The sequence below is a fragment of the Streptomyces sp. NPDC001544 genome, from assembly GCF_042894285.1.
Lineage (GTDB): Bacteria > Actinomycetota > Actinomycetes > Streptomycetales > Streptomycetaceae > Streptomyces.
Map to the genome: position 1 here is coordinate 1 of NZ_JBIAVN010000029.1, position 56,020 is coordinate 56,020.

Sequence of the window (56,020 nt, forward strand, 5' to 3'; positions counted from 1 at the left end):
GAGCTCGCGCGGGGGCACCCCCATTCGCCCCGCTCACCAGCGCCGATGAGGCACCGCCCGTGCCCTGCGACCTGATCCGCCGGACAGGCCCTAGCAGCTCGGGCGGTTCTGTTTCGCGGGCGGCTGCGGGCCGTCGGTGGCTTGCCGCGCCCGCGCGGCGGCAGCCGCATATGGACACAGTCCCGCGCCCCAGGGTGGTCCGGTCGCGCCGGTGGCCTACATACGGCTCATTGACGCCGCCGCGAACAGGACGTCCCTGATGGCGTCCCGGTCGCCCAGCTGACCCGCGGCTGCCTCTTCCGGGGAGATGTGACCCGCTGCCAGGCGGCAGAACTCCACCCCGTCCAACGCGACGTGGGCCACCTCGTGGTCGGCCGATGCCGGCGCGGTGGGGGAGTCCAGCGGGATCAGCCACTCGCCGCCCCCCGAGCCCTCGATCTCCAGGCGCAGGGTGCGGCCCGGTGCGCCGGCCGGGCGCAGGTGCCGGGCGGGGCCCGGGGAGGCCGGCCCCGAGCTGCGCCGCGCCGCCAGCACGAGGGGCAGCATACGGGCCGCCAGGTCGATCATGCCGTGCAGATGGCCCGGCGCGGGCGGCAGGTACGGGTAGTCGACGGCCTCCGCGATGTCCTCCGCGTGCACCCAGCACTCGAAGGCCCGGTCCAGCATCGAGTCGGCCAGCGGCAGCGTGAAGTCGCCGTAGGGGACGGCGCGTTCGGCGGCGTTGGGCCCGGTGAAGGACACCGTCCGCACCAGGTGGTGGCTCTGCTCGCGCCACGGCGCCCGCACGGCCCGGGTGGGCGGGAACCGCGAGGCCCGCCAGAAGGCCTCCGTACGGGCGGCGGGCCCGGCCGCCTTCCCGGCCTCCGCCCCGGCGTCCGTGTCGGTCAGCGGGTCCTCCAGGCCCAGCGCCACCGCCACCAGCCCGTCGACGGTCAGCAGATGCGCGATGACGCCAGCGACGGTGGTCCGGCGGCTGGTCGGCTCGTCCCCCGCGAACCACCGCAGCCGTACCGGCGCATGCCACTCCGCGTCCCCGAAGTCCTGCAGCAGTGCGTCCAGCCGCGCGGTCTCGGCGTCGTACGGAGCCGCCCACTCCGGCACCGGGATGCGCGGCGGGCGCCGGTCGAGGCAACTGCGCAGGACGCGGGCGCGCAGCCCGGGATCGAGGTCCAGGCTCTCGGGCTGGTGCAGCAGCCCCACCGCCTCGCGCAGCCGCAGCGCCTCCTCCGCGCACGCGCCGCAGTCGCCCAGGTGCGCCTCGACGGCCGCTGTCTCGCCCGCCGAGCAGGCCGCCAGCGCCCACGCGCCGAGCAGCGACTTCAGGACGTCGTGCGACAGGTCCGGCGGCGCGGACACGAGATCCCGCGGATCGGGCAGCGGTACCCCGCTGTCCTCGACGGGGGCGCGGGGCAGCGGTATGCGGGGCGGGGGTTCCGGGTCCGGTCCCGGTGCGTCCCCGCCGCCGGCGCCGGTGCCGTCGTACTGCTCGAAGCCCGTCACGCCGTGCCCCCGTATCCGGGCGGTGCCCCGGGCGTCGCCGTGTCGTGTGCGGTGGAGAGCAGTTGCAGGCCCAGGCGGAGCCGACGGCGGGCCTCGTCCTCGGTGACGCCGAGGTCGGCGGCGGCCTGCCGGTAGTCGCGGCGCTGGACGTAGGCCAGGTCCAGGGCGGCGCGCAGCGGGGCGGGCATGGAGTGGACGATGTAGTCGGCGCGGGCGGCGACCGAGGCGCGGCGCACCTTGCGTTCCAGTTCCTCGGTGTGGTCCTCGGGGGAGCCGTCCCGGCCCTGGGTGAGGGCGGCGGTCTCGGTGGCCCGTAGCCGCTGCACGGCGAGCCGCTGGGTCAGCGCGAAGACCCAGGAGCGCAGGGGGCCCTGCCGGGGGTCGTAGGCGTCGGGGTGTTCCCAGACGTGGACGAAGACCTCGCGGGTGACGCGGTCGGCGGCGCGTTCGTCGCCGAGGACGCGATGGGCGAGGCTGTGCACGAGTGAGGCGAACCGGTCGTAGAGCTCGCCGAGCGCGGCCGCCTCTCCGCGTGCGAGCCGCTGCTGCATCCTGCGGTCCCAGCGGGGTGGTGCGTCCTTCCTGGCCATCCGGCTCCCTCCCTCCCCGTGTCCAGCCTCGATCCGCGGTGTTCCCGAATGTAGTCGGCATGCCGGACGGCGCACGCCCCTTTGTGTCAATGTGCGCTCCCCGACGGCCCGCGAGTGGTAAGGGGCCTTCGCTGTGTCTCCTTCACTTCGACCGGGTAACACGAAACGACCATCTCCGATCGAACAGGATCGAAGGTGACCGAAACAAGCCCTTCGCTGATCGGCTGCCGTTTTACGTGAAGGGTTTCCGGGAACGGCCGCTGGGCAGCCGCGCGGAAAGAAGCGTAGGAACTGATTCCGTTTCCGGGCAGATCCGGGAGGATCCGGGCGGTTCCGGGAGATCCGGTGAGCGGAGGGCATGGCCGTGGCATTCAAGGTGACCGGCGTCGAACGGGGTCAGTGGTCCGTGCTCGGGGTGTCGGGGGAACTCGACCTGATGACCTCCCCGGTGCTGCGCCAGCGCGTGCACGACGCGGTGGCCGAGGGGCATCACAGCCTCGTCCTCGACCTCTCGGACGTCTTCTTCTGCGACTCCAGCGGCGTCGGCGTGCTGATCGCGGCACGCCGTCTGATCCGCTCCTGCCAGGGACGGCTGCGGCTGATCCTCCCCGCCCAGGGCGCGGTCGACGGCTCCCACGTCAACCGGGTCCTCGGCGCGCTCGGCGTACGACGCCTGTTCGACGTCTACCCGGACGTCGCGGCGGCGGTGGACGAGGAACCCCTGTCGGCCTGAGCACGGTGCGCACGGCCGGGCCGGGCGTTGCCACGACTTATCGTGACTGTGCCACATTGTTGTCCCGAAATTACCCCAGTCCTGGTGCAGGCTTCGCTTTCGTGTGCTCCGACCCCCCACGGCGTCGTACGCTCCCTGCCGGACGTACCCCCACGTGAGTAAGGCGGCTCGAAACACATGGTCAGCACCGAGTACGAGCGCAGGATCGCCGCCCGGTTCGCCACCTTCGACCAGGACGGCAGCGGATACATCGACGGGCTGGACTTCAGCGGCGCGGCCAAGGCGCTGCTCGCCGAGTTCGGTGTGGCGGCCCGCTCCGGCAAGGGGCAGGCCCTGTACGCCGGTGCCGAGGCGCTCTGGCAGGGCATGGCCGGGATCGCGGACCGGGACGGCGACCAGCGCATCACGCGTGAGGAGTTCGTCACCGGGGCGGTCAAGCGGCTGCGCGACAACCCGGAGCGGTTCGCGGAGATCGCCCGGCCCTTCCTGCACGCCGCCCTGGACGTGGCGGACACCGACGGGGACGGCGCGGCCACCGTCACGGACACCGCGCGCGTGCTGCGGGCCTTCGGCGTCCCGGAGGACGTCGCCCAGGCGGTGGCCGGCGGACTCGACACCGACGGCGACGGCAAGGTGGGCGAGGCGGAGATCGTCCCGGCCTTCGCCCGCTACTTCACCGTCCCCGAATAGCGCTCACGCAGCTTGTACTTGAGCACCTTCCGCAGGGTGTCGCCTCGCGGAAGGGCATCCACCACCTCGAGCTGCTCCGGCAGTTTGTGCACCGACAGCCCTTCCGCGCGCAGGTACGAGGTGACGGCGGCCAGCGTCAGCTCTCCGGCCCCCGCCTCCCGCTCCACGACCGCGCACACCCGCTCCCCGCGCTCGGCGTCCGGCAGCCCGATCACGGCCACGTCGCCCACCGCCGGGTGCCGGTGCAGCAGGTCCTCGATCTCCTTCGCCGAGATGTTCTCGCCCTTGCGGATGATCACGTCCTTGCGGCGCCCGGTGAGGACGAGGTGACCGGTTTCGGTCAGATGCCCGAGGTCGCCGGTGCGCAGGAAACCCTCCTCGTCGAAGGCCTCCGCGGTCTGCGCCGGATCCAGGTAGCCCTGGCAGACGGCCTCCCCGCGCAGCCGCACCTCCCCGTCGGCGATCCGTATCTCCATCTCCGCCGGAGGCCGCCCCTCGGTCGTCGCCAGGTTCTCGGCGGTGTCGTTCGGCGAACCCATCGTGATCATCGGCACCTCGGTCATCCCGTACCCGTGGGTGAGCTGCACGCCCATCTCCCGGGTCACGGCGTGATAGAGGTCCGGTGGCTTGGGCGCCCCGCCGCCCGCGAGGAGCCGTAGCGTGGGGATCACCTTGGTCCCCGGCTGCTTGCGCTGCTCGGCCAGGAACATGGAGTAGAACGCCGTCGAACCGCCGGCCACCGTCACCCCGTGCCTGCGGTAGCCCTCCAGCGCGTCCGGCAGCGCGAACTGCTCGAACATCACCGCCGGGAAGCCGTACAGCAGCAGCATCACCGTGTAGTCGGGCCCGGCGATGTGCGCGTAGGGGAAGGCCATCGAGCCCACGTCGTCCGCCGTGAGGTGCAGCGCGTGCGCCAGGCAGGACCCGCCGGCGATCAGCGAACGGTCGGTGTGCAGCACGCCCTTGGGGTCGGAGGTGGTCCCCGAGGTCCAGTAGATCCAGCGCACGGAGGTGCCCTCGGCGGGCGGGGCGGGGAGCACCGCCGGATCGCCCTCGGGCAGGTCGTCGTACGCCTCGAAGACGCCCCTCGCGCCGAGCCGCCGTGCCATCCCGGTGTGGTCGTACCCCCGCCAGGTCCCCGGTACCGCGAAGAACTCCGCCTTGGACTCCCGCAGCGCGAAGGCGACCTCACGGTCCCGGTAGAAGGGGATGACCGGTGACTGCACGGCCCCGAGCCGGGCCAGGGCGAAGGACAGCAGGGCCGTCTCGATCCGGGTGGGAAGCTGCCAGGCGACCACCGTGCCGGGGCGTACGCCCATGCCGTACAGGCCCGCCGCGACCCGCTCGGCGCCCTCGCGCAGCCCGCCGAAGGTCAGGGTGCGGTGGTCCGCCCCGTCGTCCTGGAGCAGGACCGGCCGGTCGGGGGTGAGGTCGGCGCGGCGGGCGACCAGCTCCCAGAGGGTGCGGGAGGAGCCGAGGGCGTGGGCGGTGTCGGTCACGGTGTACCCCCATCAGCTGACGCTCTGTCAGATCCAGCCAGAGCGTAGGGCGGTGTGCCTTGTCGGTCCAGAAGTGCGGGACTAGCCTGCTGGACCGATGGACGATCTGACGAACCATCAGATTCATCGGACGATCAGCCAGGCGGAGGGGACCATGACCGAACTGCCCCGCATCATCAGCGTCGACGACCACGTGATCGAGCCCGCGCACCTCTTCGAGACCTGGCTGCCGGCGAAGTACCGCGACCGCGGTCCCAAGCCGCTCACCGCCGGGATCGGCGAACTCGCCTACGTCGGAGGCAAGTACCAGATCACGATGGACCCCGACGGCCCGCCCACCGACTGGTGGATCTACGAGGACCTGAAGTTCCCGTACAAGCGCAACATCGCCGCCGTCGGCTTCGACCGGGACGACATGACCCTGGAGGGCATCACCCGCGAGGAGATGCGGCGCGGCTGCTGGGACCCGAAGGCCCGGCTGGAGGACATGGACCTCAACCACGTCGAGGGCAGCCTCTGCTTCCCGACCTTCCCGCGGTTCTGCGGGCAGACCTTCGCCGAGGCGCACGACAAGGAGGTCGCCCTGGCCTGCGTGCGCGCCTACAACGACTGGATGGTGGAGGAGTGGTGCGGGGACAGCGGCGGACGGCTGATCCCGCTGTGCCTGATCCCGCTGTGGGACGTGCGGCTCGCCGTCGAGGAGATCCGGCGCAACGCCGAGCGCGGCGTCCGGGCGGTCACCTTCTCCGAGATCCCCACCCACCTGGGCCTGCCCTCCATCCACTCCGGCTACTGGGACCCGTTCTTCGCGGCCTGCCAGGAGACGGGGACGGTCGTCAACATGCACATCGGCAGCAGCTCGCAGATGCCCGCCGCCTCCCCGGACGCGCCCCCGGCCGTGCAGGCGTCGCTGTCCTTCAACAACGCGATGGCCTCGATGATGGACTTCCTCTTCAGCGGCGTCCTGGTGAAGTTCCCGCAGCTCAGACTCGCCTACTCCGAGGGCCAGATGGGCTGGATCCCGTATGCCCTGGAGCGCGCCGACGACGTCTGGGAGGAGCACCGGGCCTGGGGCGGGGTCCGCGACCTGATCCCCGAACCGCCGTCGACGTACTACTACCGGCAGATCTTCTGCTGCTTCTTCCGCGACAAGCACGGCGTCGCGTCGCTGGACGTCGTCGGCCGGGACAACGCCACCTTCGAGACCGACTACCCGCACGTCGACTCGACCTTCCCGCACACCAGGGAGGTCGCCCTCGACCATGTGAAGGGCCTCGACGACGAGACGGTCTACAAGCTCATGCGGGGCAACGCGATCCGCATGCTCTCCCTGGACCTCGACAAGTGACCGCCCCATGGACCTGACGTACACGCCCGAGGAGGAGGAGTTCCGGGCCCGGCTGCGGGAATGGCTGGGCAAGGTGCTGCCCACGCTCCCGCCGGGGCCCTCCCCGGACGACTGGCCGGCCCGCCGCGCCCACGACCTCGGCTGGCAGCGGATGCTGTACGACGCCGGGTACGGCCACGTCCACTGGGACGCCTCGCCGACCACGCGGCTGATCTTCCTGGAGGAGACGGAGAAGGCGGGCGCCCCGTACGTCGGCGCCAACTTCGTGGGACTGCTGCACGCGGGACCGACGATCGCCGCCGAGGGGACGGCCGGACAGCGTGAGCGCTGGCTGCCGCCGATCCTGCGCGGCGAGGAGGTGTGGTGCCAGGGGTTCAGCGAGCCGGACGCCGGCTCCGACCTGGCGGCGCTGCGCACGCGCGCGTGGCGGGACGGCGACGACTACGTGGTGAGCGGATCCAAGCTCTGGACCTCGCACGCCGAGGTCGCCGACTGGTGCGAGCTGCTGGTGCGCACGGACCCGGCGGCGCCCAAGCACAAGGGCATCACCTGGCTCGCGATGCCCATGGACGCCCCCGGCGTCACCGTACGGCCGCTGCGGACGCTCGCGGGGTCGGCGGAGTTCGCCGAGGTGTTCCTCGACGAGGTGCGGGTGCCGGTCGCCAACCGGGTCGGGGCGGAGAACGACGGCTGGCGGGTCACCATGGTGACGCTGTCCTTCGAGCGCGGCACGGCGTTCGTCGGCGAGGTCATCGCCTGCCGCCGGGTCCTCGGCGCACTGGCCCGCGAGGCGCGGCGCAACGGCCGCTGGGACGACCCGGCGCTGCGGCGGCGGCTGGGCGGGCTGAACGCCGAGTTCCGCGCGCTGTGGCGGCTGACGCAGTGGAACGTCAGCGAGGCGGAGTCGAGCGGCGGCGTCCCCGGGGCCGGGGGTTCGGTCTTCAAACTGAGGTACTCGCACGCGCGTCAGGAGCTGTACGACACCGCGGCCGACGTCCTCGGCCCGGACTGCCTCGACCTCGACCGGCCCTGGGTGCCGGACCGGCTGTCCTCCCTGTCGTACACCATCGCGGCCGGGACCTCGCAGATCCAGCGGACCATCGTGGGCGAGCGGATCCTCGGCCTGCCGAAGGGGCGGTGAGCCGTATGCGGTTCCAACTGACCGGCGACCAGCGCGCCCTGCGGGACGGGGTACGGCAACTGCTGGCCCGGCGTTTCGACGCCCAGGCCCTGCGGGCGGCGGTCACCGCGCCGGGCCTCGACCGGGCGCTGTGGCGGGAGCTGGGGGAGGCCGGGTTCTTCGCGCTGCGGCTGCCGGAGGCGGACGGCGGGGCCGGAGCGGGCCTGCCCGAGACGGTGCTGGCCTTCGAGGAGGCCGGGCGGGCGCTGCTGCCCGGCCCGCTGGCGGCCACCCATCTGGCGGCCGGGACCGTACCGGGGGCGGCCACGGGGGAGGCGGTGGTGACCGCCGTGGACGGTGGCCTGGTGGAGTGGCTGGCCGAGGCCGACACCGTGCTCGGGGACGCCTCCGGGGCCGTCCCCCTGCGGTCCGTGGACCCGCTGACGCCCCTGCACCGCGTCCCCGGGGGCCCCGGGGCCCGTACGGCGGATCCCGTCGCCGTACTCCTCACGGCCGCCGAACAACTGGGCACGGCCGCGCGCGTGTGCGAGCTGGCGGTGCAACACGCCCGGGCGCGAGAGCAGTTCGGGCAGCCCGTCGGAGCCTTCCAGGCGGTCAAACACCTGTGCGCCCAGATGCTGGTCCGGGCCGAGACCGCCCGGGCCGCCGTCTACGCGGCGGCGGTGACCGCCGACCCCGTGGACATCGCGGCGGCCCGGCTGCTCGCCGACGAGGCGGCCGTGCGCGGCGCCCGCGACTGCCTCCAGGTGCACGGCGGCATGGGCTTCACCTGGGAATCAGAGGTCCACCTCCATCTGAAGCGAACGTGGGTACGAGCACAACGTGGCGGTGGCGCTACGGAGAGTGAGGAGTTGCTCGCCGCCGATCTCCTCGTCTGAAGCGTCCGTACGGCGCCTGTACTGGGAGGCGGCGTGCCGCCGGCCGGGAGATGTCGCGGATCGTGGCGGAGTGTGATCACGGAGCGTTGGTGGCGGGGTGTGTCCCATCCGTGACTCGTCACCCCTCGGAGTCGGTGAGCACTCCGGTACCTTGGGTGAGATGCGAGTGGTCGAGAGCTCGAACCGTGCCGGCGAGGCCCGCAAGGCGGCCTCGCAACCGGCTTGTTCGAGTCTCCGGGATGACCGTCGCACAGTATGCCGTACACGTACTCCTTCGCGCTGGAATATGCCCGAAGCGCTTGTTGAGGTGACTGTACGTCAACCATGCTGTCTTCCAAGGGAATCACGTTCCGTGACCCCTGCTCTGGCCGTTGTTCTGGCCATGCAGAAAATGGCTACGATCGTGGCCCCCGTCGTGCTGCTCGCCGCGACATCTGTCGCGGCGTTCGTGTGGCGTCGGGCCATGTGTCCGCCGGTTCGGATGGTGTGAGCGGTGCAGGTGCTTCAAGTGCAGCTGGAGATCCGACCCGACCCCGCGGAGGTGGGGCGGGCCAGGAGGTGGGCGCGCTCGCGGCTCGCCAGAGCCGGTATGGCGGACGACGAGTCGCTCGCCGAGACCCTGGTGCTGCTCGTCTCCGAGCTGGTCACCAACGCCGTGGTGCACACCGGGACACCGGCCGTGCTGCGGCTCTCGCTGCCCGGCGCGGAGGCGCAGCAGGCCACCGTGCGCCTGGAGGTGGCCGACTCCAGCGCCCGTGCCCCGGTGCCCCGGTGCGCGGACGACGACGCCACCGGCGGCCGGGGCCTCGCCCTCGTCGACGGCCTCGCCGACCGCTGGGGCTGGGCCGCGGAAGGTGCGGGCAAGCGCATCTGGTGCGAGCTCGACCGCTGCGGGCGGCCCGCGGAGGGCGCGGCGGTGGCGTACCGGGGCGGGCCCGCCACCGTCGAAGGGTTCGCGTTCGAGGCGGTGTAGCCCGGCGCACGGGTGCAGGCGCGTCCGTCGGGGCCTCGCCTGCCTCGGGTGGTGCGCCGGGTGTGCATCCGTGCGCGTCCATCGTGAACGGGACGTAGGTGACAAATCCCCGTTCGGGTGTTGACGGCACGTGACCCCGTGATCACGCTTGTGCTCATCGATTCGCCGCGAGGGGACGGCGAGGGCCCGGGGGGCGGGCCCTCGGCGAGTGTGGGTCGGAGCCGGGTGGCGGCGTGCGGGACCTCGCTCAAGAGGGATGCCGGTGCGCCGCCGGCCGGATTCCCCGCCCGGCTCAGAGAACGGCGACCGGAGCCACGGGGGTGCCGGTCGCGCCGACGAACGGCTCGGGCATCGCCGACAGCAGGAACGTGTACCGGCCCTCTTCTCCACAGGCTGTGGACAACTCTTCGAGATTCCAGTTCTGGCCCTGCAGCATCCCCATCTCCACCAGATCGAGGGCGTGCACGGGCAGCCACAGATCGGCTATCTCCGGCGGAAATATCTCAAAGGTGAGGGTGTCGTTGGCGACCGCGGCGACATCGCGCGCGTGGAACCACTCCGGCGTGCGCACCGACAGCCCCGGCGACGGATAGCCGTACCCGTGCTTGTCGCCCGCCAGGTACACCTGCACCTGACCGGTCCGTACGAGCACGATGTCGCCCGCGCGCACCCGGACCCCGGCGAACGCCTCGGCCGCCTCCAGGTCCTCCGGCGTGACCGCGTGCCCGCCCTCCAGCCGGTCCACGCCCCGCGCTCCCGCCACGTCCAGCAGCACACCCCGCGAGACGATGTGCCGCGCCTTGTCGATACCGCTGAACTCGGCGCCGCCGTGCGCGGTGACCGTGCCCGCGGGGCGGCCGTTGTAGAGCCTCCCCGAGTGCGACACATGGGTCAGCGCGTCCCAGTGCGTCCCCGCCTGCAGCCCCATCGTCACGGCGTCGTCGCTGCAGGCCACCGTCCCCGGGCCGAACAGCTCCTGGTTGATCTGCACCATCGCGTGCAGCGGATTCACCCGGCCCGGGATCATCCCGGTCTGCACGCCGTCCTCCTTCAGCGGCAGTGCCAGGGGGACCCGGCGCCCGGAGCGGACGGTGGCCGCCGCCTCGCGCACCACCTCGTCGGTGATCAGGTTCAGGGTGCCGATCTCGTCGTCGGTCCCCCAGCGCCCCCAGTTGTTCACCCGCTTGGCGATGTCGTGGAACTCGGGATGGAGTGCGGCCAGTGACATCTCGGTCCTCCCCGGGGCTTGTCTCCGCGCGTCCGGCGCGCCATAAAATCTAACGGTCCGTCAGAAACTCCGGGAAGGGGCCGGGCGTGGGGAACTTCTTGGCAGGCAAGGCCGTCGCCGTCACCGGTGCCGGCCGGGGCATCGGCCGGGCGGTCGCGCTCGCGGCGGCGGCCGAGGGCGCGAAGGTCGTCGTCAACGACTACGGCGTCTCCACCGACGGCACCTCACCCACCAGCGAGGTCGCCGACGCCGTGGTCAAGGAGATCGAGGCGGCCGGCGGCGGGGCCGTCGCGGTCGCCGACGACATCTCCACCATGGCGGGCGGGCAGCGGGTCGTGGACACCGCCCTGTCGGCGTACGGGCGCCTCGACGGGGTGGTCTGCGTCGCCGGGATCCTGCGCGAGCGGATGCTGTTCAACATGACCGAGGAGGAGTGGGACCCGGTCGTCGCCACCCATCTCAAGGGCACCTTCACCGTCTTCCGGGCGGCCTCCGCGGTCATGCGGAAGCAGAAGTCCGGCACGCTCATCGGCTTCACCAGCGGCAACCACCAGGGCTCCGTCTCGCAGGCCAACTACAGCGCGGCCAAGGGCGGCATCATCTCGCTCGTGCGCAGCGCGGCCCTCGGGCTGCACAAGTACGGGGTGACCGCGAACGCGGTGGCGCCGGTCGCGCGTACCCGGATGTCCGCGGGTGTGCCGACGGAGCTGAAGGAGATCGGGGAGCCGGAGGACGTGGCGGCGCTGGTCGTCTACCTGCTGTCGGACCGGGCGCGGGAGCAGCGGATCACCGGGCAGGTGTACACGATCGCGGGGCCGAAGCTGGCGGTGTGGGCCCAGCCGCGGGAGCTGCGCTCGGCTTATGCGGAGGGGCGTTGGACGCCGGAGGCGATTGCCGACTTTCTGCCCGGTTCGGTCGGGGTCGATCCCATGCCGATGCTGGCCCAGCTGGAGGCGATGGAACGGGCGGCTCGGGAGGGGGCTCGGCCTAACGCCCAGTAGCTCGGGTGCGGTCGTGTGGCGGCTGCGGGTTTGTCGTGGCTTGTCGCGCCCACGCGGCGGAGCCGCACATTGATACGGCCCCGCGCCCCTGCCTAGCTGTACCTGACCGGCACTTGGAGGAGGCCCCCCGTGGACTTTGGATTCACCGCCGAGGACGAGGCGTTCCGCGGCGAGGCAAGGGAATGGCTCACGACGCACGCCGGGGCCACCCACGACCGCCGGGCCTGGGAACGTACCCTCGGCTCGGCCGGGTGGATAGGGATCGGCTGGCCGGAGTCGGGGTACGGCAACCGGACCGCGACGCTCACCCAGCAGGTCGCCTGGGCGGAGGAGTACGCGCGGTCGGCGGCGCCTGCGCGGTCCGGGCACATCGGGGAGAACCTGCTCGCGCCCACGCTGATCGCGCACGGCAGCGACGAGCAGAAAGCACGTTTCCTGCCGCCCGTCGCGGCCGGCGAGGAGCTGTGGTGCCAGGGGTACAGCGAGCCGGGTGCCGGGTCGGATCTGGCCGGGGTGCGGACCTCGGCGGTGCAGGAGGGGGCGCACTACCGGATCACCGGGCAGAAGATCTGGACCTCCCTCGCGCACGAGGCCGACTGGTGCTTCGTGCTCGCCCGCACCGACCCCGCCTCCCGCCGCCACCAGGGCTTGAGCTTCCTGCTCGTGCCCATGGACCAGCCGGGCCGGATCGAGGTCCGCCCGATCCGGCAGCTCACCGGCACGAGCGACTTCAACGAGGTCTTCTTCGACGGTGCGCGCGCACGCGTCGAGCACGTCGTGGGAGGCGAGGGCAACGGCTGGCGGGTGGCGATGAGCCTGCTCGGTTTCGAGCGGGGGGTGTCGACGCTCGCCCAGCAGATCGGGTTCGCCGAGGAGTTGGGGCGGGTGGTGCGGGCGGCCCTGGACACCGGTGCCGCCGACGATCCCGTCCTGCGCGACCGGCTGGTCCGGCAGTGGGCCGAGTTGCGGGTGATGCGCTGGAACGCCCTGCGCACGCTGGGCGGTTTTGGCGGTCCCGGTGCCCCCAGCGCGGCCAAGCTGCTGTGGGCGGGCTGGCACCAGCGGCTCGGGGAGCTGGCGATGGCGGTGCGCGGGGCGGCGGCGAGCGCGGGCCCGGCCGACTGGTCGCCGTCGGCGCCGTACGAACTGGACGCGTTCCAGCACCTGTTCCTGTTCTCCCGGGCCGACACCATCTACGGCGGCTCGGACCAGGTGCAGCGCACGATCATCGCCGAGCGGGTGCTCGGTCTGCCGAGGGAACCGAAGGGCTGAGGGGGCACGAGGCATGCGCGGTGTGGTGTACGACGGCATACAGGCACAGGTCGTGGACGATCTGACCGTACGCGACCCGGGGCCCGGCGAGGTGCAGGTGGCCGTTTCGGCGGCGGGGCTGTGCCACAGCGACCTGTCGGTGCTGGACGGGACCATCCCCTTTCCCGTCCCCCTGGTCATGGGGCACGAGGGGGCGGGGATCGTGGAGGCGGTCGGCGAGGGCGTCACGCACGTCTCGCCCGGCGACCACGTGGCGCTGTCCACGCTGGCCAACTGCGGCACCTGCGCGGCGTGCGACCAGGGCCGGCCGACGATGTGCCGGCAGGCGATCGGCCGGCCGGGGCGGCCGTTCCTCCGGGGCCCCGACGCGCTGTACCAGTTCGCCGCCAACTCCGCCTTCGCCGAACGCACGGTCGTGAAGGCCGTGCAGGCGGTCCGGATCCCCGAGGACATCCCGCTGCCGTCCGCCGCGCTCATCGGCTGCGCGGTGCTGACCGGGGTGGGGGCGGTGCTCAACCGGGCCCGGGTGGAACACGGTGACACCGTCGTGGTGATCGGCACCGGTGGGATCGGCCTGAACGTGCTGCAGGGCGCGCGGCTCGCGGGCGCCCTGCGGATCGTGGCGGTCGACGCCAACCCGGAGAAGGAGGCGGTCGCCCGGCGGTTCGGCGCGACCGACTTCCTGACCTCGACGGACGGGGTGCGGGACCTGCTGCCCACCGGCGCCGACCACACCTTCGAGTGCGTCGGCCGCATCGAACTGATCCGCCGGGCCATCGACCTCCTCGACCGGGAGGGCCAGGCGATCCTGCTGGGCGTTCCTCCGGCCGGTGCGGAGGCGTCCTTCCTGGTCTCCTCGATGTACCTGGACAAGGCGATCCTGGGCTGCCGCTACGGCTCCTCGCGCCCCCAGCACGACATCGCCCTCTACGCCGATCTGTACCGCGAGGGCCGCCTTCTCCTCGACGAACTGGTGACCGCGACCTACCCGGTGGAGGACTTCGAGAAGGCGTGCGACGACGCGCGCGGAGGCCGGGTGGCGCGGGCCGTGCTCACGTTCTGACCGCGGTCTGGAACGTCCGCCGGTACGCCGTCGGTGTCACCCCCAGCGCCGCCTGGAGGTGCTGCCGCATCGACTGGGCCGTGCCGAACCCGGCGTCCCGGGCCACCTGGTCGACGGACAGGTCCGTGGACTCCAGCAGGTGCCGCGCCCGCTCCACGCGCTGCTGGGTCAGCCACTGGCCCGGGCTGATGCCGACCTCCTCGCGGAAGCGGCGGGTGAAGGTCCGTACCGACATGGACTCCTGCGCGGCCATGTCCCGGAGCTGGATCGGCTCGTGGAGCCGGCCGAGCGCCCAGGCGCGGGCGCCGGTCGTGGTGGCCTGCTGCGGGTCGGGCACCGGCCGCTCGATGTACTGCGCCTGCCCGCCGTCGCGGTGCGGGGGGACGACCGTCCGCCGGGCCACGTCGTTGGCGACGGCCGTGCCGTGGTCCCGGCGCACCATGTGCAGGCACAGGTCGATGCCGGCGGCGACACCCGCGGAGGTGAGGAGGTCGCCGTCGTCGATGAACAGCACGTCCGGGTCGACCTTGATCCGCGGGAAGAGGCGCTGGAAGCGGTCGGCGTCGGCCCAGTGGGTGGTGGCCGGGCGGCCGTCGAGGAGGCCCGCGGCGGCCAGGACGTAGACGCCGGTGCAGATGGAGGCCATCCGTGTGCCGGGGCGGACGAGGGCGAGCGCGGCGGCCAGTTCCCCGGTCAGCACGCCCTCCTCGAAGACCGGGCCCAGTTCGTACGAGGCCGGGACGATCACCGTGTCGGCGGTGGCGAGCGCCTCGGGTCCGTGCGCCACGTGGATGGCGAAGTCGGCGTCGGTCTCGACCGGGCCGGGCGGCCGGACCGAGCAGGTCAGGACCTCGTACAGGTGCCGTCCCGCGGCGTCCTTGGGGCGGCCGAAGATGCGGTGCGGGATGCCCAGTTCGAAGGGCAGCAGACCGTCCAGCGCGAGGACGACGACGCGGTGCGGGCGGAAGTCGGCGGCCGTTTCCATGGCCCGATTCTAGTGAATGCTGTCCTTCGGGCCACTCGATGGGTGCGGGTTCCCGGCGGATGCTCTATGTCGTGACCCAGACAACCGAGGCCGTGGCCACCGCAGAGGAATCCCCGTACGTCAACCGGTACAAGATCCACCGGGCATGGTTCGTCGCCGCCGTCACGTTCGTGACGATCATCGGCGCGGCGGCCTTCCGCTCGCTGCCCGGACTGCTCATCGACCCCCTCAACGAGGAGTTCGGCTGGTCGCGCGGCACCATCGGCGCGGCCGTCTCCATCAACCTGGCGCTGTACGGGCTCACCGCGCCGTTCGCCGCCGCGCTGATGGACCGCTTCGGCATCCGCCGGGTGGTGGCCGTCGCGCTGACCGTGATCGCGCTCGGCTCGGGCCTGACCGTGTGGATGACCGCGGCCTGGCAACTGCTGCTGTGCTGGGGCCTGCTGGTCGGGCTCGGCTCCGGCTCCATGGCGCTGGCCTTCGCCGCGACCGTCACCAACCGCTGGTTCACCGAGCGCCGCGGCCTGGTCAGCGGCATCCTGACCGCCGCCTCCGCCTCCGGTCAGCTCATCTTCCTGCCGTTGCTGTCCTGGATCGTCGAGACCCACCACTGGCGCCCGGCCGCCGTCACGGTCGCGCTCGCCGCCCTCACCGTCGTGCCGTTCGTCTGGCTGCTGCTGCGCGACCACCCGGCCGACGTGGGCGAGAAGCCGTACGGTGCGAAGGAGTTCGTCCCCAAGCCGGCCCCGGTCGCCGGCGCCGCCCGCCGCACCCTCACGGTCCTCTCCTCCGCCGTCCGCACGGGCCCGTTCTGGCTGCTCGCCGGCACCTTCGCGATCTGCGGCGCCTCCACCAACGGCCTGATCCAGACCCACTTCGTGCCCGCCGCCCACGACCACGGCATGCCGATCACGGCGGCGGCCTCGCTGCTCGCGGTCATCGGCGTGTTCGACGTGGTCGGCACGATCGCCTCCGGCTGGTTCACCGACCGCTTCGAACCACGCCGTCTGCTCGCCGTGTACTACGCGCTGCGGGGCGTCTCCCTGCTGTTCCTGCCGATGCTGCTGGCCCCGACGGTCCACCCGCCGATGATCTTCTTCATCGTCTTCTACGGCCTCGACTGGGTCGCCACCGTCCCGCCCACCCTCGCCCTGTGCCGCGAACAGTACGGCGACGACAGCGCCATCGTCTTCGGCTGGGTCCTCGCCTCCCACCAGGTCGGCGCCGCCCTCGTCGCCTACCTCGGCGGCGTCGCCCGCGACGTCTTCGGCTCCTACGACATGATCTGGTACGCCTCCGGCGCCCTGTGCGCGGCGGCGGCCCTGATGGCCCTGGTGATCCGACGCCGACCGGCGGTCCGGACCGGGGAGCCCGTGGCCGTGGGCCAGGCGGGACTGACTTCGGCGTGACCCGATCCGCCGAACAGGCCCTGGACCAGGGACCCGAGTGGGCATCGCCCGTCCGTACAACGCGTCGAGACCGACCATCAACACCCCGCCTCGCACCGCCTCGGCCCGCCGCCTAGCGGAACCGCCCCCGGTGGAACAGCAGCGGCGCCGTCTCCCCGTCCCCCGTTCCCAGGGCGTCGACCCGGCCCACCACGATCAGGTGGTCGCCGCCGGTGTGCACCGCGTGGATCGTGCAGTCGATCCACGCGAGGGTGCCCGCCAGGCGCGGGGAGCCGGAGACCGGGGCCGGGTCGTGCTCGACGCCCGCGAACTTGTCCGCGCCGCTCATCGCGAAGCCCCGGCACAGGTCGCCCTGCCCGGCGGCGAGGACGTTGACGCAGAAGGTGCCCGCGCGGGCGATGCGCGGCCAGGTCGTCGACGTACGGCCGACCATGAAGGCGACCAGGGGCGGGTCGAGGGAGAGGGAGGTGAAGGACTGGCAGGCGAAGCCGGCGGGGGAGCGGTCGCCGTCGGTCGGTGGTGCGGTGATCACGGTGACGCCCGTCGCGAAGGTCCCGAGGACGCGCCGGAAGTCGGCCTGGTCGACGGGGGCGCGTTCGTCCGCTCCGACGCAGCGCAGATCCGGGCGCGGCAGCGCCGGAACGGGGGCCGGAGGCCCGGCCGGCCTGAGGTATCGGACGGCGGCGGCGGCCGCCCCTGCGTGTCCCATCACGTTCCCATTGAAGGTGACGGTTCGTCAGATGGGAAGGGCTAGCGGCCCTTGTACTCGGGGTTTCTGCGCTCCACGAACGCGGCGAGCCCCTCCCGCGCGTCCCGCGTCGTCATGTTGATCTCCTGCGCGGCCGCCTCGGCGGCGAAGGCGGCGGCCCGGTCGGTGTCGAGGGAGGCGTTGACGAGCTGCTTGGTCAGGGCGAGGGCGCGGGTGGGGCCGGCGGCCAGCCGCTCCGCCCACGCGCGGGCCGTCTTCTCCAACTCACCGTCCGCCACGACCCGGTTGACCAGCCCCAGCCGCTCGGCGTCGGCGGCGGACAGCGCGTCCCCGAAGAACATCAGCTCCTTGGCCCGCTGCGGGCCGACCAGCCGGGGCAGGAGATAGGCGCCGCCGCCGTCGGGTACGAGCCCGCGCCGCGCGAACACCTCGATGAACCGGGCCGACTCCGCGGCCAGCACCAGATCGCAGGCGAGGGCGAGATGGGCGCCGAGCCCGGCCGCCGTGCCGTTCACGGCGGCGATCACCGGTTTCTCGCAGTCGAGGACGGCGGCGGCCAGCCGCTGTGCGCCGAGGCGGAGCATCCGCGCCACGTCACCGGCGACCCGCTCACCCGCCCCCGCACCGCCCCGCAGATCGGCGCCCGCGCAGAAACCGCGCCCGGTCCCGGTGATGACCACAACCCGTACCTCGGGGTCGGCCGAGGCGTCCGCCAGCAGCCCGATGACCCGTTCCCGCTGGCCGGGTGTGAGGGCGTTGAGGGCCTCGGGCCGGTTGAGCGTGATCGACGAGACCTGACCGGCCACCTCGTGCAGCACCCACGTCTCCGGCTCCATCAGCGGCACACCGCCAGCGCGTCCAGCGCCACCGCGCCCTGCCCCCTGGGCAGCACCATCAGCGGGTTGATGTCCAGCTCCGCCAGCTCGTCCCCGAGCTCCAGCGCCATCCGCTGCACCCGCAGCACGACCTCCACGAGCGCGTCCAGATCGGCCGCCGGCCGGCCCCGGACCCCGTCCAGCAGGGCCCGCCCGCGCAGCTCGGCGAGCATGTCCCGGGCCTGGTCCTCACCGAACGGCGGCACCCGTACGGCCGCGTCGCGCAGCACCTCCACCAGCACCCCGCCGAGCCCCACGGTCACGGTCGGCCCGAACAGCTCGTCGTGGGTGACGCCGACGACCATCTCCACGCCCCGCTCGACCATCTGGCAGACCAGCACCCCGTCCAGCGCGACGCCCTCGTAGCGGGCGATGTCGTTCAGCTCGCGGTAGGCGTCCCGGACCTGGCTGGCCGAGGTCAGGCCGATCTTCACGAGGCCCAGCTCCGTCTTGTGGGCGATCTGCGCCCCGGACGCCTTCATCACCACCGGGTAGCCGACCTGGCCCGCCGCCCGCACGGCCGCCGCCGCGCTGGTCACCAGTTGCTCGCGCGGCACCCGGATGCCGTAGGCGCGCAGGAGCTGCTTGGCCGCGTGCTCGCTGAGCTGCTCGCCGGGCCGCATCAGCATGCGCGCCTTGCGGAAGGAGGGGGAGGGGGTGCGGGGTGCCTCGTCGAAGGGGGAGCGGTAGGCGTGTACGAAGCGGTGGTGGTCGAGGTAGGCGCGGACCGCGGTGAGGCAGTTGCCGACGGTACGGAAGGTGGCCACCCGGGAGGACCCGAGCAGCACGTCCCGGTACGCGCTCTCGGTGCCGACCGGGGAGCCCCACACCACGCACACCAGTTTGTCCGTGTGCTCCGCCGCGTCGACCAGGTCCCGCACGAGCTTGTCGCTGAGCGGCGGGAAGGGCCCGGTGACCGGGCAGATCAACACTCCCACCTCGGGGTCGTCGAGGATCGCGTCGATGATCTTCCGTCCGCGTTCGTCGCCGACCGGGTGCCCGCCGTTGTCCACCGGGTTGGCCACGCTCAGGTACTCCGGTATCCACTGGTGCAGCTCGGCCTGCCTGCCCTCGGACAGCACCGGCAGGTGCAGTCCAGCCCCGGCCGCCAGGTCGGCGACGTGCGCGCCCGTGCCGCCGGAGATCGAGTAGACGACGACCCCGTGGGCGCGCGGGGCGCGGGCGCGGGCCAGCAGGGCGGCGGTGTCCTGGAGTTCGTCCAGCCCGTCGACGCGGATGACCCCGTACTGCCGCATCGCCGCGTCCACCACGTCGTCGGCACCCGTCAGCTTCCCGGTGTGGGAGGCGGCGGTACGCGCGCCGGCCTCGGTGCGCCCCACCTTCACGGCGACGACGGGGACCTTGCGGCGGGCGGCCCGGTCCGCGGCGAGCAGGAACGCGCGGCCGTCCTTGAGGCCCTCCACATAGCAGGCGATGGCGCCGACTTCCGGCCGTTCGGCGAAGTAGGAGATGAAGTCGGCGCTCTCCAGGTCGGCCTCGTTGCCGGTGGGCGCCCAGTGGGACAGCCGGATGCCGAGCTCCTGCAGGGCGAAGACGGGCCGGCCCTGGTGCCCGGACTGGGTGATCAGGGCGATGGCCGGACCGTCGAGGTCGTCCCGGAACCGCTCGAAGGCGTTGAGGTTCGTGTTCGGCCCGAGCAGTCTGAGGCCGGAGCGCCGGACGGCCGCCGCGAGCCGGGCCTGGGCGCGGACGCCCTCCTCACCGGTCTCCGCGAACCCGGAGGCGAAGGCGACGGCGAACTTCACCTTGGTCCCGGCGAGTTCCTCGATCACCGGCAGCGGGTCGGCGACCAGCAGCACGGCGAGGTCCACCTGTCCGGGCAGGTCGGCGACGGAGGGGACGCAGGGGATGCCGAAGACGGACGGCCGGCTGGGGTGCACCGGGTGCACCCGCGCCCCCACCCGCTCCGCCCAGGAGAGCAGCTGCCTGGTGATGCCGGTGTTCGGCCTCCCCTCCGTGTCCGAGGCGCCGACCACGGCGACGGACTCGGGGCGGAAGAACCGGTCGAGATCGGGGACGTCCCGGTGCAGTGGCCGGCCGCTGACGTCCAGCTCGTCCACGTCGGCCGCCCGGCCGTGCACGGCGGGCCCGGGTCGGGGCTCGCCGCAGGCGATGACCCGGGCCCGGCGGGAGTCGGTGGTGAGGGTGCCGTGGGTTGATCCAAGCATCGGTCCGCCCCGCCTCCTGTGTGTGGCAGCCATTCAACTGACGCTCTGTCAGATTACTGAACTGACGCGTCGTCAGGAATGGTCGTACACGCAAAGATGGCTACGGTGCGGCCCGTACCGACAGTGCACCCACGAGGCGCCCCCCTCCATCAGGCGTGTGTACCGGGGAGAAGGGGGGCGACGGGCGGCGGTCAGTCGCAGGCGCCGATGTGTGTCTGCCGGTCGATGATCGCGACACCGTTCGACCACATCAGGGCGTTCACCGTCGAGCAGGCCGGGTCGACCATGTCGGAAGAGCGGGTCTCGTACCTGACCGGCCCCGCGTAGTCCAAGAACGTGCCTTCATCGACGCTGCACGTGGCCCCCGTGAGGTTGGGGCACACCTTCAGCTTCATGTGCTTCCTGACCCCGGTGTTGTTGTCGAAGAGGGCGCAGGCGCCGTCCTTCCCCCCTACTCCGTACTTGGTGTACGTGAACAGGGTTCCGAGCCGACTGGCGTCCGGGAGGGGTTCCGCGAACTGCAACTTGTACCCACTACCGCACAGCACGGCGGCGGCGTGTACCGCATCGGGATGCGCCGCCGCGAGCGCACGTGTCTGCGCGTTGGCCGTCGGCGCGACATCGGCGCTCGACACCTTCGCGGCAGCCGGCTTCGACTCCTGGGCCAGGGCTTGCGGAGCCGCGAAGACCGAAGAGGCGAGAGCGGTGGACAGGGCAAGAGCAGGCAGCCACTTGCGCATGACGGTGTTTCCCCCAGTGATGAAGGCGCAAAGGAGACCGACCTGTGACGGAACGCGTGCGTGGGGTCCCCGTTGCGCTGAGCTGGTCGTGGTCGTGGTCGTCCGCTCCCGTCCCGCCCGGACGATACGGGCGCGCGGTTCCCCAACTGACCGGGAGCAGGACGTCACTTTAGGCACAGGGGCACCGGCGGCCGCAAGGCATTTTGATGCGGACATGCCGGGGAGCGGTGCCGACCGGAAGGCAAGCGGAACCCGCGCGCGAACGAGCTCGCCATGCGCCTGCCGCGGAAACGGAACCGTCCGTACGGGCGCGGAAACCGGACCGGCGCACCCGCGCACCCGCGTGGTGCGTCCGCCCGTCTTTTGTGGGACATCCGCCGCCGCTCTCCGGCAAGGGCTGCTGCCGGGCATCGGCCGCCCGCCCATCGGTTCCGCCGGTTCGTGCCCGGTCGCGCGGTGCCCCGGCCGGGAGCCGTGTCCCTCAGCCCGGCAGCACCGACAGCCGGCCGGCACCCTGCCGTTCCACCGCCTTCGCGATCTTCCCGGCGTCGATGGCCATCTCACGGAACATGCCGCTGATCGGGTTGCTGAACCCGGTGAAGTAGAGCCCCGGGGCGTTCTTCGGGGAGCGGGCGCCGTGCACCACCGGCTTACCACGGTCGTCGAGCACGTCGAGGTGGCCGACCAGGCCTTCCAGGGCGCGGACGTATCCGGTCGCGGCGATCACCGCGTCGGGGGAGACGCGGGTGCCGTCCGCGAGGACGATCTTGCCGTCCTCGAACCCCTCGACGGCGGCCACGACCTCCACCTTCCCCTTGCGCACGGCGTCGATCAGGCCGACGTCCTGCACGGGGATCGACCCCTCCTTGACCCTGCTGTACAGGCCGGTCTCCGGGCGGGGCAGCCCGTGGGCGGACAGGTCCGGCACGCTCAGCCGCGCCATCGGCCCGGCCAGCCGGTCGACGAGGGCGACGGGCAGCCGGCGTACCAGCACGGCCGAGTACTGCGCGGCCCAGCCGGCGGTCGACCGGCGCACGATGTGCGGCGTGGTCCGCACCGACAGCCGCACCCGGGAGGCGCCGCCCTCCACCAGGTCCACGGCGATCTCGGCGCCGGTGTTGCCGACCCCGACGACCAGCACGTCCCGCCCGGCGTACGGCTCGGCGTTGCGGTACTCGCCCGCGTGCCGGAGCTCGCCGCCGTAGCCCTCCAGGCCCGGCCAGTCGGGCACGCGCGGGGTGTGGTTGTACCCGGTGGCCACGACCACCGCGCCGCCGGTCAGCTCCCGACCGCCGGAGGCGTGCAGCAGCCAGCCCGTGCCGTCGGGCAGCCGCTCGATCCGGGAGACCTCGACCCCGGTGACGATCTCCAGCCCGTGGTGCTCGGCGTACTTCTCCAGGTAGCGCACCACGTTGTCCCGGGACACCCACCGCCCGAACCGGCGGGGCATCGGCAGCCCCGGCAGGGCCGAGAGGCGGCGGGTGGTGTGCAGGTGCAGCCGGTCGTAGTGGCGCCGCCAGGACGCCCCGACCCGGTCGGACTTCTCCAGGACGACCGCGCGGATCCCCCGGGCGCGCAGCGCGTACGCGGCGGCCAGCCCGCCGGGGCCCGCGCCGATGACGTAGACGGGGCGGTCGGTGGGGGGCGCGGACAGGGGGGATTCGGCCATGAGCGCGAGCGTAATCATGCACGGGGTTGATGGGTCTCGGTCAAGACCGGAATTGGTTGCGGATTTATCACGGCTGTGCGGGGCGTGGGTGGGACCGGTGCGGAAACGGCCGCGACGCCGGGTCCCGGTGCGCGGGAGCCCGGCGTCGCAGAGGGCGGCGTCCGACGGCAGACGGGAAACGGAAGCCGCCGTTCAGGGGGGCGGGGGCGGTTCGGGGGGCTCGCACAGGTTTTCCTCACCCGACTCTCGGCATTCCGCCGGATCTGACGTACCGTCAGATGTCATGGACGCGATCTGGCTCAGCGGCGCGGAGTGGCTGGCCGTGCTCCGTGTCGGGCTCGGCCTGTGGTGGCTGGAGAGCTGGCGGCACAAGGACAAGAAGGCCTGGTTCGAGCGCGGCACCGGCATCGCCTGGGCGGCGGACGTCGCCTCGAAACACCGCTGGACCGCGGTCCGTTCCGGCTTCCGGACCGTGGTCGAGCCGCGGCCCAAGGCGATGGCGTACGTCGTGGTGTACGCGGAACTGGCCCTCGGCCTGGGCCTGGTGGCCGGGTTCCTCACCCCGGTCGCCCTCGTCGGCGGCCTGCTCCTGAACCTGCTCTACCTCACCCTCATGATCCACGACTGGGCCGAGCAGGGGCAGAACTCGATGATGGCGCTGATCTCACTGGTCGCGCTGTTCGGGATGTCCTGGCAGGTGTGGTCCGTCGACCACGCCCTGGGGTGGTTCTGAATGGCGGCGGTACGGTACGACGTCCCCGAGCCCGACGCCTTCACCCGGACCTACTGGGACGCGGCGGCCGAGGGCCGGCTGCTCCTGCGCCGCTGCCGAGCCTGCGGCCGGGCGCACCACTACCCCCGGGAGTTCTGCCCCCACTGCTGGAGCGACGACGTCACCTGGGACCGGGCCACCGGACGCGCCACCCTCTACACCTGGTCCGTCGTCCACCGCAACGACCTGCCGCCGTTCGGCGGGCGCACGCCCTACGTCGCCGCGGTCGTCGAACTCGCCGAGGGCCCCCGGATGATGACCGAGGTGGTGCAGTGCGCGGCGGGGGAGCTGCGGGCCGGGATGGCGCTCGAGGTGGTGTTCCGGGAGGGGGTGCCGGTGTTCCGGCCGGCCGCGGCGTGAGCCGGACCAGGCGGTTGAATGGTCGCCATGGACCGTCTGAGCGATCAACCCACCGTCCCTGCCGCTGCCGAACCGCACGGCCACGGACTGCGCCTGCTCCGCTGGAACCCCGACCGAGACGCCGACGTGGCGGACTGGCTGCGGATCCGGGAGGATCCCGACTTCCGGCGCTGGAACACACCGCTGAAGCCGGTCACGGACTTCGACAGCGCCCGGGACTCCCTGCGCGCCCAGGCGGCCGACGCCGCGAACGGCGGCTGTGCGCCCTTCCGTGTCACCGACGCGGCCACCGGTACGACGCTCGGCCACGTCGGCGTCAACGCCATCGACCAGGTCTTCCGCCTCGCCCGCGTCGGCTACTGGGTCCTCCCGGAGGCCCGCGGCCAGGGAGTCGCCGCCCGGGCACTCGCCCTCGCCACCCGCTGGGCGTTCGACGAACTCGGCCTGCACCGGCTGGAACTGGGGCACGCCCTGGGGCACGACGCGTCGTGCCGGATCGCGGAGAAGTGCGGCTTCCCCTACGAGGGGACGCTGCGCGGGGCGATGTTCGAGGCCGGACGGCGGGACGCGTTCCGGGACGTGCACCTGCATGCGCGGATCGCGACGGACCCGGAGCCGACGGTGAAGTAATCGGCAGGCGAGGCAAGGACGTCGGGCGCGATCATGAGGCATGCGTCCCGACGACTGGCACCTCACCGAAGACCTCGACGGCTTCCTCACCCGCGCCGGTGACTTCCTGCGCTCGCGCCCCGCACTGCACACGGTGGCCCTGACGGTCACCGATGCGCTGCGCAGACGCGGGCTCCACGTCTACGGGGAGGAGGCGCCCTGGTTCGGGTGGCTGACGGATCCCGACGGCGCCGTACGCGCGGTGCTGTTCCGGACGCCCCCGCACCCGCTGCACATCACGCCGGTGACCGAGGAGGAGGCCGACGCCCTCGCCGCCCGGCTCCTGGGCCACGACCTCACCGGTGTCTCCGCCGAGCGGGAGACGGCCGAGGCGTTCACGGCGGCGTGGCAGCGGCGCACCGGGAAGCGCGGTGAGCTGCTGCAGCGCCAGCGGCTCTACCGCCTCGGCGACCTGACCGTACCGGAGCCCGTGCCCGACGGCCGGGCGCGGGTGGCCGGGCCGTCGGACCGGGAGCTGCTGATCCGCTGGTACGGGGAGTTCGCCGAGGCCGTCGGGCAGGGCGGGCGCCAGGACGCCGGCGCCTGGGCCGACGCCCGTATCGCCCACGGCGGCATCACGCTCTGGGAGAGCCCCGACGGCAAGTCCGTCGCCATGGCCGGGGTGACCCCCGAGGTCGCCGGGCAGATCCGCGTCGCTCCGGTCTACACCCCCGCCCACCTGCGCGGACGCGGTTACGCCGGGGCCGTGACCGCCGACGTGAGCCGGGCCGCGCTCGGGGTGGGGGCCGAGGTGCTGCTCTTCACCGACCTCGCCAATCCGACCAGCAACGGGCTGTACCGGCGGATCGGCTACCGGCCGGTGGCCGACTTCGCGGTGTACGGGTACGAGTCAGGGCCAGGGGCATAGCGGCAGGGCCCCGTGGTCACGGCCACAGCAGCGTCCGCTCCCAGCCGAACCCGGTGCGCCGGTAGGCGAGCCGTACGTGCCGCCGCTCGGAATCCCCCTGGAAGAACTCCACCTCCTCCGGCCGCACCCGGTACAGCGTCCACGTCGGGGAGGGGCTGGCCGGATCCGCCCGCGCCTGCTCCCAGGCCTCCTGCGAAGCGCGCCGCAGCTCCTCCACCGACTCCAGGACCTCGCTCTGCCGGCCGGTCAGCGCCGCCGCGAGCGCACCCGTGGAGCGGGCGTGCAGATCGGCCTGGCTCTCCCGCGACGGCGCCGCCGTCACCGTCCCCCGGACCCTGACCTGGCGGCCGAGCACCGGCCAGTAGAAGGCGAGGGCCGCGTGCGGGCGGCCGGCGAGCTGCCGGCCCTTGCGGCTGATGGAGTGGGACCCGAAGGACCAGCCGTCGGCGTCGGCGCCGTGCAGCATCACGATCCGCACGTCCGGGTGCCCGTCCTCGTCCGCCGTCGCCAGCGACATCGTGTGCGGCTCGACCTGCCCGGCGGCCACCGCCTCGGCGAACCAGGCGGTGAACAGGGGGAGCGGGGTCGGGGGCGCGGTCGTCGGGTCGAAGGCCGGCAGTTCCGTGACCCCGGGGGCCCAGACCCGCAGCGACCTCAGGAGCTCGTGGAGATCGGTTGGTGCCATGGGGCGAGTATCGCCGGTCCGCTCCCGGTCATGCCGCGTCATGCCGCAGTGAGGCCCAGTGTGCCCTCCTTCACTCCCGTCCCAGGATCACCGTCCCGGAAGAGCAGAACCACCCCCCGGTCCCCGAGGCCACCGCCAGCCGCGGCAACCCGCCGTCCGGGCGCCGCACCTGCCGTTCCCCGCCCTCCCCGCGCAACTGCCGGACCGCCTCCACCAGCAGGAACAGCCCGCGCATGCCCGGGTGCTGGGCCGAAAGGCCGCCCCCGTCGGTGTTCACCGGAAGCTCCCCGCCACGCACCAGCAGCCGCCCCTTCTCCACGAACGCCCCGCCCTCGCCCTTCGCGCAGAAGCCGAGGTCCTCCAGGGTCACCAGCGTCATGTAGGTGAAGGCGTCGTAGATCTCCGCGAAGTCGATCTCCTCGGGGCGGACGCCGGCCCGCTCGAAGGCCAGCCGGCCGCTGACCGCCGCGGGAGACACGGTGAAGTCGGGCCACTCGGACATGGTGGCGTGCGAGACGTGCTCGCCGGTGCCGAGGATCCACACCGGGGCCGAGCGGCAGTCCCGCACGTACTCCTCGGCCGCCAGCAGCACCGCCGCGCCGCCGTCGGAGCGCAGACAGCAGTGCAGCTTGGTGAAGGGGTCGGCGATCACCGGGCCGGACAGGACGTCGTCGACCGTGATCGGCGTACGGAACATCGCCTCCGGGTTCAGCGTGGCGTTGGCCCTGGCCTGCACGGCGACCTCGGCCAACTGCTCGATCGTCGTACCGTGTTCGATCATGTGGCGGCGGGCCGCCATCGCGTACTTGGCGATCAGTGTGTGACCGTAGGGCACCTCGAACTGCAGGGGGCCGCGGGCGCCGAAGGAGAGGTCGCCGGTCCGCCGGCCCGCCCTGATGTCCGCGCGGGCCGTCGAGCCGTACACCAGCAGGACGGCGTTCGCGTGGCCGGCCGCTATCGCGTCCGCCGCGTGCGCCGCCATCACCTCCCAGGTGGAGCCGCCGACGGAGGTGGAGTCCACCCAGGTGGGGCGCAGACCCAGATACTCCGCCACCTCCACCGGGGCCAGCGTGCCGAGCCCCGCCGAGGCGAAGCCGTCCACGTGCGCGCGGTCCAGTCCCGCGTCCGCGAGCGCACGGCGGGCCGCCTGGGCGTGCAGGGTGTACGCCGTGGCGTCGTCCACGCGGCCGCAGTCGGAGAGGGCTACGCCCACCACGGCGACCCTCCGGCCTCCCCGGGCCCTCGAGCTCTCTCGGGTCATGAATCTGACGGTACATCAGATGAAGTGGCGCACGGCAGACCGCGTACCTCTGGGCATCGCCATCCCGCCGCCCTAACATGACGCCCCGTCAGATCAGGTCGGGAGGGACCAGCCATGGACACGCGCCTCACCGCCGAGCAGGACGAAATCCGCCGCACCCTGCGCGAGTTGCTGCACAAACGCTGCGGCGCGGAGGAACTGAGGGCCGCCCTCGACGGCCCGGCCGGACACGACCCCGCGCTGTGGAGCGCCCTCGCCGACCAGCTCGGCCTGCCGGGCCTGGCCCTCCCCGAGGCGTACGGCGGCGTCGGCTGCCCCGTCACCGACCTCGCCCTCGCCTGCGAGGAGGCGGGGCGGGCGCTCGCCCCCTCCCCGCTGCTCGCCACCTCCGTACTCGCCGCCCCGCTGGTCCTCGCCCTCGGCACCGACGCCCAGCGTGCCGACCTGCTGCCCCGCCTCGCCTCCGGTGCGCTCACCGCCGCCCTCGCCGTCCCCGGCACCGCCCTCGCCACCGCCCTCGCCCTGACCGGCGGCAACGGCGGCGCGTGGGCGGGCGGCGGCCGGGCGGGCGGCGTGCAGGCCCGCCGGGACGGGACCGGGTGGCGGCTGTACGGGCAGGCCGACCAGGTGCTGGACGGGCACAGCGCCCGGCTGCTGCTCGTCGCCGCGCACGCCGGGGGCTACGCACGGCCCCGGACCCTGCTGTTCCTGGTGGAGGGGGACGCGGCCGGGGTCGTACGGACCCGGCAGACCTCGCTCGACGCCACCCGGCCGCAGGGGCGCGTCCAACTGCGGGACGTGCGGGCCGCGTTGCTGGGGGATGAGGACGCCGACGTGCTCACCGCCCTCGCCGCCCGGGGGGACTCCGCCGCCGCGGTACTCGCCGCCGAGGCCGTCGGGGCCGCCGACCGGGCGCTGGAGCGGACCGTGGAGTACGTCGGGCAGCGCGAGCAGTTCGGCCGGGCGATCGGCTCCTTCCAGGCGGTCAAACACCGCCTCGCGGACGTGTACGTGGAGGTGCAGGCCGCCCGCTCGGCCGCCTACTACGCCGCCTGGGCGGCCGCGCACGGGGAACGCGGGGAACAGGCCGGCGGGCTGGCGCTGGCGCAGGCCCTGCAGGCGCTGCGGTGCGCGGCGGGCGAGGCGATCCAGCTCCACGGCGGGATCGGTTTCACCTGGGAGCACGAGGCGCACCTGTACTTCAAGCGGGCCGCCGGCGACGAACTGATGTTCGGGCCGGTGCACCGGCTGCGGGCGCGGGCGGCCGAGGCGGCCCGGATTTTCGAGCGCGAGGAGGTGGCGGTCCGATGACGGCCATGGGAGTACGCCTGGTGCAGAAGGTGTCGTCCACCCGGGGCTTCGCCAAGGCCGCCCCGCACCTGATACCGGCCCTCGACCGGGCCGTGCACCGGCTCACCCGGGGAAGAGTGCTGCTCAGCGCCCAGTTGCTGCCCGGGGTCGTCCTCACCTCGACCGGCGCCCGCAGTGGCCGGCCCCGCCGCACCCCGCTCGCCTGCATGCCCGGGGAGGACGGCTGGCTGCTCGTCGGCTCCAACTTCGGGCGCACCGCCCATCCGGCCTGGACCGCCAACCTCCTCGCCCACCCCGAGGCCTCGATCAGTTGGAAGGGCGAGGACATACCCGTCACGGCCCGGCTGCTCGCGGGGGAGGAACGGGCGGCGGCCTGGCAGGCGCTGCTGGAGTTCTGGCCGCCGTACGCGACGTACCAGGCACGGGTGGAGCGGGAGATCCGGGTGTTCCGGCTGAGCAGGAAGGACGGCTGATCCGCAAGACACCCCCTAGAGCATGGTCAGCCGCTCCACCAGCAGGAACGCGCCGATTCCGAGCATCGCCGCCCCCGAGGTGCGGGTGACCGCCCGGGCGGCGGTGGGACGGGCGGCGAGAACGGCGTGCGCGAGGACGCCCACGGTCAGGTACACGGCCGCGCAGCACGCCATGTGGAGCACGCCCAGCACGGCCGTCTGGACGGGCACGGGCAGGTGGGCGCCGCGGAGGGTGAGGAACTGCGGGAGCACGGAGAGGTAGAGCAGCAGGCCCTTGGGGTTGAGGCCGCTGATCGCGGCGCCGCGCAGGAAGACCCGGGAGTTCCCGGAGCCCTCGGAGCCCTGGGAGCCCTGGGAGTCCTGGGAGCCCTCGGAGTCCTGGGTGTCGGCCGCCTCCGGCACGCCCGGGGTGCGCAGCACACCCCAGCCCAGCCACAGCAGGTAACCGGCCCCCGCCACCGTCAGCGCGGTGAGCAGCCGCGGCGAGCCCGCCACGAGCACCGCCAGCCCCGCCGTCGCCAGCGCCGTGTGCAGCGCGTACCCGGCGACCAGGCCCGCCACCGCGCCCGTCACCCGGCGACCGCGCAGTCCGGCCGCGATCACATAGGCCCAGTCGGCACCCGGTACGCACACCAGCAGCAGGTCGACGGCGAGGAAGGAGAGAAGGCTTGCGGAGTCCATGGTGGGGACATTAGGCGCGAATGGCCCGAATGTGTTCCCGAAGTTTGCCCATGATCACCGAATCTGAGCAAATATCGTCCTCATGGACGAGATCGACCAGAAGATTCTTGCCGAGCTCCAGCAGGACGGGCGGCTGACCGTGACCGAGCTGGCCGCACGGGTGCGGCTGAGCGTGTCGCCGTGCCACCGGCGGTTGCGCGACCTGGAGCGGACCGGTGCCATCCGGGGCTACCGGGCGGTGGTGGATCCGGCGGCCGTCGGGCTGACCTTCGAGGCGCTGGTCTTCGTGTCCATGCGGCAGGAGGACCGGGACACCGTCGTCGAGTTCGAACGGGCGGTGAGCGAGGTGGAGTACGTCCTGGACGCCCAGCGTCTCTTCGGCGACCCGGACTACCTCCTGCGGGTGGCCACCGCGGACCTCGCCGCCTTCCAGCGGCTCTACGACGAGCGGCTCGCCACCCTGCCGGGCGTGCAGCGACTGACGTCCACGCTGGTGATGAAGCACGTGGTGAAGGACCGGCCGTTGCCGGCGTAAGCGTTTGCCCGGGCACGAAGCGCGACAGGCGGTGGTCCACTCGCGTGGACCACCGCCTGGCAGACAGGACTTGAGGCCGGGGAAAGAGGGGACCGCCGGGCGGTCTATCTCGTCGGCTTCCTGCCCGTCACGCCCAGGTGCACCAACAGCGCCAGGTTCGGCTTCAGTTCGGCCTGCTTCACGCCCCACGACGAGAAGCCCTTCTGGTGCCCGGCCACCGCCGCGAGCATCGCGACCAGCGAGCCCGCGATCGCCGCCGGGTTCACCTCCTTGTCGACCCTGCCCTTGGCCTGGAGTTCGGCGATGGACTCCGCCAGGGAGTTGTTCACCGAGTTCAGGATCTTCATACGGATCTTGTAGAACCGTTTGTCCCCTTCGGCGGCGCCGAGGTCCACGACGCGCAGGATGGCGTCGTGCTTGCGCCAGAACTCGAGGAAGCCGTCCACGAGTTCCTGTGCGGTCTGCCAGCCCGACTTGCCGGCCCAGGACCGCCCGGCGAGCAGCTCGGTCAACCCGGCGCCCTCCGCGGCCATTTGCTCGGCGATCTCCAGGACGGCGCCCTCGACGTCCGGGAAGTACTGGTAGAAGGTCGCGGGCGAAGTGCCCGCCTTCCGGGCGACATCGATGACCTTGACGTCCCGGTACGGGGAGGAGCTGAGCATCTCGCTGAGGCAGTCGAGCAGCTTCTGCCGGGTCGCCTGCCCACGCCGGCCGGCCACGCGGCCGTCGACGGTACGCACTTGTCCTGTCATGACGTCAGCTTACCGAGGGGGGATCCCAGCGCTATTCGGCCGACTGCAAATGGGGTGCAAGGGCGTGAGAAGGGTGGTGTGCCTGGTCTGCGCGGTGCGCGCGGCAGGGCTACTTTGGCGGCATGGCCGAAAACAGGGCATCGGTGTACGGAGAGGGCGTCCCGTGCTGGGTGGACGCGCAGCTCCCCGACGTGGCGGCCGGGGAGCGGTTCTACGGGGAGCTCTTCGGGTGGGCCTTCGAGGAGGCGTACGGCACCTCCGTGTGGGCGCGGCTGGAGGGCGAGCCCGTCGCCGCCCTCGCGCCGAAGACCGACGGCCGGATGCCCACCGTCTGGACCGTGTACTTCGCCACCCCGGACGCCGAGGCCCTCTGCCGGCGGATCGCCGTGGCCGGCGGGCAGGTCATCATGGCACCCCTGCGCCTCGGTGACCTGGGCACGGCCGCGCTGGCCGCGGACCCCGGGGGTGCCGTCTTCGGCCTGTGGCAGCCGGGGCGCCACCCCGGGTTCGTCCGCCGTCACGCGCCCGGCACGTTCATCTGGGCCGAGCTCTACACCCGCGACACCGAGCGGGCCAACGACTTCTACGGCGGCCTCTTCCACGACGCCCTCTTCGGCACCGACGCCGAGCCCGACTTCGGCCGCGCCCCGGTCTCCGACGTCTTCCCGGCCGAGATGCCCCCGCACTTCCTCGTCCACTTCCGGGTGGACGACCTCCAGGACGCCCTGGGGGCGGTGCAGCGGCTCGGCGGGCGGGTGCAGGCCGGGCCTTTCGCGGCTTCGTACGGAACCGTGGCCGTCGTCACCGACAATCAGGGGGCGTCCTTCGCGCTGCTCCACCGCCGATAGCAGGGGTTTCGCCCTCTTTATCAGGAGACATCCCGATTGGTCGCCGGGTTCGCAACATGGTCCCCGGCCAGGAAGAATCGGGGTGCGTGCCGCCATGGCGGTGCGGTGGTGAGACGCTGCACTTCGGTCGCGTACACATGTGGATGACGCGGCTCGTACGGGGAGGTGGCAGGCAAGTGGTGGATCAGCTGACGCAGCACGATCCGCGGCGGATCGGGCCGTTCGAGGTGCTCGGCCGGCTGGGTGCCGGCGGCATGGGGCTGGTCTATCTCGCGCGCTCGGCGTCCGGGCGTCGCGTGGCGATCAAGACGGTCCGTACGGAACTCGCCGAGGACCAGCTGTTCCGCGTCCGCTTCACCCGTGAGGTGGAGGCGGCCCGGGCGGTCTCCGGCTTCTACACGGCCGCGGTCGTCGACGCCGACCCGCGCGCCGCCGTGCCGTGGCTGGCCACCGCCTACGTCCCCGCGCCCTCCCTCGAGGAGATAGTGAACGACTGCGGGCCGCTCCCGGCCCAGGCGGTGCGCTGGCTCGCGGCGGGCGTCGCGGAGGCGCTGCAGTCGATCCACGGCGCCGGGCTGGTCCACCGTGACCTCAAGCCCTCGAACGTCCTCGTGGTCGAGGACGGCCCCCGGGTGATCGACTTCGGTATCGCGTCCGGCGTCTCGAACACGCGTTTGACGATGACGAACGTGGCCGTCGGCACACCCGCCTACATGTCCCCCGAGCAGGCGAAGGACTCCCGCAGCGTCACCGGCGCCAGCGACGTCTTCTCGCTCGGCTCCATGCTCGTCTTCGCCGCCACCGGACACCCGCCCTTCCACGGCGCCAACCCCGTCGAGACCGTCTTCATGCTGCTGCGCGAAGGCCCCGACCTCGAAGGCCTCCCGGACGAGCTGCGCCCGCTCATCGAATCCTGCATGCAGATGGAGGCCACGGCCCGCCCCAACCCCGCCGACCTCCAGGCCCAGCTCGCCCCCCACCTCTTCGGCTCCGGCTCCGACGACAGCGGCACCGCCTCCGCCTGGCTGCCGGAGAAGGCCGTCGCCCTCATCGAGTCCCGGCGCGGCGGCCGGCCCGCGGCCAAGCCGTCCCCGACCGGCCCCGGCAACGGCGGCCGGCCCGCGCTGCCCCCGCCGCCGTCCTACGACCCCGCGGTCCCGGCACCCGCCCCCGCACCGGTGGCCGCCCCGGCTCCCCTCGGCGCCCCCGACACCGGCCCCGTCCGCCTGGCCGGCGCCAAGGTGCCCATCGGCCCCGGCCCGCGCGTCGCCGACACCCGCGCCGCCGCCGTCAAGGCACCCCCGCCCGAGGCCGGCCTGGTCGCGAGCTGGTCCCGCCCGCGCCCCGGCGTCAACGGCGCCGACCCCGCCGTACCGGCGCCCCCGCCCGCGCCCCCGGAGACGGCGTCCGGCTGGCGGCCCTGGCGCTTCCGCATGTCCAACGACGTCTGGGGCACCCCCGCCGTCGACGGCGACCTCGTCTACGTCACCTCCTTCGAGGTGCACGCCCTGGACGTGGCCACCGGCCGCCGCCGCTTCAAGACCCGGGACGTCGCCTGGTCCATGGCGGTCGCCGACGGCCGTATCCACGCCTCCGACGGCCCCACCCTGTTCGCCCTCGACTGCCGCGAGGGCACCGACCTGTGGCGGCTGTCCACCGACGCCTGGGTGTACTCCCTGGAGGCCGACCGGGGCACCGTCCTCACCGGCACCCGCGGCGGCGGCGTACAGGCCTGGGATGCCTCGGGCGGCCAGAAACTGTGGGAGATCACCGGCTGCCAGACCGACTTCGAGTCCCCCGAGGCCGGCCCCGCCCTGCACGACGGCACCGCCTACGTCTGGCAGGACGCCCGGCTGCGCGCCCTGGACGCCCGCACCGGCGAGGAACGCTGGTCGTACCCCATCGGCGACGCGGCCACCTGCGGCGGCGTCCCGGTCCGGCTCACCCACGCCCCCGACGGCCACGTCTACGTCGCCGCCGGCACCCGCGTCCTCGCCGTCGACGTCGCGACCGGCATGGTGCGCTGGCACTTCGAGGCCCCCGCCGCCTTCCTCTCCCCGCCCACCTTCGCCCCCGGCCCCGCGGTCACCGGCGGCGGCATCTACCTCGCCGACTACCTCGGCACCGTCTACGCCCTCGACGCCACCGACGGCCGCGACCGCTGGCGCATCGCCACCGAGTCCCGCGCGTCGATCGAGCCCGTCCTCGTCGCCGCCGGACACGTCCACGTCGGCAGCGGCAAGGGGCTGTACACCCTGGACGCCGTCACCGGCACCCCGAAGTGGCGCTTCCAGGCGGGCGGCGACGTGGTGGGCGCCCCGGCGGTGGCGGAGGGCCGCATCCACTTCGGCTCGACGGACCACCTGCTGTACACCCTCAAGGCCGACGACGGCCGCCTGCGCTGGAAACTCGCCACCGGCGGCGAGATCACCGGCTCCCCGGTCGTCAAGGACGGAGTGGTGTACGCCTGCAGCAAGGACCGCTGCGTGTACGCGCTGGACGCGGAGAAGGGGACGGGGACCGCGCGGACGGCCTGACCTGGCTTCCCGGGGGACGGCCGCCGTGCCGGTAGTCGCACGGAAGGGGCTGCGGACGGCGGCCGTCCACGGCTGACGCTACCCCCGGCGCCGGACCCCCGCCACGCGGTGCACACGGCTGGATACGCTGACCGCATGACTGGACGGACGCGCACGCTCAGGTTCACGGCCGTACTCGCCTTCCTGGCGCTCAGCCTCACCGGCTTCTCCACGGGCCGCCACCACAGCCGCCACGGAAGCGGTGGCGGTGGCGGCGGGTGCAGCAGTGACCGCCAGGACCACGACACCTCCAGCTCCACCTCGGGCGGAGGATCGTACGACGACTCGGACGACGGCTCGGACGACGACTCCGTACCTGCCGTCGTCCCGGGTGGAGGCACCGGAGGGAGTTCCTACAAGCCGCACCCGACCCACCGGGCCACCTCCACCTCCGGCTCCTCCGGCGGGAGCGGCAAGCCGTTGGAGAACGCCGAGACGAAGCTGATCAGCTGCGCGACCGTGAAGCGTCCGTACGCCACGGTCGAGGTGAAGAACCCGAACGGCCGCAAGGCCACCTTCAGCGTCGACGTCTCCTTCCGCGACGACGCCGACGCCGAGACCGACTTCGGCTCCGAGTACGTCACCGTCCCGGCGAAGGGCACGGCGCAGGTCCGGGTCAAGTTCAGCGAGGGTGACGGAACCGGGATCGACCACTGCCGGGTGAACCCGGAGGCGCGCCCGGAGTGACGGCCGCGTTCACCGCACCCCGAACTCGCCGCCTCGCCGCCCACCGAACAGTTCGGCCTGCCGTTCCACCGGCAGATTCCCCAGCGCGATGAGATGCGGCGCCTGCGCGAACGCCGGCGCACGCGCCGCCTCCTTGGCCGCCCACAGCGCCCGCACGGTGCCCTGCACCGCCTCGGTGGGACACCGCGCGATGACCTCGGCACACCGCACGGCACCCGCCAACGCCTCACCCTCCCCGGTGACTTCGGAGACGAGCCCGATCTCATGGGCCCGCCGCGCCCCGATCCGCTCGGCGTTGCCCATGAGCACCATCCGCGCGACCTCGCCGTACGGCATCCGCTGGGTCATGAGCACGGACTCGTAGGCACTGACCATGCCGTACGTCGTGTGCGGGTCGAAGAAGACCGCTGTCGCGTCCGCGACGATGAACTCGCACTCGCCCAGCAGGTAGAAGGCCCCACCGCACGCCATCCCGCGCACGGCGGCCACCACCGGCTTCCACAGGTCGTTCGCCTTCGGCCCGACCGTCAGCAACGGATCGTCCTGCATGTACGGCGACGAGGGCTGCGGCACGACCACGTCCCGGTCGATCCCGGTACAGAAGGCGCGCTCCCCGGCCCCGGTGAGCACGACGGCACGCACGCTGTCGTCGAACCGCAATCCCCGCCACAGCGTCCGGAGTTCGCCGGCCATCTCCAGATCGACGGCGTTGAGCCGACCGGGCCGGTCGAGGGTGACGACGGCGACGCCGGTGTCCTTGTCGGCGTCGAGACGCAGGGTCTTCAACTGCGGGGCGTTCACGCCAGAACCCACTGGGGCAGCCCGTCGGCGAACACGACCTGCACCCGGGCGCCGATTCTGATGCTGTGCGGGGGAAGGGAGTCGAGCGGCGCCCCCGCACGGTTGACGAGATTCCCGACGAGCCGCACACGGGGCGCGTCGTCCAGCTCCACGACGATCACGTTGTACGGCGCCTGCGCGGCGTACTCCGGCAGCAGCGGCGGATGCGGCACGACGTACGACCAGACCCGCCCGCGCCCCGAGGTGACCCGCCACTCGCAGGCGAAGGACTGGCAGTGCGGGCAGCAGGGGCGGGGCGGGAAACGGGGCTCACCGCAGTCGGCGCAGGCCTGGACGCGCAACTCCCCCCGGGCGGCGTACCGCCAGAAGGGGGCGCCGTCGGTGTCGATGACGGGATGCAGCACGGTGCGGTCAACTCCTCAGCAGTAGAGCGGACGTCGGAACACCCTCACCGGCGGTGACGAGACAGGTGGCGGCGCCCGGCACCTGCGCGGTGCTGGTCCCGCGCAACTGCTTCACGCCCTCGTTGATCAGGTTGAAGCCGTGCACATAGGCCTCGGAGAGCCCACCCCCACCGGTGTTGAGGGGAAGCCGCCCGCCGATCTCCAGCGCGCCCCCCTCGGTGAACGCCCCGCCTTCCCCCCGCCCGCAGAAGCCGTACCCCTCCAGGGAGAGCGGTATGAGGGCGGTGAAGGCGTCGTATATCTGGGCGACGTCCACGTCCTCGGGCATGAAGTCGGCGTGCTTCCACAGGTGCCGGGCGGCGGTCCAGGCGGGCCCGGTGAGCGGGTCGTCGTTCCAGTAGTTGACCATGCCGTGGTGCTGGGCGGGCAGCCCCTGGGCGGCGGAGTGGACGTAGACGGGGGTGCGGCGGCAGTCCCGGGCGCGCTCCCTGCCGACGACCACGCAGGCGAGGGCCCCGTCCGTCTCCAGGCAGTTGTCGAAGAGGCAGAGCGGCTCGCTGATCCACCGGGCGGTCATGTACATCTCCCGGGTGAGAGGCCGCTCGTACATCACGGCCGCCGGATTCTGGTTGGCCCGGTTCCGGCAGGCGAGGGCGACGTTGAAGAGGTGGTCCCGGGTGGCGCCGTACTCGTGCATGTAGCGCCGCGCGAGCATGGCGATCTCGTCGGCGGGCCGGAGAAGCCCGAACGGCCGGGTCCACTGACCGGGGGTGGGGAGTTGGACGGCGGTGTTGGTCCAGGGCCGGGGCCCGCTGCCGCGCTTCCGCGACCGCCAGGCGACGCCGACGGTGGCCTGGCCGGAGGCGATGGCGGCGGCGAGATGCGCGACGGTGGCACAGGAACCGCCGCCCCCGTACCCCACCTTGCTGAAGAACGTGAGGTCCCCGAACCCGACGGCCTTGGCGAGCTCCACTTCATCGGTCTCCTCCATGGTGTAGGAGGCCAGGGCGTCCACCTCACCGGGATCGATCCCGGCGTCGTCGAGGGCGGCCAGGACGGCACGGCAGGCGAGGGTCTTCTCGTCCTCGGGGAGCCGCTTGGCGAAGGCGGTCTGCCCGATCCCCACGATGGCGGTGGCGTCTTTGAGCCCTGGTCCTGCCGCTGGTCCTGCCACGGTGCACCTGCCTCTCCTCTGCTGACAGCCCGTCAGGTTACAGCTAATCTGACGGTCAGTCAGCTACGCGTGCGGGGAGGTCTGCTGTGGGTGACTGGGACACCATTCCGGACCTGGTGCGGTGGTCGGCCGAGCGGTACGCCACCGCCGAGGCGGTGGTGGAGGGCCGCAGCCGGGTCTCGTACGGCGAACTGGGCGCCCGGGTCGAACGCGCGGCGGCGGCCTGCATTGCGAGCGGGGTGGAGGTGGGCGACCGGGTGGGGGTGTGGGCCCCCAACTCCCTCGACTGGATCGTCGCTGCGCTCGGGGCGGTGACGGCGGGCGCGGTACTCGTACCGCTGAACACGCGCTTCAAGGGGGCGGAGGCGGCGGACGTGCTGGCGAGGAGCGGGGCCCGGTTGCTGTTCGTGACGGGGACGTTCCTGGGCGCGTCGTACGTGGCGTCACTGAGACGGGCGGCGGGGGAGGGGCCGGGGGCGGGCCCGCTGCCGGGGCTGCCGGAGCTGGAGCGGGTGGTGATCCTCTCGGGGGACGCGCCTGCGGGTTTCTGTACGTGGAAGGACTTCCTGGCGGGCGGGGAGGGAGTGGGGGAAACGGAGGTGAGGCGCCGGGCCGGGGCGGTGACGGGTTCCTCCCTCTCGGACATCATCTTCACGTCGGGCACGACGGGCCGCCCCAAGGGCGCGATGATCACGCACGAGCAGACCCTGACGGCGTACGACATCTGGGCCGACCTGGCAGGCCTGCGCTCGTCCGACCGCTACCTGATCGTGAACCCGTTCTTCCACACGTTCGGCTACAAGGCAGGCGTGATCGCCTGCCTGACGCGCGGGGCGACGATGATCCCGCAGCCGGTCTTCAACGTGGACACGGCGCTGGCGAACATGGCGGCGGAACGGGTGTCGGTGTTGCCGGGCCCCCCGACCCTCCACCAGTCCCTCCTGGACCACCCGGCGAGGGACGCGCACGACCTCTCGGCGCTGAGGCTGGTGGTGACAGGGGCGGCGGTGGTGCCCTTGCGCCTGGTGGAACGCCTACGCGAGGAATTGGGAGTGGGCACGGTCCTGACGGCGTACGGCCTCTCGGAGGCGAGCGGCATAGTGACGATGTGCCGCCGGGGCGACGACCTGGCGCTGATCGCGTCGACCTCGGGCCGAGCGATACCGGGGACGGAGGTGAAGCTGGCGGAGGACGGGGAGGTCCTGGTCCGGGGCTTCAACGTCATGCGGGGCTACTACGAGGACGAAGCGGCGACGGCGGAGGCGATCACGGAGGACGGCTGGCTGCGCACCGGCGACGTCGGCGTCCTGGACGGCGCCGGCAACCTCCGCATCACCGACCGCCTGAAGGACATGTACATAGTCGGAGGCTTCAACGCCTACCCGGCGGAGATAGAGCAACTCCTGGGCCTCCACCGGGACGTGGCCGACGTCGCGGTGATCGGCATCCCGGACGCGAGGCTGGGCGAGGTCGGCAAGGCGTTCGTGGTCCGCCGGCCGGGGTCCGTGGTCACCGCCGACGACCTGATCGCCTGGGCCCGGAGAGAGATGGCCAACTACAAGGTGCCCAGGGTGGTGGAGTTCGTGAGCGAACTCCCCCGGAACGCGAGCGGCAAGGTGGTGAAGGGGGAACTGCGGGTGGGCGATCGGGATCGGGGTTGAGCGGTGACCGTGGGGCCGCCCGCTTCTTTCGCATTGTCGGCCTGGAGCGACCCGCGTCAAGGGCGCTGCGCGTCGGCTGCGCCAATGGCCCTTCGGGCCACCCTTGACCCGGGCCGCTCCAGCCCGGGTGAGAAGCGAGCGGGCAGCCCGAGGAAAGCGGGGGCCCGGGTAGGGCGGCCCCTGCCGTCGGCCGGCAGCCCAGCCCACCTCAGGGAACCCCACCCGGGCCCCGATGTCCGAGTGCTTCGAACGGTTCCCGCCACAGAACGGCCTGGATCTTCCTCCCTGTCGGAACACGCCTCGGCCGCGGCAGCTCCCCTCCGCGCTGCCGCGGCCGATCCCCGTCGGTAATGGAGGTCTACTTGTCCTTCAGGTCCAGGGCGGGTGGGACCGGCGCGTGCTGGTCCAGCGTGGTGACTTTCTCGCCCAGGGCGGGTGGGACCGGCGCGTGCTGGTCCAGCGTGGTGACTTCCTCGGCCAGGGCCGGCGGAACCGGCGCGTGCTGGTCCAGGGTGGTGATCTCCTCGGCCTTCTTGGCTTCACTCATGGCGGGAACTCCCCCGGTAGGTAACGGTGTATTGCGGCGAAAGCGCCCGCTCGGCAACTCCCCCGAGGGCCGCCGAACGGGCGTTTCGGAGGCCTCAGAGTAGCCGTGAGGCCTCAGGGATCCGCCTGCCCCCCGACGCGACGGATCCAGGAACTAAAGAGTGGCAGCGGCCCATAAACGTTCGATGAACGCCCCGGTGCGAGGCTTTCAGGCGGCGGCGAGCGGAGACAGCAGGCCGCGGACTTCGGCGGCCTCGGAGGAGCCGGCCGTGTCGTAGATGCCGAGAGCATCACGCCAGCAAGCACGGGCTCGGTCCGGTTGGCCGAGTGCGTCCAGGGCCTTCCCGAGGAGTGTCAGGGCGTTGGCCCTCATCCAGTCGCCCCCGATGCAACCGATCCCCAGGGCCTGTTCGGCGTGCTGGGCGGCCTGGGTCGGCCGATGAGCCGCGAGGTGTACTTGGGCGATGCGGAAGTGAGTGGTCCCTTCCCAGAGGCGCTGACGGCTTTCCGTGAAGATGTGAAGTGCCTTTTCAAGCTGCTCCAGAGCTTCTGGGAGCCGGCCGGCCTGGGTCAGGACGATCCCTGAGGCGTACCTTGCGTTCGCCAGGCGTACCGAGAGGCCCAGATCGTCGTAGATCTTGATGCCCTGTTGGGCGAGTTCGACAGCTCGTGCACTGCGCCCCATGGATGCCAGCGTCCGCGACAGATTGCAGACGGCACTCGCTTCGCCCGGCTTGTTCTCATCTGCGCGGAAGGCGTCGATCGCCCTGATGAAATAACCCTCGGCGTCGGCATAGAGGGACCTGCATATTGCGATGATCCCCAGTTGGTTCGGAGCAGTGCTGCTGGTCCAGGGGTCGGTTGCGGCTCCGTTGAGGGAATCGGCGCGCCTGGCCTCTCGTTCCGCTTCCTCGAACCGGCCAGCCTGACTGAGGGCCTGGGCGAGCGTGATGCGCGCGCGCATCTCAGCATGGGCGTCCCCCTGGACGGCAGCGGCGTCCCGTGCTGCCATGGCTGTCCTCTCGTACCGGCGCGAACCTGCGCCGGACTCGGCCAGGTCGATCGTGGCCAAGAGGAGATCAATGGCCCGTCGCAACGTAGAGGGTTTCAGGGACTGCTGGACGCAGGCAAGAAGCGGCTCTGCCTCCGCATGCAGCCAGTCCAGCGCGTCCGAGGCGTCGGCAAACTCCTTCCCCGAGTAGCGGCTTTGCTCAAGGTGTGTGACCGTCCGGTCACCGGGACGCTCAAGCGCATAGACCTTGACCGCATTGGCCAGATAGAAGTCCAGCAACCGCGACATAGCCGCCTCCCGCTCGCTCGGCGGCTGCTCGTCCCGCTCCGCACACGCACGCGCGTAGAGCCGGACCAGATCGTGGAAGCGGTAGCGTCCCGGCGCCGCCGACTCCAGCAACGACGTGTCGACCAGGGCCTCCAGCAGGTCCTCGGTCTCCTCCGCCGGGAGGTCCAGGACCGCGGCCGCCGCAGCCAGGGACATGTCCGGACCGTCCGCAAGCCCCAGCAGCCGGAACGCCCGCGCCTGGGCCGGCTCCAACTGGCCGTAGCCGAGCTCGAAGGTCGCTTTGACCGCCAGGTCGCCGGCCTGGAGTTCGTCCAGGCGACGGCGCTCGTCCGCGAGCTTGGCCGCCAGTACCGACACGGTCCAGGTGCGCCGGGCCGCAAGCCGGGACGCCGCGATCCGGATCGCCAACGGCAGGAAACCGCACGCCGCCACCACGTCCAGCGCCGCTTCCCGCTCGCTCGCCACCCGCTCCTCGCCCACGATCTTCGTGAACAGCGACAGCGCCTCGTCCGGGGACATCACGTCCAGGTCCACCAGATGCGCGCCCGCCAGGTCGACCATCCGGACCCGGGACGTCACGAGCGCCGCGCAGCCTTCCGTACCCGGCAGCAACGGGCGCACCTGCGCCGCGTCCTTCGCGTTGTCCAGCAATACGAGCACCCGCCGGCCGTCCAGCACGGACCGGTACAGGGCTGCACGCTCCTCCAGGGAGTCCGGGATCGCCGAGTCAGCGGTGCCGAGGGCCCGCAGGAAGGAGCCCAGTACCGTCTCCGGTTCGGCCGCCCGGGCGCCCGCGCCCTGGAGGTCGACGTACAACTGGCCGTCCGGGAAGGCGGAACGCGCCTGGTGGGCCACGTGGACCGCCAACGTCGTCTTGCCGACGCCTCCGATGCCGGCCAGCGCCGACACCGCCATCACCCGGCCCTCGGCGGAGGCGAGCACTTCGCTCAGTTCCGCCACGAAGGAGGTCCGGCCGGTGAAGTCGGGGACGGTCGCCGGGAGTTGCGCCGGGCGTACCGGTACCACCGCCGGTTCCGCCACCGGTGCGGAGGGTTCGGCGAGTGCCGGGTCCGCCTGGAGGATGCGCTGCTGGAGTTCCCGCAGGTCCGGGCGGGGGTCCACCCCCAGTTCCTCCGCGAGGAGACGGCGGGTGTCCGCGTACACCGCCAGCGCCTCGGCCTGGCGGCCGCTGCGGTACAGCGCCAGCATCAGGAGCTCGCGCAGGCGTTCGCGCAGGGGGTGGGCCGCCGTGAGGGCGGTCAGTTCCGACACCGCCTCCGCGTGGCAGCCCAGCTCCAGGTCCATGTCCAGGCGGGACTCCAGCAGTGACAGGCGCCATTCCTCCAGGCGGACCCGCTGCGCCTCCGCGTACGGGCCCGGCACGCCCGCCAGGGCCTCGCCGTCCCACAAGCCGAGCGCCCGGTTCAGTACCTCCCGCGCATGGCACAGGTCGGCGGCGCCGCGTGCCTTCTCCGCCTCCGCCGCCAGGTCCTGCGCGACCAGCAGGTCCAGCGCGCCCTCGTGCGGTGCGCGGACCGCGTAGCCGCCGGACTCGCTGACCAGGACGCCGGGGTCGAGGACCTTCCGCAACCGCGAGGCGTACGTGCGGACCGCCGCCAGGGCCTGCGAGGGCGGCTCGGTGCCCCAGAGGGCGTCGATCAGTTCCGCGGCGGTCGCCGTGCGCCCCTCGCGCAGCAGCAGGGCGGCGAGCAGGGCGCGCTGCTGGGGGGAGCCGGTGCTGAGTGGTTCGTCGCCGCGCCAGGCGCGCACCGGGCCGAGCACGCTGAAGCGCAACGCCGCGGGTTCCTCCGAGGAGGAGCCGGGGCGCCGCTGCTCCGGTACTCGCGGTACACCGTCCATGCGTTGGTCCCCCTAGGCATCCCGAACAACTACGTCAGTTTGCCTTGTTCGGGGCGGATGCGTCAGCCGTGGGAGACACCGATCACAGGCCGACTCACGGGAGTGCACAACCCCCTCACATGCTCTGCACACAGTTCCGCACAGACCTGACCGTCAACGATCACTTCCCACTGGCTGACGGATCGTCAGATCGGCGCTACCGTCAGCGCCATGGACACCCAGACGCCCTTCCCGGAGATCATCTCCGTCGACGACCACACCGTGGAGCCCGCGCACGTCTGGCAGGACCGGCTCCCCGGGAAGTACCGGGACACAGGCCCTCGTATCGTCCGTGCGCCGCTGAAGGAGATGACCTTCCTCGGTGGCCGGTTCGCGCCCGTCATGGGGGCGCCGGGCGACGACGGGCCGGTCGGTGACTGGTGGGTGTACGAGGATCTGCACCGGCCCCTCACCCGCCTGGACACCGCCGTCGGCTACAGCAGGGACGAGATCAGGCTCGAGGTCATCACGTACGAGCAGATGCGGCCGGGGTCGTACGACGTGCCCGCCCGTCTCGCCGACATGGACGTCAACCATGTGCAGTCGGCCCTGTGCTTCCCCACCTTCCCCCGCTTCTGCGGGCAGACCTTCACCGAGGCGAAGGACCGCGAGCTGGGGCTGCTGTGCGTGCGGGCCTACAACGACTGGATGGTGGAGGAGTGGTGCGGGCCCGAGGCGCGGGGGAGGCTCATACCGCTCACCCTGATTCCCCTGTGGGACGCCGAGCTGGCCGCCGCCGAGGTCCGGCGGAACGCGGCCCGCGGGGTCCGGGCCGTCGCCTTCTCCGAGATACCCCCGCATCTCGGTCTGCCCTCCGTCCACACCGACGACTGGGATCCCTTCCTCGCCGCGTGCGACGAGACGGGCACGGTCGTCGCCATGCACATCGGCTCCAGCAGCCGTATGCCGTCCACCTCCGCCGACGCCCCGCCCGCCGTCGGCTCCACCATCACCTTCGCCAACTGCTGCTTCTCGATGGTCGACTGGCTGATGAGCGGCAAGTTCGAGCGGTTCCCGAACCTGAAGGTGATGTACGCGGAGGGGCAGATCGGGTGGATCCCGTACATCCTTGAGCGGGCCGACGTGGTGTGGGAGGAGAACCGGGGGTGGGGTGGGGTCGCCGACAAGGTGCACCGGCCGCCGTCCGAGCTGTTCGCCGAGCATGTCTTCGGCTGCTTCTTCGACGACGCCTTCGGGCTGCGGAACCTGGACTCCATCGGGGTCGGCAACGTCCTGTACGAGACCGACTACCCGCACTCCGACTCCACCTGGCCGAAGTCCCGTGAGGTGGGCGAGGCCCAGATGGGGCACCTGGCGGCCGACGTCGTCGAGCGGATCGTACGGGGCAACGCGATCGGGCTGCTGGGGCTCACGGAGGACGGGCTGTGGCCCGGGGGCGGTGCGAAGGGCGCCGGTTAACGGCCGGGGAATTCCCGGCGCCCTCCGGGGCAACCCCGTCGCCGCCCGGCGAGTCGTACAGGGCGACGGCGTGGAGATCTTGGGGACTTCGGATCTCCCGTCTGTCATCGACCGACAGGAAAACGGGAGTTGGGTTCCACATGAGCAAGCGCAGGTTTCGTTCCCGTCTCGGAGTCGTGGCCGCCGCGGCCGTCGCCGCGGCCGTCGTCGGCCCGGTGAGCGCGCAGGCGGCGGGTACGCAGGCCAAGGCGCACAGCGTGCGCGCCGACTTCAACGGAGACGGGTACGCGGACCTCGCCGTCGCCGCTTCCTCGGGCAAGGTCGGCGGGCACGCGCGTGCGGGCTACGTGAGTGTCGTGTACGGCTCCAAGAAGGGGCTGGACACCTCGCACCGGCAGCTCATCAGCCAGGACACGGCCGGCATACCCGGCGGCGCCGAGGCCGACGACTACTTCGGCTCCGGCCTCGCCCTCGGTGACCTGGACGGCGACGGTTACACGGACCTGGTGGTCGGGGCGAGCGGCGAGGACGTCGGGTCCGTGCAGAACGCGGGCACGCTGACCGTCGTCTGGGGCGGGAAGCAGGGGCTGTCCGGCGGCAAGGTCGTGGCCACCGGTGCCGCGGGCGACCGGGTCAACGCCCAGTACCTCGCCGTCGGTGACTACGACGGTGACGGCCACCCGGACCTCGCCACGGCCACCCGGCTGCTCGTCGGCCCGTTCACCCGCACCGCCGGTGCCGCCCACTTTGCCGGCCTCTCCTTCGACTCCGACTACGCCACCGACGACCTCGCCGCGGGGGACGTGGACCACGACGGCATCACCGACCTGGTCGCGCTCATCCACGACTACGGCGAGGACGGCGAGCCCGTCGGCCATCGTGTGGTCTACCTGCACGGCAGCAAGGCCGGTCTGGGCGACCCGGTCGTGCTGAAGCGGGCCGACGGCACCAAGGTCCCCGGCGGTGCCAGTATCGGCATCGGTGACGTGAACAAGGACGGGTACGCCGACATCGTCATCGGGCGTCCCCTCGACGGCTCCGAGGAGGACCACGTGGACCCGGCACGCCTCGGCGGCCAGGTCGAGGCCGTGTACGGCTCGGCCACCGGGCCCGACACCTCCCGCACCACGGTCGTCAACCAGAACACGCCCGGCGTACCCGGCACCTCCGAGGCCGGTGACGGCTTCGGCTGGGGTGTCTCCGTGGCCGACGTCAACGGCGACGGTTACGCGGACGTCGCCGTCGGCTCCCCGAACGAGGCCATCGGCAAGGTCGCCTCGGCGGGCGCCGTGACCGTGCTGCGGGGCGCGAAGGGCGGGCTGACCGGCGCCGGTGCCGTGTCCTTCGACCAGAACACCGCGGGCGTGCCCGGCACGGCCGAGCAGAACGACTTCTTCGGCAGCCACACCGCGCTGGTCGACACCGACCAGGACGGTCGCGCCGAGCTGTACGCCGCCGCCCACGGTGAGAACACCTTCGACGGCGCCGTCTGGGGCTTCCGCTCCACCGGCACCGGCCCGACCGCCTCCGGGTCCTACTCCTTCGGCCCCGCCACCCTCGGCGCACCCGTCACCGACGCCGACTTCGGGGACGGTTTCGCACGCTGACGCGAGCCGCACAGCTCCATATCGACGATCCCCTTGTCTGACGGATCGTCAGCTACGACGATGTGCCCAACGAATCGTCGACTGACGGTCCGTCAGCCATGCAGAGGGGGACACCGTGCCCGCCCCACCCGAGGAACGCCGCAAGGAGCACCGCGAGCAACGCCTCGCCTACGGTATCCAGCTCCCCGTCCAGTCCCAGAGCACCCTCTACGCGGAACCCTGGGAGGCCGACGCCACCCCCGCCGACCTCGTCGAGATCGCCCGCGCCGCCGACCGCGCCGAATTCGCCTACCTGGCCTGCTGCGACCACGTCGCGATCCCGCGCCGCCTCGCGCCCGCGATGAGCACGGTCTGGTACGACCCGGTCGCCACCCTCGCCCACCTCGCGGCCGTCACCGAACGCGTCCGGCTGCTCAGTCACGTCGCGGTCGTCGGCCTGAGGCACCCGCTGGCCACCGCCAAGCAGTACGCCACCCTCGACCACCTCAGCGGCGGGCGACTGGTCCTCGGGGTCGGCGCCGGGCACGTACGGGAGGAGTTCGAGGCGCTGGGGGTGGACTTCGAGCGGCGCGGCGCCCTGCTCGACGAGTCGATCGACGCGCTCCGGGCCGCCCTGGGGCCGGAGGAGTACCCCGAGCACCACGGCAAGGCCTACGACTTCGAGGGGCTCGGGCAGCGGCCCCGGCCCGCCCAGCACCGGGTGCCCGTCTGGGTCGGCGGCTCCTCACCCGCCGCCGTGCGCCGGGCCGCCCTCAAGGGGGACGGCTGGCTGCCGCAGGGAGACCCGCGGGACCGGCTGCCCGCGCAGATCGCCCGGCTCCGGGAGCTGAGGGAACGGGCGGGGATCGAGGCGCCGCTGACCGTCGGCGCGATCACCGAGCCCCTGTACGTCGGCCGGCCCGCCTGGGACACCGGCCGCCGCACCCTCACCGGCGACCCCGAAGCCCTCGCCGAGTCGCTCCGGGGGTACCGCGCGATGGGCGTGCACCAGATCCAGGTGCGGTTCCGCTGCCGGAGCCGCGCCGAACTCACCGACCAGATAGCCGCCTTCGGGGCCGAGGTGGCCCCCGCACTGGACTGAGGAGAGACATGGCCAAACTGGACGGACGCGTCGTCATCATCACCGGGGCGGCGCGCGGGCAGGGCGAGCAGGAGGCGCGGCTCTTCGCGGCGGAGGGTGCGCGGGTCGTCGTGTCGGACGTGCTGGACGACCAGGGGGAGGCGCTGGCCAAGGAGCTGGGGGCGCCGTACGTCCACCTGGACGTGAGCCGGGAGGAGGACTGGCAGGCCGCCCTCGCCGCCGCGCGGAAGGCGTACGGACGGGTCGACGGGCTGGTCAACAACGCGGGCATCCTGCGCTTCAACGCCCTCGTGGACACTCCGCTGGAGGAGTTCATGCAGGTGGTGCAGGTGAACCAGGTGGGCTGCTTCCTCGGGATGAAGGTGGTCGCGCCGGCGATGGCCGAGGGTGGCACGATCGTCAACACCGCCTCCTACACCGCGCTGACCGGGATGGCGGCCGTCGGCACGTACGCCGCCACCAAGCACGCGGTCCTCGGGCTCACCCGGGTCGCCGCTCTGGAGCTGGCGCAGCGGAAGATCCGCGTCAACGCCATCTGCCCGGGCGCGATCGACACCCCGATGTCCAACCCGGCCCGGCTGGACCCGGACGCCGACCCCGAGGAGACCACCCGCGCCCTGGACGAGCTGTACCGCAAGCTCGTGCCGCTGGGGCGGGTCGGACGGCCGGAGGAGGTGGCCCGGCTGGCGCTGTTCCTCACCTCCGACGACTCCTCGTACATCACCGGGCAGCCGTTCGTGATCGACGGCGGGTGGCTCGCGGGAGTGACCGTCATCTGACCTCCGCCGTCCGGTTCGCACATCTGATCTGACGAGCCGTCAGCTATTGACGGTGCATGCGGGCGGTGCAACAGTCGGGCGGCAGGCAATCTGACGATTCGTCAGTAAACCGTAGGGACGGTGATCCGCCTTGGAATTCGGGCTCTTTGTACAGGGATACGTGGGCAAGCGAGCCGAGACCGACCCGCTGGCCGAGCACAAGGCACTGATGGAGGAGACCGAGTACGTCATCCAGGCGGACAAGTCCGGCTTCAAGTACGCCTGGGCGTCCGAGCACCACTTCCTGGAGGAGTACTCCCACCTCTCCGCCAACGACGTCTTCCTCGGCTACCTCGCCCACGCCACCGAACGCATCCACCTCGGCTCCGGCATCTTCAACCCGCTCGCGCAGGTCAACCACCCGGTGAAGGTGGCCGAGAAGGTCGCCATGCTGGACCACCTCAGCGAGGGCCGCTTCGAGTTCGGCAGCGGGCGCGGCGCCGGCTCCCACGAGATCCTCGGCTTCCTCCCCGGCATCACCGACATGAACTACACGAAGGAGATCTGGGAGGAGACCATCGCCGAGTTCCCCAAGATGTGGCTCCAGGACGAGTACGTGGGCTTCCAGGGCAAGCACTGGCAACTGCCCCCGAGGAAGGTGCTCCCCAAGCCGTACGGGAAGTCGCATCCGGCGATGTGGTACGCGGCCGGGTCCCCGCCCTCGTACGCCATGGCCGCGAAGAAGGGGCTCGGGGTGCTGGGCTTCAGCATCCAGAAGGTCTCCGACATGGAGTGGGTGCTGGAGCAGTACAAGACGGCGGTCGTGAACGCCGAGCCCGTCGGGGACTTCGTCAACGACAACGTGATGGTGACGACGACCGCGATCTGCGCGCCCACGCACGACGAGGCCATCCGCATCGCGGCCGCCGGTGGCCTGCACTACCTGCCCTCCCTCGTCTTCCGCTACCACGACACCTTCCCGCGCCCGGAGGGCTTCCCGGAGTGGCCGGAGACCCTCCCCGAGTACACCCCCGAGTTCGTCGAACTCCTCGTGGAGGAGGAGCTGTTGATCTGCGGCGACCCCGACGAGGTGCTGCGCCAGTGCAAGCGGTGGGAGCAGGCGGGCGCCGACCAGCTCAGCTTCGGGCTGCCGGTCGGGGTGCCCAAGGAGGAGACGCTGCAGACCATCCGGCTGATCGGCGAGCACGTCATCCCGAAGATCGACACGGACCCGGTCCACCGGACCACCCGGTTCCGGGAAGCGGCGTAAGGGGGGACCGTGCTGGATCACGTCATCAGGGGGGCGACCGTCGTCGACGGGACGGGCGCCCCCGCCCGCACCGCCGACGTGGGGCTGCGGGACGGCCGGATCGCCGCCGTCGGAAGGATCACCGAGGAAGCCCGGACCACCGAGGACGCGCACGGCCTCGTCCTCGCCCCCGGCTTCGTCGACCCGCACACCCACTACGACGCCCAACTCTTCTGGGACCCGTACGCCACCCCCTCGCTCAACCACGGCGTGACCACGGTCGCCGCCGGCAACTGCGGCTTCACCCTGGCCCCGTTGAACCCCGACCGGCCCGAGGACGCCGACTACACCCGCCGGATGATGTCCAAGGTGGAGGGCATGTCCCTGGTCGCGCTGGAGGAAGGGGCGCCCTGGAACTGGCACACCTTCGGCGAGTACCTCGACGCCCTGGAGGGCCGGATCGCGGTCAACGCGGGCTTCATGGTGGGACACTGCGCGCTCCGCCGGTACGTGATGGGCCCCGACGCGGTCGGCGGGCAGCCCAGCCCCAGTCAACTGGGGCAGATGCTGCGCCTCTTCCACGAGGCGATGGACGCGGGCGCCTGGGGCCTGTCCACCACCCAGTCGTCCACCCACTCCGACGGCGACGGCCGCCCGGTCGCCTCCCGCCACGCCCGCCCCGAGGAACTCCTCGCCCTCGCCCGGGCCGTCGGCGAGCACGAGGGCACCCAGATCGAGGCGATCGTCGCGGGCTGCCTCGACCAGTTCAGCGACGCCGAGATCGACCTGTTCGTCGAGATGAGCGCGACCGCCGGACGCCCCCTGAACTGGAACGTCCTCACCGTCGACGCGGCGGTCCCCGAACGGGTGCCCAGGCAGCTCTCGGCCAGCGAGCGGGCCCGCGAGGCCGGCGGCCGGGTCGTCGCCCTCACCATGCCGATCCTCACCCCGATGAACATGTCGCTGGGCACCTTCTGCGCGCTGAACCTGATCCCCGGCTGGGGCGAGATCCTCGCCCTGCCCGTCCCCGAACGCATCGCACGCCTGCGCGACCCGGACGTCCGGGCGGAGATGCTGCGCCGCGCCGACTCCAAGGAGGCGGGCGTCTTCCGGCGGCTGGCGAACTTCGGGCGGTACGTCATCGGGGACACCTACAGCGACGCCAACCGCGGACTGACCGGCCGCGTCGTCCGGGACATCGCCGAGGAGCGCGGCCAGGACCCCTTCGCCTGCCTCGTCGACATCTGCGCCGCCGACGACCTGCGGACGGTCCTGTGGCCCATGCCCACCGACAACGACCCGGCTTCCTGGGCGCTCAGGGCCGAGACCTGGCGGCACGAGGACGTCCTGCTCGGCGGCTCCGACGCGGGCGCGCACCTGGACCGCATGTGCGGGGCGCCGTACACCACCCGGTTCCTCGGGGACTGTCTGCGCGGCCGGAAGCTGGTCGGGCTCGAACAGGCGGTGAAGATGCTCACCGACGACCCGGCACGCCTCTTCGGCCTGCGCGAGCGGGGCCGGATCCGGGAGGGCTGGCATGCGGACCTCGTCCTGTTCGACCCGCAGCGGATCGACGCGGGCCAGGCCACCCTGGTGCACGACCTGCCGGGTGACAGCCCACGGCTGGACTCCAAGGCCCTCGGGATACGGTCCGTCCGGGTCAACGGGGTCGAGGCGATCCGGGACGACGTGGTGACCGGGGCGGTACCGGGACGGGTGCTGCGCTCGGGCCGGGACACCCGGACGGTGGACACCAAGTGAGCGAGGGCCAGCGGCTGTTCATCGGCGGCGCATGGGTGGAACCGGACGCCGGCCACTACGCGGTGACCGACCCGGCGACCGAGGAGAGTGTCGGCTGGGCCCCGGAGGCCACCCGGGACCAGGCACAGGCGGCCTGCGCCGCGGCCCGCGAGGCCCTCGGCCCCTGGTCCGCCACCCCGCCGGAGGAACGCGCGGCGGTCCTCGCCCGGGCCGCCGACCACATCCGCGCCCACCTGGCGCCGTACACCGACCTCGCCCGCGCGGAGACCGGCGCCACCACCGGCACCGCCCGCGCGATGCAGGTCGGGGTGGCCGCGACCCGCTTCCGCCGGTACGCCCGCGTGGAACCCGCCGAATGGGCGGTCCCGCCCCAGATCAACGAGGCCGGGCCGATGGGGAGGGCGGGCGTGATGGGCGCGCTGGCCGTGCGCCAGCCGGTCGGCGTCGTCACCTGCGTGACCTCCTACAACAACCCGTGGGCCAACCCGGCCGGAAAGGTCGCCCCGGCGCTCGCCATGGGCAACACGGTCGTGGTGAAACCCGCCCCGCAGGACCCGCTGTCCGTCTACCGCATGGCCGAGGCCCTGGAGGCGGCCGGCGCGCCGCCCGGCGTGGTGAACGTCGTCTCCGGCCGCGAGGTGGCCGTCGGCGAGGCGGTCGTCGCCTCGCCCGACGTCGACATGGTGAGCTTCACCGGCTCCACGGCGGTCGGGCAGCGCATCGCCGAGGTGTGCGGGCGGGGCATGAAACGGCAGCTGATGGAGCTGGGCGGGAAGGGCGCGGCGGTCGTCTTCGACGACGCGGACATCGCGTCGGCGGTGGCGGGCATCGGCACCACCTTCTCCTTCTACAGCGGGCAGATCTGCACGGCGCCGACACGGGTGCTGGCGCAGCGGGGGGTGTACGGCCCTCTCGTGGACGGACTGACCGCGTACGCACGGCGGTTGAAGGTGGGAAGCCCGAGCGAGCCGGACACGGTGGTGGGCCCGGTCATCTCGGCGGCGCACCGGGACCGGGTGGAGTCGTACGTGGAACTCGCGCGCAAGGAAGGCGCGACGGTGGTCACGGGCGGTGAACGCCCGCCACTCGAAAGGGGCTTCTACGTCGCCCCGACCCTCCTCGCCGACTGCGGCAACGACATGCGGGCGGTCCGCGAGGAGATCTTCGGCCCGGTGGTGGCGGTCGTCCCCTTCGACGACGAGGAGGAGGCGGTCGCCCTCGCCAACGACTCCGAGTACGGCCTCATCGACTACGTCTGGTCCGGCGACGTGGCCCGCGCCTTCCGGGTCGCCCGGCGGCTGCGGGCCGGCGGCGTCGGGATCAACACCGTCGGCCGCAACATGGAGGCGCCGTTCGGGGGGTTCAAGAAGAGCGGGGTCGGCCGGGACGTCGGGGTGTACGCCCTGCACGCCTACAGCGAGGTGCAGGCGATCGTCTGGCCGGGGTGACGTGTGCGAGCGGCCCCGGCCGCCTGCCCTTTCGGGCGGCCATGGCCTTACCCAGGTCTTACGGGTGGGGCAAAGAACGGGAAACCGGCCCCGCCAGGGGGGACGGGGCTCGTAGCGTCCGGGACACAGAGGGACGGCCGGTTCTCTGATGGCCGGTCACCTCTCTTCCCGGTACGCATGCAACCGTTCGGAGACCCGCCTTTCATGAAGCTCGCCAAGCGACTCGTTCTGACCACCACGGCCGTCGCAGCCGCGGCCGCCGCCACCCTGCTCGGCACGACCACCGTCCAGGCCGCGTCCGAGCGGCCCGCCCACATCCCGGCCGTCCACGCCCCCGCCGCGCTGAAGGTGCCCGCCGGCAACAAGCTGACCGCGGTCTACTCCGCCCGCGGTGTGCAGACCTACACGTGCACCGACGGCGCCTGGAAGTTCCTGGAGCCCGCCGCCGTCCTCTCCGACCGCGCCCACCGACCGGTCGCCCTGCACTCCCGTGGTCCCGTGTGGGTGTCCACGGTCGACGGCAGCGCCGTCAACGCCTCGGCGGTCGCCTCGTCCCCCAAGGACGGCGCCATCCCCGAACTGCTCCTCAAGGCCACCGCCACGCGGGGCACCGGGGTGTTCGGGGACGTCACCTACGTCCAGCGCCTGAACACGACCGGCGGTGTGGCACCGGCCGGCGCCTGCACCGGTACGGAGCAGGCGGGGGTTCGGTACACGGCGACGTACGCGTTCTACAAGGCGGCCGAGTGACGTTCAGTCGGTGAAATCGACCCGGACCGTCAGCAGCTGGGTCCCCAGCATCCTGACGGCCGCGCTGTTGCCCCTGGGCAGGGCGCGCAGCCTGGCGACCGGGTCGTCGTCCGGCAGCAGGTGGGCGGTGCCCCGGTGCCACCGCCCACCGATCCGCACCCGCACCCTCGGGTCGGCCTGGATGTTCCGCACGTACTGCGACCTCTCCCCGAACTCCGAGACCAGCCAGAAGGAGTCCCCGACCCGGCGGCCACCGACCGGGGTCTGCCGGGGCAGGCCGGAGACGCGGCCGGTGGTCTCCAGGACCGTCTGGAGGGGGAGGCGGCGCGTCACCGGATTGGCCAGATGGCGCTGGAAGGCGGTGGCGGCGCGGAAACGGAGGTCGGCGAGACGGGACATGGGCGGGAAGCTCCCTCGGGACGGGCCCTGTACGGGCTTGACCTGTAAGCGCAGCTTCCACGCTACGTTCGCCTGGCTCTCGCCCGTCCCTCGCCCGTCCCTCGCCTATCCCTCGTCGAAGACCAGGTCTTCGGCGGGGTGCGTCATCCGGATGGTGTGACCGTTGGTGATCTTGACGACGGCGTCCAGGCCGGTGGTGGAGTGGCCGGTGGACAGGATGAAGAAGCGGTCCTTCTTCTGGGCCAGGAAGGCGGGGAAGCCGGTCAGCGACGAGTCGCCGAGGCGCAGGTAGTCGACGAGGCGGCGGAACAGCTTGGGCAGGACGACCACCTGGTCGGTGACCGACGTCATGCCGGTGATCTTCGCGCCCTTGGTGGTCACGTCCTGCGGCCACAGCCCCTTCTTGTCCTTCTGCGCCTGGTGGACCACGGCGGTCAGCTCGCCCCGCAGGTCGGGGAAGAGGTTGCGGTAGTAGGTGGGGTAGGCCAGGCCGGTGGCCAGCAGGTGGTGGTTGGCCGTCTTCCGCAGCAGCGGTACGTCGACGTTGACCCAGGACGCGCTGGGCTTGGGGGACCTGCCCTTGCCGACGAGGGCGACGCAGCGGCCGTGCAGGTCGGCGCCTCTGGTGAGGATGTAGCCGGGAACCTGGTCGGGTGTCGCGGCGGTGACGGTCTCGTCCTGGTCGCGCTGGACCTTCTTGAAGCCGAGCCACTTGAGCAGTTCCGCGGATGCCGCGTGCGCGAACTCCAGCGGCTGGTGAACCCGCGGTGCGGTGCCGTAGTGGGTTTCCAGGGCGTCGATCGCGTCGAGCCTCAGCTGGTTGGTGCCCAGGTGGTTGTGCTGGACCCGGTGGGTGCCGTGGAGGAGGTCCCACTCGGTCGGATCGTTCGGGGTGAAGTGGAGGGAGTCCCCGTCCGGCTGGGCGTGGAGCACCTGGAACGAACCCTGGATCAGCAGCATCGGCATGGGGGTCCCCAACGGGTGAGAGATGGGCGCCGCATGACGTCACATGAAGCGCGTAACGATGCAAAGCTAAGCATTGCATGTGAAAGCGGCAATTCATGACAATCCGATGGGTCAAGGGAGAGGTGTCACGCTCACCCGCCCCACCGCCCCAGGAAAACCGGGTTCGTCAGCGCGGCCAACGCCCCCGGCACGGGACCCGCCGCCGTCTCATGACGCAGCTCGGCCCGTACGTACGCCGCGTAGGCCGGGGTCGTGCGCCACTCCACGACCCCCGAGCCGGACACCGGGAACGGGTCGCTGGTCAGCAGGACGCCCTGGTCGGTGACGATGCGGGCCGTGCAGCGGGGGGCGCCCGACGCCTCCAGGCGGACCGTCACAGGGGTGTCGGGGTCGGCGTCCAGCCGCTCTCCGATGCCCGCATGCCGGCCCCGGCCGTCCGACACCGTGAAGGTCAGGGAGAGGTTCTTGGACTCCGCGATGTACGAGCGGCCCGCGCGGATGCCCTCCTGGATCGCCTCCCGGGTGAGGTCGTCGGCCAGGACGACGGTCTGGGGGCTGCCGACCACGTCCGGGTCGCGGTGGGCGTCGCTGTTGCCCATCGCCGGGAGCCACTCCCGGCCCGCACGCCCCCGCCCCTCCCGTGCGTAGGCGACGAGCAGGTTGTCCCAGTCGGCCAGTGTGACCTCGTCGTCCGGTGTGTAGGGGCCGTTCCACACCTCCACGGCGTCCGCCTCGCCGAAGCCGAACTTCCAGCCGCAGCCGACGCAGGTGGCGTGCGGGTGGGCCGGGACCACCAGGCCGCCGGCCCGGCGGATCTCCCGCGCGAAACGGCCGAAGCGGTTGTCCCGTGCCCGGTAACGCCAGTCGACGAAGGTGCCGGGGTCGGTGCCGAGGGCCACCACGTGGCCGTTCCTCGTCGTGACCTCCTCGCCGAGCATGACCAGCAGGTCGTCCCCGGCGACGTCCGCCCAGTGGGCGTGGGAGGAGTGCGTGTTGTGGTCGGAGGTGTTGATGAAGTCCAGGCCCGCCGCCCGGGCGAGGGCCGCGATCTCGGCCGGGGTGCGGCGGCCGTCGGAGTGCCAGGAGTGCAGGTGGCAGTCGCCCCGGTACCAGGTCCGGCCCCGGCCCCTGGCCCGCGCGGGCGGGTACGCGGGCGGAACCGCTGCCCCCGGCTCGCCATAGGTCAGCGTGATCGTCAGCTCGTACGCCAGGCCCTGCGGTGCCACCGTGTAGGGGCCCAGGGCGATGTGCCACGTGCCCGCCCGCACCGGCCCGGGAAGGTAGCCCGGCGTGGCCTCGTCCGCGCGGATGAAGAACTCGGTGCGCGCCCCGCCCGACCAGCCCCTGAAGCCCCGGCCGCCGAGTTCGGTGCCGTGCTGGTCGAAGATGCCGATGTCGAGGGCGTTGCCCTGGGTGCCGGCCGGGACGGACGGCCTTTCGTAGGTGTAGGAGACCTTGAGTTCCCGCACCCCCGGGGGTACCTCGACGGGTACGTACACGAAGTCCGGGGAGCCGGGCGGCAGCGTGCCGCGTACCGTCCGGGTCTCCTGGCCCTGCTCGTCCGCGGCGGCGAAGCTCACGCTTCCCAACGTAAGCGCGGCCGCCGCTCCCGTCACCAACAGGGCACGTCTTCCGATGCCGTGCGCGTCTTCACACATGGGGTCACCGTCCGGTACGGGCGTGAACTCGCCCCGTATACAAGGGAATCGAGAGGCGAAAGCTTGTCATGGACGCGATGCGGAGGGGATGTGCCGACCAGTCGGTATGGACACTGCACCCCCACCCCGGTACACCTGGGACATGCGTATCGCCGTCACGATCTTCCTC

At 72.3% G+C, this 56,020-nt stretch carries 52 protein-coding genes (1 of these 52 cut by a window edge); 30 read left to right on the forward strand and 22 right to left on the reverse strand.

All coding sequences use genetic code 11. The annotated features are described in order from the left end of the window. Positions 1-216: 216 nt before the first annotated feature. Positions 217-1,515, reverse strand: a complete 1,299-nt coding sequence (locus ACFY0F_RS38020) for a maleylpyruvate isomerase N-terminal domain-containing protein (protein ID WP_388805549.1) — start codon at positions 1,513-1,515, stop codon at positions 217-219. Further along, positions 1,497-2,090 carry an RNA polymerase sigma factor gene (locus ACFY0F_RS38025; RefSeq protein WP_388805386.1) on the reverse strand — a complete coding sequence of 198 codons (594 nt, stop codon included), beginning with the start codon at positions 2,088-2,090 and terminating at the stop codon, positions 1,497-1,499. Before ACFY0F_RS38025 ends, ACFY0F_RS38020 begins: the two co-directional genes overlap by 19 nt. A gap of 358 nt (positions 2,091-2,448) precedes the next feature. Between ACFY0F_RS38025 and ACFY0F_RS38030 the strand changes: the two genes are divergently transcribed. After that, positions 2,449-2,823: an STAS domain-containing protein gene (locus ACFY0F_RS38030; protein ID WP_388805389.1), complete on the forward strand. Its 375-nt coding sequence runs from the start codon at positions 2,449-2,451 to the stop codon at positions 2,821-2,823. 177 nt (positions 2,824-3,000) lie between these two features. Then, a complete protein-coding gene (locus ACFY0F_RS38035) occupies positions 3,001-3,513 on the forward strand; it encodes an EF-hand domain-containing protein (RefSeq protein WP_388805392.1) in 513 nt (170 codons plus the stop codon). Here the strand turns inward: ACFY0F_RS38035 and ACFY0F_RS38040 are convergent. Beyond that, entirely contained in the window at positions 3,492-5,012 is a 1,521-nt protein-coding gene (locus ACFY0F_RS38040) for a class I adenylate-forming enzyme family protein (protein WP_388805395.1), read from the reverse strand. The two genes, ACFY0F_RS38035 and ACFY0F_RS38040, sit on opposite strands and share 22 nt — an antisense overlap. Positions 5,013-5,166: 154 nt before the next feature. On the opposite strand from ACFY0F_RS38040, the gene ACFY0F_RS38045 reads away from it, so the two are divergent. The 4 genes from ACFY0F_RS38045 (at position 5,167) to ACFY0F_RS38060 (ending at position 9,352) form a co-directional block, all read left to right on the forward strand. Next, positions 5,167-6,360, forward strand: coding sequence for an amidohydrolase family protein (locus tag ACFY0F_RS38045; RefSeq protein ID WP_388805398.1), 1,194 nt, complete (start codon positions 5,167-5,169; stop codon positions 6,358-6,360). Between the two features lie 7 nt (positions 6,361-6,367). Continuing rightward, positions 6,368-7,501: an acyl-CoA dehydrogenase gene (locus ACFY0F_RS38050; RefSeq protein ID WP_388805401.1), complete on the forward strand. Its 1,134-nt coding sequence runs from the start codon at positions 6,368-6,370 to the stop codon at positions 7,499-7,501. A 5-nt stretch (positions 7,502-7,506) separates the two neighbouring features. Further along, positions 7,507-8,379, forward strand: coding sequence for an acyl-CoA dehydrogenase family protein (locus tag ACFY0F_RS38055; RefSeq protein WP_388805404.1), 873 nt, complete (start codon positions 7,507-7,509; stop codon positions 8,377-8,379). Between the two features lie 508 nt (positions 8,380-8,887). Further along, positions 8,888-9,352, forward strand: coding sequence for an ATP-binding protein (locus ACFY0F_RS38060; protein WP_388805407.1), 465 nt, complete (start codon positions 8,888-8,890; stop codon positions 9,350-9,352). Between the two features lie 292 nt (positions 9,353-9,644). On the opposite strand, the gene ACFY0F_RS38065 is transcribed toward ACFY0F_RS38060, so the two are convergent. Continuing rightward, a complete protein-coding gene (locus tag ACFY0F_RS38065; protein WP_388805410.1) occupies positions 9,645-10,580 on the reverse strand; it encodes a cyclase family protein in 936 nt (311 codons plus the stop codon). A gap of 86 nt (positions 10,581-10,666) precedes the next feature. On the opposite strand from ACFY0F_RS38065, the gene ACFY0F_RS38070 reads away from it, so the two are divergent. The 3 genes from ACFY0F_RS38070 (at position 10,667) to ACFY0F_RS38080 (ending at position 13,916) form a co-directional block, all read left to right on the forward strand. Then, positions 10,667-11,581 carry an SDR family oxidoreductase gene (locus tag ACFY0F_RS38070; protein WP_388805413.1) on the forward strand — a complete coding sequence of 305 codons (915 nt, stop codon included), beginning with the start codon at positions 10,667-10,669 and terminating at the stop codon, positions 11,579-11,581. Positions 11,582-11,710: 129 nt separating this feature from the next. After that, positions 11,711-12,853 (forward strand): acyl-CoA dehydrogenase family protein, encoded by a 1,143-nt coding sequence (locus ACFY0F_RS38075; RefSeq protein WP_388805416.1) that lies wholly within the window; start codon positions 11,711-11,713, stop codon positions 12,851-12,853. A gap of 13 nt (positions 12,854-12,866) precedes the next feature. After that, a complete protein-coding gene (locus ACFY0F_RS38080; RefSeq protein WP_388805419.1) occupies positions 12,867-13,916 on the forward strand; it encodes a Zn-dependent alcohol dehydrogenase in 1,050 nt (349 codons plus the stop codon). Here ACFY0F_RS38080 and ACFY0F_RS38085 read toward each other — a convergent pair. Further along, complete coding sequence (locus ACFY0F_RS38085) at positions 13,906-14,901, reverse strand: GlxA family transcriptional regulator (RefSeq protein ID WP_388805422.1); 996 nt, start codon at positions 14,899-14,901, stop codon at positions 13,906-13,908. The genes ACFY0F_RS38080 and ACFY0F_RS38085 overlap by 11 nt on opposite strands. A 71-nt stretch (positions 14,902-14,972) precedes the next feature. Between ACFY0F_RS38085 and ACFY0F_RS38090 the strand changes: the two genes are divergently transcribed. Then, complete coding sequence (locus tag ACFY0F_RS38090; protein WP_388805425.1) at positions 14,973-16,310, forward strand: MFS transporter; 1,338 nt, start codon at positions 14,973-14,975, stop codon at positions 16,308-16,310. Between the two features lie 112 nt (positions 16,311-16,422). On the opposite strand, the gene ACFY0F_RS38095 is transcribed toward ACFY0F_RS38090, so the two are convergent. From ACFY0F_RS38095 to ACFY0F_RS38115, 5 genes are all read right to left on the reverse strand, one after another. Further along, entirely contained in the window at positions 16,423-17,019 is a 597-nt protein-coding gene (locus tag ACFY0F_RS38095) for a flavin reductase family protein (protein ID WP_388805551.1), read from the reverse strand. A 41-nt stretch (positions 17,020-17,060) separates the two neighbouring features. Next, complete coding sequence (locus ACFY0F_RS38100) at positions 17,061-17,855, reverse strand: enoyl-CoA hydratase/isomerase family protein (RefSeq protein ID WP_388805428.1); 795 nt, start codon at positions 17,853-17,855, stop codon at positions 17,061-17,063. After that, a complete protein-coding gene (locus tag ACFY0F_RS38105; RefSeq protein WP_388805431.1) occupies positions 17,855-20,083 on the reverse strand; it encodes an acetate--CoA ligase family protein in 2,229 nt (742 codons plus the stop codon). Before ACFY0F_RS38105 ends, ACFY0F_RS38100 begins: the two co-directional genes overlap by 1 nt. Before the next feature lie 191 nt (positions 20,084-20,274). Further along, positions 20,275-20,823, reverse strand: coding sequence for a hypothetical protein (locus tag ACFY0F_RS38110; RefSeq protein WP_388805434.1), 549 nt, complete (start codon positions 20,821-20,823; stop codon positions 20,275-20,277). A gap of 481 nt (positions 20,824-21,304) precedes the next feature. Further along, positions 21,305-22,492, reverse strand: a complete 1,188-nt coding sequence (locus tag ACFY0F_RS38115) for a flavin-containing monooxygenase (RefSeq protein WP_388805437.1) — start codon at positions 22,490-22,492, stop codon at positions 21,305-21,307. Positions 22,493-22,775: 283 nt separating this feature from the next. Here ACFY0F_RS38115 and ACFY0F_RS38120 point away from each other — a divergent pair, with 283 nt between their 5' ends. The 4 genes from ACFY0F_RS38120 to ACFY0F_RS38135 are packed head-to-tail and all read left to right on the forward strand — an operon-like array spanning position 22,776 to position 25,161. Then, positions 22,776-23,225, forward strand: a complete 450-nt coding sequence (locus tag ACFY0F_RS38120) for a DoxX family protein (protein ID WP_388805440.1) — start codon at positions 22,776-22,778, stop codon at positions 23,223-23,225. Continuing rightward, positions 23,226-23,624, forward strand: a complete 399-nt coding sequence (locus ACFY0F_RS38125; protein WP_388805443.1) for a Zn-ribbon domain-containing OB-fold protein — start codon at positions 23,226-23,228, stop codon at positions 23,622-23,624. Positions 23,625-23,651: 27 nt separating this feature from the next. After that, positions 23,652-24,254 (forward strand): GNAT family N-acetyltransferase, encoded by a 603-nt coding sequence (locus ACFY0F_RS38130; RefSeq protein WP_388805446.1) that lies wholly within the window; start codon positions 23,652-23,654, stop codon positions 24,252-24,254. 40 nt (positions 24,255-24,294) lie between these two features. Next, entirely contained in the window at positions 24,295-25,161 is an 867-nt protein-coding gene (locus ACFY0F_RS38135; RefSeq protein ID WP_388805449.1) for a GNAT family N-acetyltransferase, read from the forward strand. A gap of 16 nt (positions 25,162-25,177) precedes the next feature. Here ACFY0F_RS38135 and ACFY0F_RS38140 read toward each other — a convergent pair whose 3' ends face one another. Next, the gene (locus tag ACFY0F_RS38140; protein ID WP_388805452.1) at positions 25,178-25,846 is read right to left on the reverse strand and encodes a pyridoxal 5'-phosphate synthase; all 669 of its coding nucleotides are present in this window, start codon (positions 25,844-25,846) and stop codon (positions 25,178-25,180) included. A 70-nt stretch (positions 25,847-25,916) separates the two neighbouring features. Then, complete coding sequence (locus ACFY0F_RS38145; RefSeq protein WP_388805455.1) at positions 25,917-27,107, reverse strand: acetyl-CoA acetyltransferase; 1,191 nt, start codon at positions 27,105-27,107, stop codon at positions 25,917-25,919. 114 nt (positions 27,108-27,221) lie between these two features. Here ACFY0F_RS38145 and ACFY0F_RS38150 point away from each other — a divergent pair, with 114 nt between their 5' ends. Both ACFY0F_RS38150 and ACFY0F_RS38155 read left to right on the forward strand, forming a co-directional pair. Then, complete coding sequence (locus ACFY0F_RS38150; protein ID WP_388805458.1) at positions 27,222-28,418, forward strand: acyl-CoA dehydrogenase family protein; 1,197 nt, start codon at positions 27,222-27,224, stop codon at positions 28,416-28,418. After that, complete coding sequence (locus ACFY0F_RS38155; protein ID WP_388805461.1) at positions 28,415-28,891, forward strand: nitroreductase family deazaflavin-dependent oxidoreductase; 477 nt, start codon at positions 28,415-28,417, stop codon at positions 28,889-28,891. The genes ACFY0F_RS38150 and ACFY0F_RS38155 overlap by 4 nt, the downstream gene beginning before the upstream one ends. A gap of 15 nt (positions 28,892-28,906) precedes the next feature. Here the strand turns inward: ACFY0F_RS38155 and ACFY0F_RS38160 are convergent, their stop codons facing one another. Further along, positions 28,907-29,572 carry a LysE family translocator gene (locus ACFY0F_RS38160; RefSeq protein WP_388805464.1) on the reverse strand — a complete coding sequence of 222 codons (666 nt, stop codon included), beginning with the start codon at positions 29,570-29,572 and terminating at the stop codon, positions 28,907-28,909. Between the two features lie 82 nt (positions 29,573-29,654). On the opposite strand from ACFY0F_RS38160, the gene ACFY0F_RS38165 reads away from it, so the two are divergent. After that, the gene (locus tag ACFY0F_RS38165) at positions 29,655-30,107 is read left to right on the forward strand and encodes an Lrp/AsnC family transcriptional regulator (protein ID WP_388805467.1); all 453 of its coding nucleotides are present in this window, start codon (positions 29,655-29,657) and stop codon (positions 30,105-30,107) included. Positions 30,108-30,211: 104 nt separating this feature from the next. Here ACFY0F_RS38165 and ACFY0F_RS38170 read toward each other — a convergent pair whose 3' ends face one another. Continuing rightward, positions 30,212-30,859 (reverse strand): TetR family transcriptional regulator, encoded by a 648-nt coding sequence (locus ACFY0F_RS38170; RefSeq protein WP_388805470.1) that lies wholly within the window; start codon positions 30,857-30,859, stop codon positions 30,212-30,214. Positions 30,860-30,981: 122 nt separating this feature from the next. Here ACFY0F_RS38170 and ACFY0F_RS38175 point away from each other — a divergent pair, with 122 nt between their 5' ends. The 3 genes from ACFY0F_RS38175 (at position 30,982) to ACFY0F_RS38185 (ending at position 34,970) form a co-directional block, all read left to right on the forward strand. Continuing rightward, complete coding sequence (locus ACFY0F_RS38175) at positions 30,982-31,707, forward strand: VOC family protein (protein ID WP_388805473.1); 726 nt, start codon at positions 30,982-30,984, stop codon at positions 31,705-31,707. A gap of 176 nt (positions 31,708-31,883) precedes the next feature. Continuing rightward, positions 31,884-34,244: a PQQ-binding-like beta-propeller repeat protein gene (locus ACFY0F_RS38180; RefSeq protein ID WP_388805477.1), complete on the forward strand. Its 2,361-nt coding sequence runs from the start codon at positions 31,884-31,886 to the stop codon at positions 34,242-34,244. Between the two features lie 135 nt (positions 34,245-34,379). Then, positions 34,380-34,970 (forward strand): hypothetical protein, encoded by a 591-nt coding sequence (locus tag ACFY0F_RS38185; protein ID WP_388805480.1) that lies wholly within the window; start codon positions 34,380-34,382, stop codon positions 34,968-34,970. Positions 34,971-34,979: 9 nt separating this feature from the next. Here ACFY0F_RS38185 and ACFY0F_RS38190 read toward each other — a convergent pair whose 3' ends face one another. The 3 genes from ACFY0F_RS38190 to ACFY0F_RS38200 are packed head-to-tail and all read right to left on the reverse strand — an operon-like array spanning position 34,980 to position 37,349. After that, a complete protein-coding gene (locus ACFY0F_RS38190; RefSeq protein ID WP_388805483.1) occupies positions 34,980-35,771 on the reverse strand; it encodes an enoyl-CoA hydratase/isomerase family protein in 792 nt (263 codons plus the stop codon). Continuing rightward, positions 35,768-36,175 (reverse strand): Zn-ribbon domain-containing OB-fold protein, encoded by a 408-nt coding sequence (locus ACFY0F_RS38195; protein WP_388805486.1) that lies wholly within the window; start codon positions 36,173-36,175, stop codon positions 35,768-35,770. The genes ACFY0F_RS38190 and ACFY0F_RS38195 overlap by 4 nt, the downstream gene beginning before the upstream one ends. Positions 36,176-36,182: 7 nt before the next feature. Continuing rightward, complete coding sequence (locus ACFY0F_RS38200) at positions 36,183-37,349, reverse strand: lipid-transfer protein (RefSeq protein WP_388805489.1); 1,167 nt, start codon at positions 37,347-37,349, stop codon at positions 36,183-36,185. Positions 37,350-37,435: 86 nt separating this feature from the next. Between ACFY0F_RS38200 and ACFY0F_RS38205 the strand changes: the two genes are divergently transcribed. Then, positions 37,436-39,010, forward strand: coding sequence for a FadD3 family acyl-CoA ligase (locus ACFY0F_RS38205; protein WP_388805492.1), 1,575 nt, complete (start codon positions 37,436-37,438; stop codon positions 39,008-39,010). Between the two features lie 358 nt (positions 39,011-39,368). Here the strand turns inward: ACFY0F_RS38205 and ACFY0F_RS38210 are convergent, their stop codons facing one another. Together ACFY0F_RS38210 and ACFY0F_RS38215 are read right to left on the reverse strand one after the other, a co-directional pair. Further along, positions 39,369-39,557 (reverse strand): sigma-like protein, encoded by a 189-nt coding sequence (locus tag ACFY0F_RS38210; protein WP_388805494.1) that lies wholly within the window; start codon positions 39,555-39,557, stop codon positions 39,369-39,371. Between the two features lie 207 nt (positions 39,558-39,764). Further along, complete coding sequence (locus ACFY0F_RS38215; RefSeq protein ID WP_388805497.1) at positions 39,765-42,716, reverse strand: BTAD domain-containing putative transcriptional regulator; 2,952 nt, start codon at positions 42,714-42,716, stop codon at positions 39,765-39,767. 210 nt (positions 42,717-42,926) lie between these two features. Here ACFY0F_RS38215 and ACFY0F_RS38220 point away from each other — a divergent pair, with 210 nt between their 5' ends. The 8 genes from ACFY0F_RS38220 (at position 42,927) to ACFY0F_RS38255 (ending at position 52,828) form a co-directional block, all read left to right on the forward strand. Continuing rightward, a complete protein-coding gene (locus ACFY0F_RS38220) occupies positions 42,927-44,174 on the forward strand; it encodes an amidohydrolase family protein (protein WP_388805500.1) in 1,248 nt (415 codons plus the stop codon). A gap of 140 nt (positions 44,175-44,314) precedes the next feature. Beyond that, on the forward strand, positions 44,315-45,781 hold the full coding sequence (locus tag ACFY0F_RS38225; protein WP_388805503.1) for an FG-GAP and VCBS repeat-containing protein: 1,467 nt from the start codon (positions 44,315-44,317) through the stop codon (positions 45,779-45,781). Between the two features lie 115 nt (positions 45,782-45,896). Next, positions 45,897-46,862, forward strand: a complete 966-nt coding sequence (locus tag ACFY0F_RS38230; RefSeq protein ID WP_388805506.1) for an LLM class F420-dependent oxidoreductase — start codon at positions 45,897-45,899, stop codon at positions 46,860-46,862. A gap of 8 nt (positions 46,863-46,870) precedes the next feature. Then, on the forward strand, positions 46,871-47,641 hold the full coding sequence (locus tag ACFY0F_RS38235; RefSeq protein ID WP_388805509.1) for an SDR family NAD(P)-dependent oxidoreductase: 771 nt from the start codon (positions 46,871-46,873) through the stop codon (positions 47,639-47,641). A 130-nt stretch (positions 47,642-47,771) separates the two neighbouring features. Continuing rightward, positions 47,772-48,890: an LLM class flavin-dependent oxidoreductase gene (locus ACFY0F_RS38240; protein ID WP_388805512.1), complete on the forward strand. Its 1,119-nt coding sequence runs from the start codon at positions 47,772-47,774 to the stop codon at positions 48,888-48,890. A 9-nt stretch (positions 48,891-48,899) separates the two neighbouring features. Next, on the forward strand, positions 48,900-50,630 hold the full coding sequence (locus ACFY0F_RS38245; RefSeq protein WP_388805515.1) for an amidohydrolase family protein: 1,731 nt from the start codon (positions 48,900-48,902) through the stop codon (positions 50,628-50,630). Beyond that, entirely contained in the window at positions 50,627-52,078 is a 1,452-nt protein-coding gene (locus ACFY0F_RS38250; RefSeq protein ID WP_388805518.1) for an aldehyde dehydrogenase family protein, read from the forward strand. Before ACFY0F_RS38245 ends, ACFY0F_RS38250 begins: the two co-directional genes overlap by 4 nt. A 204-nt stretch (positions 52,079-52,282) precedes the next feature. Next, positions 52,283-52,828 carry a DUF3455 domain-containing protein gene (locus ACFY0F_RS38255; RefSeq protein ID WP_388805520.1) on the forward strand — a complete coding sequence of 182 codons (546 nt, stop codon included), beginning with the start codon at positions 52,283-52,285 and terminating at the stop codon, positions 52,826-52,828. Between the two features lie 3 nt (positions 52,829-52,831). On the opposite strand, the gene ACFY0F_RS38260 is transcribed toward ACFY0F_RS38255, so the two are convergent. The 3 genes from ACFY0F_RS38260 to ACFY0F_RS38270 form a co-directional block, all read right to left on the reverse strand. Continuing rightward, entirely contained in the window at positions 52,832-53,227 is a 396-nt protein-coding gene (locus ACFY0F_RS38260) for a nitroreductase/quinone reductase family protein (RefSeq protein ID WP_388805523.1), read from the reverse strand. 105 nt (positions 53,228-53,332) lie between these two features. After that, a complete protein-coding gene (locus ACFY0F_RS38265) occupies positions 53,333-54,193 on the reverse strand; it encodes a thermonuclease family protein (RefSeq protein ID WP_388805526.1) in 861 nt (286 codons plus the stop codon). 131 nt (positions 54,194-54,324) lie between these two features. Beyond that, positions 54,325-55,851 carry a CehA/McbA family metallohydrolase gene (locus ACFY0F_RS38270; RefSeq protein ID WP_388805528.1) on the reverse strand — a complete coding sequence of 509 codons (1,527 nt, stop codon included), beginning with the start codon at positions 55,849-55,851 and terminating at the stop codon, positions 54,325-54,327. A gap of 142 nt (positions 55,852-55,993) precedes the next feature. Here ACFY0F_RS38270 and ACFY0F_RS38275 point away from each other — a divergent pair, with 142 nt between their 5' ends. Beyond that, a protein-coding gene (locus ACFY0F_RS38275; RefSeq protein ID WP_388805531.1) for an LLM class F420-dependent oxidoreductase crosses the window boundary here: on the forward strand, positions 55,994-56,020 show its 5' portion. Its footprint extends 813 nt past the window's final position; only the first 27 of its 840 coding nucleotides appear in the window; it begins with the start codon at positions 55,994-55,996; its stop codon lies off the right edge, out of view.

Coding starts and splice junctions, on each gene's coding strand:
- ACFY0F_RS38025 (WP_388805386.1), bottom strand. CDS start 2,090: ATGGCCAGGAAGGACGCACCACCCCGCTGGGACCGCAGGATGCAGCAG.
- ACFY0F_RS38030 (WP_388805389.1), top strand. CDS start 2,449: ATGGCCGTGGCATTCAAGGTGACCGGCGTCGAACGGGGTCAGTGGTCC.
- ACFY0F_RS38035 (WP_388805392.1), top strand. CDS start 3,001: ATGGTCAGCACCGAGTACGAGCGCAGGATCGCCGCCCGGTTCGCCACC.
- ACFY0F_RS38045 (WP_388805398.1), top strand. CDS start 5,167: ATGACCGAACTGCCCCGCATCATCAGCGTCGACGACCACGTGATCGAG.
- ACFY0F_RS38050 (WP_388805401.1), top strand. CDS start 6,368: ATGGACCTGACGTACACGCCCGAGGAGGAGGAGTTCCGGGCCCGGCTG.
- ACFY0F_RS38055 (WP_388805404.1), top strand. CDS start 7,507: ATGCGGTTCCAACTGACCGGCGACCAGCGCGCCCTGCGGGACGGGGTA.
- ACFY0F_RS38065 (WP_388805410.1), bottom strand. CDS start 10,580: ATGTCACTGGCCGCACTCCATCCCGAGTTCCACGACATCGCCAAGCGG.
- ACFY0F_RS38080 (WP_388805419.1), top strand. CDS start 12,867: ATGCGCGGTGTGGTGTACGACGGCATACAGGCACAGGTCGTGGACGAT.
- ACFY0F_RS38085 (WP_388805422.1), bottom strand. CDS start 14,901: ATGGAAACGGCCGCCGACTTCCGCCCGCACCGCGTCGTCGTCCTCGCG.
- ACFY0F_RS38095 (WP_388805551.1), bottom strand. CDS start 17,019: ATGGGACACGCAGGGGCGGCCGCCGCCGCCGTCCGATACCTCAGGCCG.
- ACFY0F_RS38100 (WP_388805428.1), bottom strand. CDS start 17,855: ATGGAGCCGGAGACGTGGGTGCTGCACGAGGTGGCCGGTCAGGTCTCG.
- ACFY0F_RS38105 (WP_388805431.1), bottom strand. CDS start 20,083: ATGCTTGGATCAACCCACGGCACCCTCACCACCGACTCCCGCCGGGCC.
- ACFY0F_RS38110 (WP_388805434.1), bottom strand. CDS start 20,823: ATGCGCAAGTGGCTGCCTGCTCTTGCCCTGTCCACCGCTCTCGCCTCT.
- ACFY0F_RS38115 (WP_388805437.1), bottom strand. CDS start 22,492: ATGGCCGAATCCCCCCTGTCCGCGCCCCCCACCGACCGCCCCGTCTAC.
- ACFY0F_RS38120 (WP_388805440.1), top strand. CDS start 22,776: ATGGACGCGATCTGGCTCAGCGGCGCGGAGTGGCTGGCCGTGCTCCGT.
- ACFY0F_RS38125 (WP_388805443.1), top strand. CDS start 23,226: ATGGCGGCGGTACGGTACGACGTCCCCGAGCCCGACGCCTTCACCCGG.
- ACFY0F_RS38130 (WP_388805446.1), top strand. CDS start 23,652: ATGGACCGTCTGAGCGATCAACCCACCGTCCCTGCCGCTGCCGAACCG.
- ACFY0F_RS38135 (WP_388805449.1), top strand. CDS start 24,295: ATGCGTCCCGACGACTGGCACCTCACCGAAGACCTCGACGGCTTCCTC.
- ACFY0F_RS38140 (WP_388805452.1), bottom strand. CDS start 25,846: ATGGCACCAACCGATCTCCACGAGCTCCTGAGGTCGCTGCGGGTCTGG.
- ACFY0F_RS38145 (WP_388805455.1), bottom strand. CDS start 27,107: ATGACCCGAGAGAGCTCGAGGGCCCGGGGAGGCCGGAGGGTCGCCGTG.
- ACFY0F_RS38150 (WP_388805458.1), top strand. CDS start 27,222: ATGGACACGCGCCTCACCGCCGAGCAGGACGAAATCCGCCGCACCCTG.
- ACFY0F_RS38155 (WP_388805461.1), top strand. CDS start 28,415: ATGACGGCCATGGGAGTACGCCTGGTGCAGAAGGTGTCGTCCACCCGG.
- ACFY0F_RS38160 (WP_388805464.1), bottom strand. CDS start 29,572: ATGGACTCCGCAAGCCTTCTCTCCTTCCTCGCCGTCGACCTGCTGCTG.
- ACFY0F_RS38165 (WP_388805467.1), top strand. CDS start 29,655: ATGGACGAGATCGACCAGAAGATTCTTGCCGAGCTCCAGCAGGACGGG.
- ACFY0F_RS38170 (WP_388805470.1), bottom strand. CDS start 30,859: ATGACAGGACAAGTGCGTACCGTCGACGGCCGCGTGGCCGGCCGGCGT.
- ACFY0F_RS38175 (WP_388805473.1), top strand. CDS start 30,982: ATGGCCGAAAACAGGGCATCGGTGTACGGAGAGGGCGTCCCGTGCTGG.
- ACFY0F_RS38185 (WP_388805480.1), top strand. CDS start 34,380: ATGACTGGACGGACGCGCACGCTCAGGTTCACGGCCGTACTCGCCTTC.
- ACFY0F_RS38210 (WP_388805494.1), bottom strand. CDS start 39,557: ATGAGTGAAGCCAAGAAGGCCGAGGAGATCACCACCCTGGACCAGCAC.
- ACFY0F_RS38215 (WP_388805497.1), bottom strand. CDS start 42,716: ATGGACGGTGTACCGCGAGTACCGGAGCAGCGGCGCCCCGGCTCCTCC.
- ACFY0F_RS38220 (WP_388805500.1), top strand. CDS start 42,927: ATGGACACCCAGACGCCCTTCCCGGAGATCATCTCCGTCGACGACCAC.
- ACFY0F_RS38225 (WP_388805503.1), top strand. CDS start 44,315: ATGAGCAAGCGCAGGTTTCGTTCCCGTCTCGGAGTCGTGGCCGCCGCG.
- ACFY0F_RS38235 (WP_388805509.1), top strand. CDS start 46,871: ATGGCCAAACTGGACGGACGCGTCGTCATCATCACCGGGGCGGCGCGC.
- ACFY0F_RS38255 (WP_388805520.1), top strand. CDS start 52,283: ATGAAGCTCGCCAAGCGACTCGTTCTGACCACCACGGCCGTCGCAGCC.
- ACFY0F_RS38260 (WP_388805523.1), bottom strand. CDS start 53,227: ATGTCCCGTCTCGCCGACCTCCGTTTCCGCGCCGCCACCGCCTTCCAG.
- ACFY0F_RS38265 (WP_388805526.1), bottom strand. CDS start 54,193: ATGCCGATGCTGCTGATCCAGGGTTCGTTCCAGGTGCTCCACGCCCAG.
- ACFY0F_RS38270 (WP_388805528.1), bottom strand. CDS start 55,851: ATGTGTGAAGACGCGCACGGCATCGGAAGACGTGCCCTGTTGGTGACG.